This window comes from Actinomadura darangshiensis (assembly GCF_004349235.1).
Taxonomy (GTDB): domain Bacteria; phylum Actinomycetota; class Actinomycetes; order Streptosporangiales; family Streptosporangiaceae; genus Spirillospora; species Spirillospora darangshiensis.
The window spans coordinates 1-54,068 of the sequence record NZ_SMKY01000028.1 but is presented as its reverse complement, the minus strand read 5'-3'; the positions used below and the strand labels follow the sequence as shown (position 1 = coordinate 54,068).

At 71.9% G+C, this 54,068-nt stretch carries 51 protein-coding genes; 20 read left to right on the top strand and 31 right to left on the bottom strand.

The annotated features are described in order from the left end of the window. Positions 1–1,156 (top strand): aldose epimerase family protein (locus E1293_RS09290; protein WP_341770179.1); only part of this gene is annotated, 1,156 nt, incomplete at its 5' end. 6 nt (positions 1,157–1,162) lie between these two features. Here E1293_RS09290 and E1293_RS09285 read toward each other — a convergent pair. Beyond that, a complete protein-coding gene (locus E1293_RS09285) occupies positions 1,163–2,068 on the bottom strand; it encodes a hypothetical protein (protein ID WP_132195917.1) in 906 nt (301 codons plus the stop codon). Then, complete coding sequence (locus E1293_RS09280; protein ID WP_132195915.1) at positions 2,065–2,445, bottom strand: hypothetical protein; 381 nt, start codon at positions 2,443–2,445, stop codon at positions 2,065–2,067. The genes E1293_RS09285 and E1293_RS09280 overlap by 4 nt, the downstream gene beginning before the upstream one ends. A gap of 55 nt (positions 2,446–2,500) precedes the next feature. On the opposite strand from E1293_RS09280, the gene E1293_RS09275 reads away from it, so the two are divergent. Next, positions 2,501–5,563: a CHAT domain-containing protein gene (locus E1293_RS09275; protein ID WP_132195913.1), complete on the top strand. Its 3,063-nt coding sequence runs from the start codon at positions 2,501–2,503 to the stop codon at positions 5,561–5,563. A 21-nt stretch (positions 5,564–5,584) separates the two neighbouring features. On the opposite strand, the gene E1293_RS09270 is transcribed toward E1293_RS09275, so the two are convergent. Next, on the bottom strand, positions 5,585–6,403 hold the full coding sequence (locus E1293_RS09270; RefSeq protein WP_132195911.1) for a hypothetical protein: 819 nt from the start codon (positions 6,401–6,403) through the stop codon (positions 5,585–5,587). A 108-nt stretch (positions 6,404–6,511) separates the two neighbouring features. Here E1293_RS09270 and E1293_RS09265 point away from each other — a divergent pair, with 108 nt between their 5' ends. Beyond that, positions 6,512–7,351, top strand: a complete 840-nt coding sequence (locus E1293_RS09265; RefSeq protein WP_132195909.1) for a hypothetical protein — start codon at positions 6,512–6,514, stop codon at positions 7,349–7,351. A 233-nt stretch (positions 7,352–7,584) separates the two neighbouring features. On the opposite strand, the gene E1293_RS09260 is transcribed toward E1293_RS09265, so the two are convergent. Further along, on the bottom strand, positions 7,585–8,058 hold the full coding sequence (locus E1293_RS09260; protein WP_132195907.1) for a hypothetical protein: 474 nt from the start codon (positions 8,056–8,058) through the stop codon (positions 7,585–7,587). A gap of 543 nt (positions 8,059–8,601) precedes the next feature. Between E1293_RS09260 and E1293_RS09250 the strand changes: the two genes are divergently transcribed. Further along, positions 8,602–9,027 (top strand): hypothetical protein, encoded by a 426-nt coding sequence (locus tag E1293_RS09250; protein ID WP_132195905.1) that lies wholly within the window; start codon positions 8,602–8,604, stop codon positions 9,025–9,027. A 93-nt stretch (positions 9,028–9,120) separates the two neighbouring features. Beyond that, positions 9,121–9,612 carry a DinB family protein gene (locus E1293_RS09245; protein ID WP_132195903.1) on the top strand — a complete coding sequence of 164 codons (492 nt, stop codon included), beginning with the start codon at positions 9,121–9,123 and terminating at the stop codon, positions 9,610–9,612. Between the two features lie 17 nt (positions 9,613–9,629). Here the strand turns inward: E1293_RS09245 and E1293_RS09240 are convergent, their stop codons facing one another. Both E1293_RS09240 and E1293_RS09235 read right to left on the bottom strand, forming a co-directional pair. Beyond that, entirely contained in the window at positions 9,630–10,787 is a 1,158-nt protein-coding gene (locus tag E1293_RS09240) for a HEAT repeat domain-containing protein (protein WP_132195901.1), read from the bottom strand. A 76-nt stretch (positions 10,788–10,863) separates the two neighbouring features. Beyond that, the gene (locus E1293_RS09235; RefSeq protein ID WP_243716119.1) at positions 10,864–14,103 is read right to left on the bottom strand and encodes an ATP-binding protein; all 3,240 of its coding nucleotides are present in this window, start codon (positions 14,101–14,103) and stop codon (positions 10,864–10,866) included. A gap of 95 nt (positions 14,104–14,198) precedes the next feature. On the opposite strand from E1293_RS09235, the gene E1293_RS09230 reads away from it, so the two are divergent. Then, a complete protein-coding gene (locus E1293_RS09230; RefSeq protein WP_132195899.1) occupies positions 14,199–14,636 on the top strand; it encodes a DUF4267 domain-containing protein in 438 nt (145 codons plus the stop codon). An 81-nt stretch (positions 14,637–14,717) separates the two neighbouring features. Next, positions 14,718–16,037 carry an FAD-binding oxidoreductase gene (locus tag E1293_RS09225; RefSeq protein WP_132195897.1) on the top strand — a complete coding sequence of 440 codons (1,320 nt, stop codon included), beginning with the start codon at positions 14,718–14,720 and terminating at the stop codon, positions 16,035–16,037. Here E1293_RS09225 and E1293_RS09220 read toward each other — a convergent pair. Further along, on the bottom strand, positions 16,021–16,818 hold the full coding sequence (locus E1293_RS09220; RefSeq protein WP_243716118.1) for an SAM-dependent methyltransferase: 798 nt from the start codon (positions 16,816–16,818) through the stop codon (positions 16,021–16,023). The genes E1293_RS09225 and E1293_RS09220 overlap by 17 nt on opposite strands. A 156-nt stretch (positions 16,819–16,974) precedes the next feature. Further along, on the bottom strand, positions 16,975–17,595 hold the full coding sequence (locus E1293_RS09215) for a TetR/AcrR family transcriptional regulator (RefSeq protein WP_243716117.1): 621 nt from the start codon (positions 17,593–17,595) through the stop codon (positions 16,975–16,977). 49 nt (positions 17,596–17,644) lie between these two features. On the opposite strand from E1293_RS09215, the gene E1293_RS09210 reads away from it, so the two are divergent. Next, complete coding sequence (locus E1293_RS09210; RefSeq protein ID WP_132195893.1) at positions 17,645–18,595, top strand: NADP-dependent oxidoreductase; 951 nt, start codon at positions 17,645–17,647, stop codon at positions 18,593–18,595. 13 nt (positions 18,596–18,608) lie between these two features. Here the strand turns inward: E1293_RS09210 and E1293_RS09205 are convergent, their stop codons facing one another. The 4 genes from E1293_RS09205 to E1293_RS09190 form a co-directional block, all read right to left on the bottom strand. Beyond that, entirely contained in the window at positions 18,609–20,126 is a 1,518-nt protein-coding gene (locus E1293_RS09205; protein WP_132195891.1) for a class I adenylate-forming enzyme family protein, read from the bottom strand. 49 nt (positions 20,127–20,175) lie between these two features. Then, entirely contained in the window at positions 20,176–20,979 is an 804-nt protein-coding gene (locus E1293_RS09200) for an SAM-dependent methyltransferase (RefSeq protein WP_243716116.1), read from the bottom strand. 156 nt (positions 20,980–21,135) lie between these two features. After that, positions 21,136–22,206: a phosphotransferase gene (locus E1293_RS09195; RefSeq protein WP_132195889.1), complete on the bottom strand. Its 1,071-nt coding sequence runs from the start codon at positions 22,204–22,206 to the stop codon at positions 21,136–21,138. Then, positions 22,203–23,285, bottom strand: a complete 1,083-nt coding sequence (locus E1293_RS09190; RefSeq protein WP_132195887.1) for a TIGR03857 family LLM class F420-dependent oxidoreductase — start codon at positions 23,283–23,285, stop codon at positions 22,203–22,205. The genes E1293_RS09195 and E1293_RS09190 overlap by 4 nt, the downstream gene beginning before the upstream one ends. A gap of 168 nt (positions 23,286–23,453) precedes the next feature. On the opposite strand from E1293_RS09190, the gene E1293_RS09185 reads away from it, so the two are divergent. Then, the gene (locus tag E1293_RS09185; RefSeq protein WP_132195885.1) at positions 23,454–23,885 is read left to right on the top strand and encodes an SPW repeat protein; all 432 of its coding nucleotides are present in this window, start codon (positions 23,454–23,456) and stop codon (positions 23,883–23,885) included. 53 nt (positions 23,886–23,938) lie between these two features. Here the strand turns inward: E1293_RS09185 and E1293_RS50145 are convergent, their stop codons facing one another. Continuing rightward, a complete protein-coding gene (locus E1293_RS50145; RefSeq protein WP_279473048.1) occupies positions 23,939–24,070 on the bottom strand; it encodes a hypothetical protein in 132 nt (43 codons plus the stop codon). A 26-nt stretch (positions 24,071–24,096) separates the two neighbouring features. Next, positions 24,097–24,945, bottom strand: coding sequence for an EamA family transporter (locus tag E1293_RS09175; protein ID WP_132195883.1), 849 nt, complete (start codon positions 24,943–24,945; stop codon positions 24,097–24,099). 73 nt (positions 24,946–25,018) lie between these two features. On the opposite strand from E1293_RS09175, the gene E1293_RS09170 reads away from it, so the two are divergent. Continuing rightward, complete coding sequence (locus E1293_RS09170) at positions 25,019–25,918, top strand: LysR family transcriptional regulator (protein ID WP_132195881.1); 900 nt, start codon at positions 25,019–25,021, stop codon at positions 25,916–25,918. On the opposite strand, the gene E1293_RS09165 is transcribed toward E1293_RS09170, so the two are convergent. Continuing rightward, complete coding sequence (locus tag E1293_RS09165; protein ID WP_132195879.1) at positions 25,919–29,455, bottom strand: alpha-N-acetylglucosaminidase TIM-barrel domain-containing protein; 3,537 nt, start codon at positions 29,453–29,455, stop codon at positions 25,919–25,921. Between the two features lie 112 nt (positions 29,456–29,567). On the opposite strand from E1293_RS09165, the gene E1293_RS09160 reads away from it, so the two are divergent. Then, positions 29,568–30,740: an ROK family transcriptional regulator gene (locus E1293_RS09160; protein WP_132195877.1), complete on the top strand. Its 1,173-nt coding sequence runs from the start codon at positions 29,568–29,570 to the stop codon at positions 30,738–30,740. Between the two features lie 24 nt (positions 30,741–30,764). On the opposite strand, the gene E1293_RS47335 is transcribed toward E1293_RS09160, so the two are convergent. The 3 genes from E1293_RS47335 to E1293_RS09150 all read right to left on the bottom strand — a co-directional run bounded on the left by E1293_RS47335 (position 30,765) and on the right by E1293_RS09150 (position 32,996). Continuing rightward, on the bottom strand, positions 30,765–30,908 hold the full coding sequence (locus E1293_RS47335; protein WP_165978148.1) for an MFS transporter small subunit: 144 nt from the start codon (positions 30,906–30,908) through the stop codon (positions 30,765–30,767). A 32-nt stretch (positions 30,909–30,940) separates the two neighbouring features. Continuing rightward, positions 30,941–32,320, bottom strand: coding sequence for an OFA family MFS transporter (locus E1293_RS09155; protein WP_243716115.1), 1,380 nt, complete (start codon positions 32,318–32,320; stop codon positions 30,941–30,943). Positions 32,321–32,537: 217 nt separating this feature from the next. Then, positions 32,538–32,996, bottom strand: a complete 459-nt coding sequence (locus E1293_RS09150; RefSeq protein WP_132195873.1) for a MarR family winged helix-turn-helix transcriptional regulator — start codon at positions 32,994–32,996, stop codon at positions 32,538–32,540. A gap of 158 nt (positions 32,997–33,154) precedes the next feature. On the opposite strand from E1293_RS09150, the gene E1293_RS09145 reads away from it, so the two are divergent. The 4 genes from E1293_RS09145 to E1293_RS09130 all read left to right on the top strand — a co-directional run bounded on the left by E1293_RS09145 (position 33,155) and on the right by E1293_RS09130 (position 35,733). After that, positions 33,155–34,216, top strand: a complete 1,062-nt coding sequence (locus E1293_RS09145) for an LLM class flavin-dependent oxidoreductase (RefSeq protein WP_132195871.1) — start codon at positions 33,155–33,157, stop codon at positions 34,214–34,216. Then, on the top strand, positions 34,213–34,821 hold the full coding sequence (locus E1293_RS09140) for an NAD(P)H-dependent oxidoreductase (protein WP_132195869.1): 609 nt from the start codon (positions 34,213–34,215) through the stop codon (positions 34,819–34,821). The genes E1293_RS09145 and E1293_RS09140 overlap by 4 nt, the downstream gene beginning before the upstream one ends. A 61-nt stretch (positions 34,822–34,882) precedes the next feature. After that, complete coding sequence (locus E1293_RS09135; RefSeq protein WP_132195867.1) at positions 34,883–35,239, top strand: hypothetical protein; 357 nt, start codon at positions 34,883–34,885, stop codon at positions 35,237–35,239. Next, positions 35,236–35,733 (top strand): MerR family transcriptional regulator, encoded by a 498-nt coding sequence (locus tag E1293_RS09130; protein WP_207938752.1) that lies wholly within the window; start codon positions 35,236–35,238, stop codon positions 35,731–35,733. The genes E1293_RS09135 and E1293_RS09130 overlap by 4 nt, the downstream gene beginning before the upstream one ends. Here E1293_RS09130 and E1293_RS09125 read toward each other — a convergent pair. Then, on the bottom strand, positions 35,717–36,106 hold the full coding sequence (locus E1293_RS09125; protein ID WP_243716114.1) for a glyoxalase superfamily protein: 390 nt from the start codon (positions 36,104–36,106) through the stop codon (positions 35,717–35,719). The genes E1293_RS09130 and E1293_RS09125 overlap by 17 nt on opposite strands. Before the next feature lie 87 nt (positions 36,107–36,193). Between E1293_RS09125 and E1293_RS09120 the strand changes: the two genes are divergently transcribed. Then, positions 36,194–36,673 (top strand): MarR family winged helix-turn-helix transcriptional regulator, encoded by a 480-nt coding sequence (locus E1293_RS09120; RefSeq protein WP_165978149.1) that lies wholly within the window; start codon positions 36,194–36,196, stop codon positions 36,671–36,673. Between the two features lie 323 nt (positions 36,674–36,996). On the opposite strand, the gene E1293_RS09115 is transcribed toward E1293_RS09120, so the two are convergent. Continuing rightward, on the bottom strand, positions 36,997–37,878 hold the full coding sequence (locus tag E1293_RS09115) for a LysR substrate-binding domain-containing protein (protein ID WP_132195863.1): 882 nt from the start codon (positions 37,876–37,878) through the stop codon (positions 36,997–36,999). A 72-nt stretch (positions 37,879–37,950) separates the two neighbouring features. Between E1293_RS09115 and E1293_RS09110 the strand changes: the two genes are divergently transcribed. The 3 genes from E1293_RS09110 to E1293_RS09100 are packed head-to-tail and all read left to right on the top strand — an operon-like array spanning position 37,951 to position 40,489. Further along, complete coding sequence (locus tag E1293_RS09110) at positions 37,951–39,132, top strand: thiolase family protein (protein WP_132195861.1); 1,182 nt, start codon at positions 37,951–37,953, stop codon at positions 39,130–39,132. Beyond that, positions 39,129–39,824 carry a 3-oxoacid CoA-transferase subunit A gene (locus E1293_RS09105; protein ID WP_132195859.1) on the top strand — a complete coding sequence of 232 codons (696 nt, stop codon included), beginning with the start codon at positions 39,129–39,131 and terminating at the stop codon, positions 39,822–39,824. The genes E1293_RS09110 and E1293_RS09105 overlap by 4 nt, the downstream gene beginning before the upstream one ends. Positions 39,825–39,826: 2 nt before the next feature. Next, a complete protein-coding gene (locus E1293_RS09100; protein ID WP_132195857.1) occupies positions 39,827–40,489 on the top strand; it encodes a 3-oxoacid CoA-transferase subunit B in 663 nt (220 codons plus the stop codon). Between the two features lie 46 nt (positions 40,490–40,535). Here E1293_RS09100 and E1293_RS09095 read toward each other — a convergent pair whose 3' ends face one another. Further along, on the bottom strand, positions 40,536–41,165 hold the full coding sequence (locus E1293_RS09095; protein WP_132195855.1) for a maleylpyruvate isomerase family mycothiol-dependent enzyme: 630 nt from the start codon (positions 41,163–41,165) through the stop codon (positions 40,536–40,538). Between the two features lie 353 nt (positions 41,166–41,518). Between E1293_RS09095 and E1293_RS09090 the strand changes: the two genes are divergently transcribed. Next, positions 41,519–42,313 carry an SDR family oxidoreductase gene (locus E1293_RS09090; RefSeq protein ID WP_132195853.1) on the top strand — a complete coding sequence of 265 codons (795 nt, stop codon included), beginning with the start codon at positions 41,519–41,521 and terminating at the stop codon, positions 42,311–42,313. Here E1293_RS09090 and E1293_RS09085 read toward each other — a convergent pair. The 10 genes from E1293_RS09085 to E1293_RS09035 form a co-directional block, all read right to left on the bottom strand. After that, positions 42,282–43,193 carry a LysR family transcriptional regulator gene (locus tag E1293_RS09085; protein WP_132195851.1) on the bottom strand — a complete coding sequence of 304 codons (912 nt, stop codon included), beginning with the start codon at positions 43,191–43,193 and terminating at the stop codon, positions 42,282–42,284. The two genes, E1293_RS09090 and E1293_RS09085, sit on opposite strands and share 32 nt — an antisense overlap. A gap of 407 nt (positions 43,194–43,600) precedes the next feature. After that, a complete protein-coding gene (locus tag E1293_RS09075; protein WP_132195849.1) occupies positions 43,601–44,455 on the bottom strand; it encodes an aldehyde dehydrogenase family protein in 855 nt (284 codons plus the stop codon). Continuing rightward, the gene (locus tag E1293_RS09070) at positions 44,448–45,881 is read right to left on the bottom strand and encodes an aldehyde dehydrogenase family protein (protein WP_132195847.1); all 1,434 of its coding nucleotides are present in this window, start codon (positions 45,879–45,881) and stop codon (positions 44,448–44,450) included. The genes E1293_RS09075 and E1293_RS09070 overlap by 8 nt, the downstream gene beginning before the upstream one ends. A gap of 6 nt (positions 45,882–45,887) precedes the next feature. Further along, positions 45,888–46,829 carry a deoxyribose-phosphate aldolase gene (gene deoC / locus E1293_RS09065; protein WP_132195845.1) on the bottom strand — a complete coding sequence of 314 codons (942 nt, stop codon included), beginning with the start codon at positions 46,827–46,829 and terminating at the stop codon, positions 45,888–45,890. After that, positions 46,822–47,820 (bottom strand): ABC transporter permease, encoded by a 999-nt coding sequence (locus tag E1293_RS09060; RefSeq protein WP_132195843.1) that lies wholly within the window; start codon positions 47,818–47,820, stop codon positions 46,822–46,824. The genes deoC and E1293_RS09060 overlap by 8 nt, the downstream gene beginning before the upstream one ends. Beyond that, positions 47,817–49,298, bottom strand: coding sequence for a sugar ABC transporter ATP-binding protein (locus tag E1293_RS09055; protein WP_132195841.1), 1,482 nt, complete (start codon positions 49,296–49,298; stop codon positions 47,817–47,819). The genes E1293_RS09060 and E1293_RS09055 overlap by 4 nt, the downstream gene beginning before the upstream one ends. After that, on the bottom strand, positions 49,295–50,254 hold the full coding sequence (locus E1293_RS09050; RefSeq protein WP_132195839.1) for a sugar-binding transcriptional regulator: 960 nt from the start codon (positions 50,252–50,254) through the stop codon (positions 49,295–49,297). The genes E1293_RS09055 and E1293_RS09050 overlap by 4 nt, the downstream gene beginning before the upstream one ends. After that, positions 50,251–51,792 carry an FGGY-family carbohydrate kinase gene (locus tag E1293_RS09045; RefSeq protein WP_132195837.1) on the bottom strand — a complete coding sequence of 514 codons (1,542 nt, stop codon included), beginning with the start codon at positions 51,790–51,792 and terminating at the stop codon, positions 50,251–50,253. Before E1293_RS09045 ends, E1293_RS09050 begins: the two co-directional genes overlap by 4 nt. Continuing rightward, a complete protein-coding gene (locus tag E1293_RS09040; RefSeq protein ID WP_207938746.1) occupies positions 51,789–52,835 on the bottom strand; it encodes a galactitol-1-phosphate 5-dehydrogenase in 1,047 nt (348 codons plus the stop codon). The genes E1293_RS09045 and E1293_RS09040 overlap by 4 nt, the downstream gene beginning before the upstream one ends. A gap of 20 nt (positions 52,836–52,855) precedes the next feature. After that, complete coding sequence (locus E1293_RS09035; RefSeq protein WP_132195835.1) at positions 52,856–53,836, bottom strand: substrate-binding domain-containing protein; 981 nt, start codon at positions 53,834–53,836, stop codon at positions 52,856–52,858. Between the last annotated feature and the right edge of the window lie 232 nt (positions 53,837–54,068).

Genomic DNA, 54,068 nt, shown 5'->3' with positions numbered 1-54,068 from the left:
CGTCCCACCCCTGACCGTCCCGCTGGCCGCCGCCGCCCTGCTCGCGGGCAGCCTGCTCGGCGTCCCGGCATCCGCCTCGGCGTCCGGGCCCACCATCGCCAAGGAGGCGTTCGGCGCACTGCCGGACGGCACCAAGATCGAGCGGTACACGCTCGGCAGCGGGCACGGGATGAAGGCCCGTATCCTCACCTACGGCGGCACCGTCCAGTCCCTCGACGTGCCCGACCGCCGCGGCCGGTCCGGCAACATCGCCCTCGGGTTCGGCACGCTGGACGGCTACCTCAGCGACGCCTTCACCACCGAGAACCCCTACTTCGGGGCGCTGATCGGACGGTACGGGAACCGGATCGGCGGCGCGCGGTTCGCCCTGGACGGCAAGACCTACAAGCTGCCCGCGAACGACGGCGACAACAGCCTGCACGGCGGCGCCAAGGGATTCGACAAGCGCGTCTGGAAAGCGCATCCGGTCAAGGACAAGGACGGCGTGTCGTTGAGTCTGACGTATGTCAGCCCGGACGGCGAGGAGGGCTACCCCGGCACCCTTCGCACCACCGTCACCTACACCGTGACGCGCGGGAACGACCTACGGATCCGATACCAGGCCACAACCGACAAGCCGACCGTCGTCAACCTGACCAACCACACCTACTTCAACCTGGCCGGTGAGGGGTCGGGCGACACGTACGACCACAAGATCCAGATCAACGCGTCCCGCTACACGCCCGTCGACTCAACGCTCATTCCGACCGGCGAGCTGGCCTCGGTGCACGGCACCCCGCTGGACTTCACCCGCCCGCACACCATCGGCGAGCGCATCCGCGACGGCCACCAGCAGATGGTGTACGGGCGCGGCTACGACCACAACTTCGTGCTCGACGGGACGGGCATGAAGCTCGCCGCCCGTGTCACCGCGCCGGCCACCGGGCGGGTGATGGAGGTGCGCACCGACCAGCCCGGCCTCCAGTTCTACTCCGGCAACTTCCTCACCGGCCGCCTGGTCGGCACCGGCGGGACGATGTACCGGCAGGGCGACGGGTTCTGCCTGGAGACCCAGCACTTCCCCGACTCCCCGAACAAACCGCAATTCCCCAGCACCACGCTTCGCCCCGGCCAGACCTACGACTCCACCAGCGTCTACTCCTTCTCCACCTCATGACCGCGCTTACGCGATGGGCGGGTCTTTTCGCAGGCGCGCGCTGATCTCGTCGCCGAGGGCGGTGGTGAGGGGGCCGGACGCGGGGCTGCCGAGCTGTTCGGCGAGCCGGGGGCCGTAGAGGTCGGCGGCGGTCTCGACCAGCTCGCACAGTGCGGCGGTGGCCATGCGCGCCCGGGCCACTGCCGTGCCGAGAAGCGTCACGCCGATCGGGAACGCGGGCCACCACAGCACGGCCAGCGCGCCGTACAGCAGGGCCCACCCGGTCAGGGTCGCGGCGGAGGTGCAGGCCAGCTGTGCTGTCGTGATGTCGGTGCGCAGCTGTTCCGGCAGGACGGTCCAGAGCCTCGGCCAGACGATGGTCAGGTCGAGGCCGTAGGCGCGCCGCACCCGGATGAAGGCGGCGCGCCAGCGGTCGCCGATCCAGGTGGGGCGTCCGGGGGTCTCCAGGGCGATGGCATCGCGGCGGGCCAGCGCGTCGGCGATCTCGGGGCCGGCCGCCACCTCCTCGGCGGAGCCCGCCGCCTGGACGGCCTCGGCGACCAGCGCGTCGACCCGGCCGGCGGCTCTGTGCCACCGCCGCCGGCGCCGCGCCACCGCCCAGCGGGCGGGTGGGCGCCTGCCGCGCGCCATCCAGGCCCTCCGGACGATCCAGCCGACCCCGGACGCCGCGAGCCCGGCCGCCGCACTCCCGAGAAGCGCCGCGGCGAGGACCGCCACGACCAGGCCGGTGCTGTGCGCATCCTTGGCCCACTCGGTCACCCGGTCGCCGGCGACCCGGGGCCGGAGCGCATCGCGGTGGCCGAGGCGCACGGCCACCCACGCCGTCGCCACCCACAGGGCCCCGGGCAGCACGAGCACGGCCAGCCACCGCTCGGCGGCCTTCTTGCCCAGGGCTTCCAGGAACCCGGTCACTCGCTGACGACCTTCACCGGGGCCAGCGGATCGGAGGTCAGCGCGCAGCCGGGCGTCCCGTCGCCACCGCCGGACCCGACCCGGCCGCACGGGTGCGGATGAGGGCAGCGCCATCCGCGGACGGCGCGGACCCCGGCCGTCCCGCCGGGCAGCGGCTCGTACCGCCGGGTTCCGGTGGTGAGGCCGTCCAGCCCGGCAGCGGCGGCGGCGCCGTCCACGGCGTCCAGCAGCGGGACGAGCACGTCGGCCGCCGCACCCGAGCGCACGGCCTCCACGAGTTCGTCCCACCGGTCGGCGGGCAGTTCATCGAGCGCTTCCAGCAGGTCGGGGTCGTGGTCGAGGTGCTCGCACAGGGCGGCGACCCGGTCAGCCGACACGAAACCTCCTCGATCTGAAAGCAAGAGCAGAGTACGGCAAGCGACAATGGCCTGCGTGTCGGATTCCGATGAGCGTCTCGAGATCAGAATCGGCTGTACGTCCGGTGTTCTGTGGGTGCCGATCCTCAGCGCGCTGGTCACCGTTCTCCTCGGCGGGCCGTGGTGGGCGCCGCTGAGCTGCCTTGCCGTCCTGGTCATGGGCTATGCCTGGGCCATTCTCGTGACCGGCGTGCTCGTCTACTTCACTTGGGGCACGTCGTGGGTGGCGGTCCCATTGGTGTTCCTCGCTGGGAGCACGCTTCAGCGAATCTGGTATCAGCCCTGGAGGGTCCGGCAGCGCGGTATGCGATGGTTCGCCGCCTACTTGCGGACGAACAGGCGAGCGCACCTTCGCCGGGCCGTCAAGGCGCTCCGGCGAGCCCTCGCCTCGGCGTCACCGCAGGACCCGAACCGCGCCATGTTCGCGGGCAACTACGCTTCCGCGCTGGTCGCCCTGCATGGGCGCGAGGACATGCCCCAGGTCCTGGACCAGGCCGAACGCCTGTGCCGGCAGGCTCTGGCCGCCCTCCCCGCCGGCCACCCGCACCGGGTCACATGCCTGAGCAGCCTCAGCGGCGTGCTCCAGGCGCGGTATGCGCGAGACAACGACCGCACGCTGCTCGAGGAGATCGTCCACGTCAGCCGTGAGGCTGTCGCCGCGCCGCACGACGACGACGAAGCCCCGGCGGTGCTGTCCAACCTCGGCGGCGCGCTGCTGCTGCTGTACGAGCGGACGGCGTCCGCGGAGACGCTGCAGGAAGGTCTGCGGGTCTCTCGCGAAGCACTGGCCGCCGCTCAGCCCGGCTCCCCGTACACGTATGGCTTGCGCGGCAACCTCAATTCCGCCCTGCTGGTCGCCTATTCCGTCGATATGGAGCTGGCAGCGTTGGAAGAGGCCGTCCAGTTGGGCCGCCAGGTGGTCGCCGCCACCCCGCCCGGTTCCTTAATGGCCGACTCGTTCCCGGCGAATCTCGCGAACACGCTCGTCGTGCTGTTCGAAAGGACAAGGCGCACCGAATTGCTCGACGAGGCCGTAGAACTGGCGCACGACGCTCTCGCCGAGTGTCCGCCCGACCACCCGGAGCGGGACGCCTTCTTCAGCACGCTCGGCCGTGTGCTGCTGATGGCGGCCGAGTTCGGGGACCGGCCGGACCTCGCCGACGAGGCGGTGGCGGCACTTCGCGAGGCCGCCACGATCATTCCCGCACGCCACGTGAAACGGGCAGACCGCCTGGACGACCTGTGCGCCGCCCTGACGACATCGTTCACCGTGCACAGAAGACCCGATGACGTGACCGAAGCGGTGAGGGCGGGGCGTGAGTCCCTCTCGGTCGCACCGCACGACGATCCGGGGCGCGGGCTGAGGCTGGCCCGCCTTGGACGGGCGTTGGAGGCCAGGTACGACCACAACGGCGATCCCGCCGACCTGGCCGAGTCCTGCCGTACCTTGGCCACGGCGGCCGAGACCACGTCCGCACCGGTGACCGTCAGGGTCGAGGCCGCGCGGAGGGCCGCGGAAGTGCACATACGCGCGCAGGACCACCGCGCCGCGCTGGCAATGGCAGAGCTGGCCGTGGAGCAGATCCCTCGGGTCGCACCGCGCAGGCTCGGGTTCGACGACCGCGTGCAGTCCGCCACCGGTATGACCGGCTTGGCGGCGACGGCGGCGGAGGCGGCGATCGGGGCCGGCGAGCCCGGCAGGGCCGTGGAACTGCTGGAGCAGGCGAGGGGCGTCGTCCTGAACGGGATGTTCGACCTGCGCGGAGACCTCACCGAGCTCCGATCCCGCGACCCGGGCCTGGCCGGAGAGCTGGACGACCTGGTGCGAGCGATCGAACGCGCGGACGAGACGCCCCTGCCCGCCGACCGGAGCCGCGAAGCGCTGAGCGAGCTGCGCACCCGGTTGAACCGGCAGTGGGACGAGCTGCTGGCACGCATCCGGGCACACGACGGCCTAGGGGACTTCCTGCTCCCACCGCCGGTCGGACGGCTCCGCGAGCAGGCGACGGAGGGGCCGATCGCCTGCGTCACCACCCACCGCACACACGGCAGCGCCCTGATCGTCACCGACGACCCGACCTCGCCGGTCATCGTGGTGGACCTACCGCAGCTCACCCGGGAAGCGGTCGACGAACGAGTCGCGGCACTCCAGCACGCTCATCGGGTCGCGACGGAGCCGGGCGCGGCCACCCGGCGCCGGCAGGCTCAGCAGGACGTGCTGCGCATCCTCGAATGGCTGTGGGACGCCGCCGCGGCACCGGTCCTCACGGCCCTGGACATCACCGGCCTCCCGGCGGACGGTCAGTGGCCGAGGATCTGGTGGTGCCCGGTCGGTCCGTGCGTGTTCCTGCCCCTGCACGCCGCGGGCCGCCATGCGGATGGCGGGCACGACACCGTAATCGATCGGGTGATCTCGTCCTACACGACCACGATCCGCGCGCTCGCCCACGCCCGCCGGTCGCGGCCGGGCCCGCGCCGGAGGCCGTCAGCGCTGGTCGTGTCCGTCCCGGACGCCCCCGGCGCCGCACGCCTGCCAGGCGCCACCGCCGAGGCCGAGCTCCTCGGCCGCCTGCCGCTCGCGCCGAAGATCCTGCACTCACCCGGCCGCACCGCCGTCACCGATGCCCTGCCCCACCACGAGATCGCGCACTTCGCCTGCCACGGCGTCGCCGACACTCATGTACCGACCGACAGCCGCCTGCTGCTGAAAGATCACCTCGACCAGCCGCTGACGGTCAGCGCCATCGGCCGCCTGCGCCTCGACCGCGGGGAACTGGCCTACCTGTCCGCGTGCAGCACGACCGACACCAGCGAGCGCCATGCCGACGAGGCCGTGCACGTGACGGCCGCCTTCCAGCTCGTCGGATACCGCAGCGTCGTCGGCACCCTGTGGCCGGTCAACGACCGCGCGGCCGCGACCATCGCCGAGAACTTCTACACGAACCTCACCCGTGCAGGCTCAACGGTCCCGGACCCGACCGCCGGCGCACCGGCCCTGCACCACGCCGTCCACGCCCACCGCGCCCGCTACCCTGGCCTTCCCACCCAGTGGGCCTCCTACATCCACCACGGCCCCTAACTGCACCGGGAGCGCATGCCTTCAAGCGCCGGTTGCGGGATTGTGCGGGTCGACGTGCTTGGGGCGGTTCTCGAAGATCTTCACGATCACCCACCGCCGGTTCCGCCGCCCGGCCTGGTGACCGGGATAGACACGCACGTCGTAGTCGTCTGTTCCGTACGCGTCGTCGGCCGTGAACGCGGCGATCAGGCCGAGGTCGTAGCCGTCCCCCTTGAACTTCCGCTCGTTGAGGCCGTGGATGTGCGGGGCGTCCTCGAACACGTCGGGCATCACGTTCCCGCATAGTTCGGTGAGGAAGTCGGCGGCCGGGGGCCGCTTCCCCTCCACCAGGACGATCACGTCCACCAGCCGCTTGTTCAGGCGCGGGGTCTGGTTGGTCTCCCGGCCGTTCGGCGGAGGTGCCGCGTCCAGGAGAGCGCCGCACCGCTCGCAGTCACCGGCAAGGCCGGACTCCCCGATCGGCAGATGCCTCCGGCAGAGGGTGAGGTCGCAGGACGGGCACCGGGCACCGAGCGGATTGGTGATCGTGGCGCCGGCGTAGTCCTCCAGCATGTGGTGGGCGCTCACCCAAGACACCTCGCACCCTGGTGCGTCGCATGAGCAGAAGACCGGGTCGAGACGGCTGTCGAACAGATGCTGCGGTTCCAGCGCTTCGCCGGGGGCCGCGTCCGTCGTACGCCGCGAACCGAGCCGGACCACGCTACTGGCCAACTTGAGAGTCTCGGGCTGATCGGGATAGACGTCGAGGATCACCAGCAGCTTGCCCAGCGCCGACCTGTACCTGCTCGCCTGCGCCAGTGCCTGCGCCTCGTCAAGCAGCTCCTGCGTCCACCTCGTCACAAGCCCACCCACCGGTCCAGCCTCGACGCCACTCGCATTCCAGTTCGACGTAGATCATAAGGCGACCCCGTGGAACACGACAGGCGGCGGCGAGATGCGTAGCCTGAGATGATGGAGTTTCCCCCTTTCGGTGTGCTTCTGGAGCGGCTGCTCGGCCATCGACAGGTAGATGTCGATTCGCTGTCGCAGGCTGCTGGGGTCTCCGACACTGAACTGCGAAATGTCGTCGACGGCCTCCGGCCCGGCTCTGAGTTACTCAGGGCGCTGGCTCCGGCATTGGACCTGCATACGGCGGACCTGTTCGCGATGGCCGGTCAGAAGGTGCCGGACGACTTGGCCCCCCTGGACGCGTCCGCCAGGCGGTATATCAGCCGCTTGGTGGACTATGCGTTATGCCTTCCGGCGAACCAGCGATCCGAGTTGCGCCGACTGGTGCGAGAACTACCGCAGGAGCGGCGACGGCAACCGTACGTGCCACGGAAATGGTTCGACCCAAGTGAGGTGGGATTCTGTGCCCTGATCGCGAACATGCTGTACGCGAACCGGAATCTGGACATAGGCGATGCGGCTAGGGCTCTTGCGGGGTGCTCCAACGGCCGCATGTACGTGTCCGCGAGCACAGTCGTGATGATCGGAGGGGGCAAGGTCGAACTGACCCCGGGCAGGCTGGCCGATCTGTCCACCCTGATCGACGTCTCCGCCGGTGATCTCGCCGCGATCTACGACATCCCATTGCCGGACGGGTCGCCCCCCGATGACCCTGCGGCCGCAGACGCGGCGGCCCTGATCTGGGACGTCCGACGCCTGTCCGCCGAGCAGTTGTGGCGGGTCTGCGTCCGGGCCGAGGAACTGCGTTACGCCCTGCCCGACGACGCCATCGACCGGAAGTTCTACGGGTCAGGAGCTTTCCGGATCTCCCGCCACCCACCGAAAATCCCGGATTCATGATGTGAAGAGCAGGTCCGACAGTGGGGCGGTCAGAACTCCTGCGTGGACAGGACGCCCGCGAGCGGCTCGGGAATGGAAAGATCCGCACCGAGGACGACCGAGGCGCTGTGCGTGTAGTGGGCCCGCGGTCACGTCCGGTGCCCTTGCGGCACCGCGAGCGCCCCGGGGTACTGCGATGCCGTCGGGTACGTACTCCCCTTCCGGGCCGGTGGGTGAACCGGGACCGGCCCGGGTCAGTCAAGGACGAAGAGTGTGAACTTCGCGCCCCACAGGTCCTCGTCCAAGCTCAGGCCGGTGTTCTCCTGCAGGTGGTCCATCGCCACGGACTCGCCATCGTGATCTTCGTCGGGCAGCATCTCGCCGCCCCGCATCTCCGTCATCAACTGACCGCCGCGGTAGTGCAGTGCGATCGGCTGATCTGCGATCCGCACCAGGTGCAGGTCGGTCGACGCCGAGGCCGCCGCCAAGTAGTCGTGATTCCCGGACAGCCTGCAGGCAACGTCAATCACGATGACCCAGTCGCCGACCTTTGCAACGCACAGGTCGCCGTATCGTCTCCCAGAAGTCGCATCCTCGAAACCCATCGTGGTGCCCGCCGGGCCGAAGACGTCGGGCACCGCATCGATCAGGTCGGCCGTTCGGACGGCAGCCACCTCTATGTTCCACGCCATCGCCGGAGTGTAGGTCTCGAACGAGACCTTGATCAAACCCCGTCGGTCTCGGCGCGACGAGTGGCGACGGCGGTCCAGCCAGACCGTGACAGTGGCAGGCGTCATTCCGTATCGCACGCCGGGAGCGCGCCGGCAGCCGCAGGTCGAGGGCCGCCACGCCTGGCCCACGCAATACTCGCAGCCTGAGGCGCAGACGCGGAGCCGCCCCCGTGCCAAGCCCGACGGGGCCTATGGAGTCGCTGCATGGCACGTGCACGACAAGCTGAAGGCGGCAACGAGGGTCTTGCAGCCTGTGGTATCGGGCAATGGCTGCCCAGTCCCCACCGGCGTAAGGGCAAGATCGGACACGTGATGGGCGTGGTCACCGACCCGGCGTACCGGCGGCGTGGCTAGGCGCTCACTAACGAACTCAGTCGCGCGTCCACGCGCACGACGTCCGAACCCGGTAAGTGGGTGCGCTGGTAAATGAGCGTCCCGCTTTCGTCCATTACGGTCCATCTCGACCGGCTTGCACAGGAAATCGTCCGGGAGGGCTGGAGGGCCGTTCCGCTCTATGACGGGCCGCACCCGCTTCTCCGCGTGTTCGATCCGGACGTTCCGGAGTTCGGGGAGAGCATCACGCTCGCCCCCGGAGCGACGTCCGGTATCTGGTGGTACCGGTCGAGCACGGGCGAGGATCTGGCCCCGCACACCAAGCCGATCCGCGCGGCCGAGCGGATCACCCGGATCCTGATCCCGTACGTGACGGCCGCCCTCGCCGCCCGCACGCGCCTTCGAGAAGCCTCGAAGTCCCCGCGTCCCACTCCCTTGGCCGATCCAGACCCGTCCCACGCGCACACGATCGCTGAGCTGCGCGAGCGCTTCGAAGGCGTCGTCTGCTGGTGGGGCGCCTACACCAAGGAGTGGTGGGCCATCCTCTCCGGCGGAACGCAATGGGAGATCGTCAACGCGCCCGACCCGGACGCCCTCATCCAGCTCATCCTCGAAACGCGCGCCCACCGCTGACCGAAAGCGCTTGGACTTGCCAGAGTGGCAAACTTTCGTGCGGTCCACGGCGGCTCACGTCACCGTGGTCCTCACCGACCGAGCGAGGAGACCATGAGCACGAGAAGGAAACGCGACACCGGGCCGCCGGCGACCGGGCCCGGCGAGAAGGATGTGCTCGCCGGCTTCCTCGACTATCTGCGCACCGCCGTCGCAGCCAAGGCCGAGGGGGTGCCCGAAGCTCGGGCCAAGGCGCCCGGCGTCCCGTCCGGGACGAACCTGCTCGGACTGGTCAAGCACCTCACTTACGTCGAACGGTCCTGGCTGCTCGGTGAGGACGTCACGGACTGGCAAGCCACGTTCGTCCCGTCCGAAGGCGACTCAACGGAATCCATCCTCGCCGCCTACCGGGAGACGAACGCCACAGCCAACAAGGCGATCGCTTCGTGGGACGACCTGACCGAACCGGGTCCCCGTCTGGGCAAGGGCGGCGGCCCGGGGCCGTCCCGACGCTGGACGCTGGTCCATCTGATCGAGGAGACCGCACGCCACGCCGGACACGCGGACATCCTGCGAGAACAACTCGACGGCGCAACCGGCCGCTGAACTCCTTGGAGTCGTATCTAGATCTCGTTATCCGGGTGAAGGAGGGCTGAGAGGCAGAGTCGGCGTAGTTCGATCGCATTGACTCTGATCCCGATCTGCTCCCCATCGTCGATCTCAGACCAATACGCGAAGTTGTCGAGCGTCGCACCGGCGTAGAGGACCCAGCGGGGGACATCGTCGCCCCGTTGGGCAACAAGGACTTCGAGGGCTTCCATAGCCGTCATGGCTTCCCTGTCCCGATAGACGGTGCCGCCCGGAACCACCGTATGGCCATCGTGGATGATCAAGCGGATCAGTGCGGCGGCGTCATCATCGCCTCGGGTCCTGCCGGTGGTACTGCTGCTCGTGTCCGCTTCCACTGTCGCTCTGAGCGCGCCGTCCGGATCCAGCACGTCGTGCAGTGCTGCGACCGCCTCCGCACCGCCCGTTCCCGTGACGCTGTCGAGGTCGAGCGAGGCAAAGGCGGCGCGACGCTCCCTGCTGTCGCCGCGCGCGAGCCCTGCCAGCGCGTTGACCGTGTCCGGCCCACTCATCGCCATCAGTGCCTGAAGCACTGGGGAACTCGCCCTCAGGTAGTTGCGACCTTCGAGTGCGTCGATCAGCACCGTTCTGGCGACCGGGCCGCTGAGACGGCCGAGCGCGGAGGCCGCGGCCTGTCCGTCCCGGAGCAATTCGAGGAGTGCGGCGGCCACATCCGGTTCAGCGACCACCACAAGGGCGCTCAGCAGCGGTTCGCGCAATGCGGGAAAGTCTTCGTCAGCCAGGGCGTCGATCAACGCTTCCCGGACGGCTGGGCCCCCGATCCCTCCCAGTGCGCTTGCGGTGACGGAACTGAACGTCTCACCGACGAATCTGTAGTCGATGGGAAGCAGGGTCTGATCCACGTCGGCGAGCAACGGAATCAGCACCGGCACGGCGGCAGGATCACCGATCTTCCCCAGTATTTCGATGACCTCGGCGCGAGCGACGCCGGTCGAACGACGGAGAACGTTAAGGAAAGGGTCGATCGGCGAGTCATCGGCGATTCTTTGCAGGGCCTTACGGGCCCGACCGTAGACGAGAATGTCGCGGTGTCCCAGCAAAGCCGCCAGGCCGGCCACATCTCTTTTACCCTCAAGCCTGTCCACTTTCCGCTCAAGCCTGGCGGCCTTGCGATCCCGGGCGCCGTAGAACATGTGCCCACTATGACGGTTGCGGAGGCGTGGGGACGCTCCTGTTGATGAAATCTAGCGACGGCGTCGCGGGCAGAGGCTAGGTGGTCGTTCGCGACCGGGCCTCGGCGGCCCAGTGGGGGGCGTTCCATCGGTCGGCGATGACGGCGGCTTGGGTGAAGTGGGCGGCGGCCTCGCGGTCGCGGCCGAGGAGGACGGCCAGGTCGCCGAGGGTGTGGGCGACCGGGCGCAGCGCCAGTGCCAGGCTCGTGGCGCCCGCCGGGGGGCCGTCGCGGTGCGGGAGCAGTGTCGCGTAGATCTCTTCGGCGGCGTCGCGGTCGTCCAGAGCGACGATGGCCATCGCGCGCAATGTCGTGAGGAAGGTGAAGAAGAAGTCGGGGCGGATCGGGCCGGTCGACGCGCGGACCTCGCGGGCTTCGGTGTCCAGGCCGTTGGCGTGCAGGGCGAGTGCGAGCAGGTCGGTGGTCATGGGGCCGAGCGCGGCGTGGAGGGTGCGCACATCGTCCAGGTGCGCTCCGAGCGTGCCGTCGTTCAGCCAGATCGTGGCCAGGGCGAGTTGGAAAAAGCCTGCGGCGTGCACCGATCCGATGCGGCGCATGCCCTCGTCGGCCTTGGTGTAGAGGAGTTCGGCGTCGGCGGACCGGCCTTCGATGAGCGCCAGGGCCGCCAGCGTGATCTCGGTGACGGCGATCGCCTCGGGCATTCGGTAGGTGCGTGCGAGTTCCAGGGCCTCGTTGGTCACCTGGCGCATGGTCACCGGGTCGTTGGCGGCGGCGGCGACCGTGGCATGGTTGAGCAGCCCGGTGACGCGGTAGACCGGCAGGTCGTGGTCGGTGCCGATCTTCACGAGCTCCCGGCAGAGCTCCGCGTCGCCGTGGACTTCGGCCAGGATCTCCAGTGCCGCCGCCCGCAGGAGGGGTCCGGTGGCGAGGTCGAGCGCCTCCTGCGCGGCCTCGATGACGGTCGGGTCGTCCTCGCCGACCAGTTCGTTGGCGTACGCCGTCAGGAGCCGGGACCGCACCGAAGGGGTCAGTTCGCGCTTCAGCAGGCGGCTCAGGCGGTCGACGACGGGCCGGTCCACCGTGCCGTACGTACGGGCCTGCCAGGCGGTCGGCTCAGTCCAGGCGGCGAATGCGGCGATCATCAGGTCGTCGCGGCCCAGCGACTCCGCGTACTCCACGGCTTCACGGCGTGTCTCGCGGGCCGCTCCGACGGCTCCCGCCCGGATCTGCGCGCGCAGCAGCCTGCCGAGCAGGTCGACGCGCTCGTCCGGTCCGGTCGAGTTGGTGACGGCGTCGGTGAGGAGGTCGGCCGCCACGTCGTGGGCGTAGCGGGCCTCGGCGAGCTCGGCGGCCTGGACGCAGTAGCCGACGGCCTTCGGTGAGCCGGCGCGCGCGTAGTGGTGGGCCAGCGCGGCGATGTCGCCGGTGCCTTCGAGAGCGGCGGCGATCCGGGCGTGCATCCGGGTGGCGCGCAACCTGCTGACGTCGGCGACGAGGGTGTCCCTGACGAGGGCGTGGACGAAGCGGATGTGGCCTGCGCCGGGCTCGTCGAGGAGCCCGGCGATGACGCCCGCGTCCAGCGCGTCCAGCACGCCGTCCTCATCGGTGTCGGCCGCCTTGACCAGGACGTCCACCGGGCTTTCCCGGCCGGCGACCGCGGCGAGCCGGAGAATGGACACGCCTCCCTCGGGCAGGCGCGCGAGCCGGCGGCGCAGGACGTCCCGTACGCCTTCGGGGACCTCGGATAGGGCGACCAGTGCGCCTTCGCCGTTCAGCAGCCGGGCGCTTTCGCGCACGTAGAACGGGTTGCCGCCGGTGCGCTCGGCGATCCCGGCGATCGTCTCCTCGTCGGCCACGCATTCGGTCCGGACGAGCTCCGCGACGGCCTCGCCGTTCAGCCCCGGCAGCGCCAGCCGGAGGGGCGCGGCGCGCGCGAGGGAGGCCAGCGTTTCGGTGAGGTGCCCGCTCTCGTCCGCGCGGTACGCGGCGACGACCAGGATCGGGGCCCGCGTGCCGAGGCCGCCGCCGAGCAGCTCCAGCGTGGCGGCGTCCGCCCAGTGCAGGTCGTCCAGCACGACGGCGACCGGACGTTCCGCGGCGACCGCCGCGAGCCATTTCCACACGGCTTGGCGCAGGCGGAACCGTCCAGCGGTGGCGTCGGCGTTCACCGGCTCGGTGTCGGTGAGCAGCGGCGCGAGGTCGTCCGCGAACCCGCCTGGGAGCGTGGTCGCGGCGACGGCTCTCAGCGCCTCGGTCCAGGCCCACGCGGGCGGCGCGCTGTCGACGTCGGGGCAGTGGCCGGCGGCGACCAGCCATCCGTCACGTTCGAGCCGCCTGCCCAGATGCTCCAGGAGCGTCGACTTGCCGAGCCCGGCCTCGCCGGTGACGAGGGCGATGCGGGTTCCGTCGGCGGCGGCCTCGGCGGCCGCCGCGACCAGGGCGGACAGCTGTGCCTCGCGTCCGACGAACGGCGCCTCGATGATCGGAGTCGGCCGCGGCAGCGGTGCGGCCGGCGGTGGCACGGTCTCGCGCATGACGTCCGTGCGCCGGGTGAGGATCGCCTCCTCCAACGCCGTCAGGTCCGGGCCGGGATCGAGCCCGAGTTCCTCGGCGAGGATGCCGCGGGCGCGGCGGAGCGTCGCCAGCGCGTCGGCTTGGCGGCCGCTGCTCCACAGTGCCAGGGCGTGCAGCCGCCAGCCTTCCTCGCGGAGCGGCTCGTCGCGGGTGAGCCGCTCGGCCTCGGGAACCACCGCGGCGGGGTCGCCGACCCGCAGACCCGCCGCGACGCGCAGTTCGGTGGCGACCAGGCGCAGCTCGTTCAGCCGGGCCGTCTCGGCGGCGGCCCACGGCTCGTCGGCGACCTCGGCGAACGCCGGTCCCTGCCACAGCCCCAGCGCCTCGGCGAGCCGCGCCTGGGCGGCGCGCGGGTCGGTGTCCGTACGGGCCTGGTCGAGCAGGTCCTCGAACCGCCACGCGTCCACCGCCTCCGGCGGCAGCCGCAGCGCGTAGCCGGGCGACGCGCTCACCAGCAGCCGGGCCGGCGTGCGCGGCGGGCGCGCGGGCTCCAGCAGCCGGCGCAGGTTGGACACGTAGGCCTGCAAGGACATCAGCGCCCGCGCGGGCGGCTCCCCGCGCCACAGATCCTCGATCATCCGGTCGACCGGCACGACCTGCCCACGCGCCGCCACCAGCAACGCCAGCACGCTCCGCTGCCGCGGCCCGCCGAGGGGAACGGCCTCGCCGTTCACCTCGGTCGCGAACGAGCCCAGCACCCGGATGAAGACCATGATCCGCACATCGTACGTGGCCTGTTCCAAGTCGGCTCCAAGTCCCCTCCAAACCCCCGGGAGCAGCCTGAACACATCGCAGCCGACCAATAGCGGTCCCCGCTCGCGTCATAAGGAGAAGAACCGTGTCGCTGAAGAACGTCAACACCGTCCTGGCCGCCGCCGTCGTCCTGTTCAGCCTCTACCTGGGGTTGTCCTTCGTCCTGACCCCCGAGACGTCCGCCCCGGGCTTCGGCCTGCCGGACTGGCCCTCTGGCGACGGCGGCGGCTTCCTCATCGTGAAGGGCTGCCGTGAAATCGCGATGGGCCTGGCCATGGGCATTCTGCTCCTGACGGGTCACCGCCGCGCCCTGGGCTTGGTTCTGCTGATGGTGGCCATTGCCCCGCTCGGCGACATGACCACCGTCCTGGCCCACCACGGTTCCATGGCCACCGCGTTCGGGATCCACGGCCTGACCTCGGCGCTGATCGCGGCCACCGGTCTGCTGATCCTCCGCGAGACCGGCAAGGTCCGCAAAACCCAGGAGGCCGCCGCCCCGGCGCCCGTCGCACAGCCCGCCTGACGTCTGCGCCCCCCGAAGGGGCCGAACCGCGCAAGCACGGCATCGCTTCGCAATTTCCGAGAACTCGAAAAGGAGACGACAATGACGATCAACGATCTGCGCGGAGTCCTCAAAGGGCGCGTGCTCCTGGCAGATGACGACGGCTTCGAACAGGCGGCCGGCGCGTGGAATCTGACCGTCAGGCAGCCGGTGGCGGCCGTGGCGGAGGCCGCGGACGCCGATGACGTGGCGGCGCTCGTGCGTTACGCGCGGCGGGCGGGTCTGACGGTGACCGCGCAGCCGAGCGGGCATGGCGCCTCGGGTGATGTGGAGGGCCTGATCCTGCTGCGCACCGGCCTGCTGAACGAGGTGGAGGTACGCGCGGAGGAGCGCGTGGCCCGCGTGGGTGCGGGCGTGAAGTGGGGGCGGTTGCTGGCGGCGGCCGGACCGCTGGGTCTGACCGGCCTGTCCGGCAGCGCGCCGGGGGTCAGCGTGACCGGCTACACCCTGGGCGGTGGGGTCGGCTGGTTCAGCCGCAAGTACGGCTTCGCCTCCGACAGCGTGCGGGCCATCGACATCGTGGACGCCGATGGCGAGCCGCGCCGGGTGACCGCCGAGTCCGATCCCGAGCTGTTCTGGGCGCTGCGCGGCGGTGGCGGGGACTTTGCGGTGGTGACCGCCCTCGAACTCGAGCTGTATCCCGCGCCGGTCCTCTACGGCGGGCGTGTGATCTGGCCGGAGCACCGGACGAGCGAGGTGTACGACGCGTTCCTGGAGCTCACCGCCGAGGCGCCGCGTGAACTCAGTGTCTGGATCAACCGGTTCCAGCCACCCGGCGCGCCCCCGATGGTGACACTGGATCTGGCCTACCTGGGTGAGGCGGCTCAGGGGGAGGCCCTGCTGGCGCGCATCGACAAGATCGGGGACCCCATCTCCGACAGCCGCGGCGTCGTCCCGGTCGCCGACCTGGGTGACATCACCGCCGAGCCAACCGATCCGGTCCCGTCCATCGCTCGCGCGGAGCTGCTCACCGGCCTGGACGCGGACGCGGTGGAGCTCCTGCTGGCCAAGCCGGTCGAACCGCTCATCAACGTGCAGATCCGGCACCTGGGCGGGGCGCTCGCCGAGCCGGGCGGCGGGGCCGGTGCGAGCGGCACGGTGGCCGAGCCGTACCTGCTCAGCCTGCTGGGTCTCGGCCTGCCGCACACGGCCGATGCGACGCGCGCCAAGCAGGCCGACGTCGTGGCCGACCTGGCGGCCTACATCAGCGGCCGCAAGCCGTACACCGTGCTGTCCCCCGGTGAAACAGCGGCGAAGTCCTTCTCCGGCAGCGCGCTCGCGCGGCTGCGGGAGATCAAGCGGGCCCGCGACCCGCACAACGTGTTCCGCGCGAACTACCCGGTGCTCAGCGGGCGGGTTTGACGGCCACACCGCCGAAGGCGCCGGCTTGGGCGGGGGTCAGGGCGGCGTCCTTGGGGTCGCCGTCCTGGCGCCATTCGGTCACCGGGGCGACGCCCGGGTCGACCAGGTCCCAGCCGGTGAAGAACTCTTCGATCCGGTCGCGGGAGCGGACGGTCAGGTTCACGCCGGAGGCGGTGTAGCTGCTCACCACGGCGCGGGACTGGTCCGGGTCGGAGACCAGGTCGGCGGTGGCCTGCGAGAAGATCATCACGCTGCCGGGCGGCAGGGGCGCCTTGTAGCGCTCCAGGAGATCTCCCGGCCCGTCGGCGTCCGGGACGAAGTGCAGCAGCGCCACGGTGAGCAGGGCGACCGGTTGCGTGAAGTCGAGGAGTTCGGCCGTTTCGGGCGCGGAGAGGATCTTCTCGTGGTCGCGGAAATCGGCGTCCAGGTAGGCGGTGCGGCCCTCCGCGGTGCCGGCGAGCAGAGCGCGCGCGTGCGTCAGGACGATCGGGTCGTTGTCGACGTAGACGACGCGCGAGTCGGGGGCCACCGCTTGGGCGACCTCATGAGTGTTGTCGGCGGCCGGGATTCCCGTGCCGATGTCCAGGTACTGGCGTATGCCCAGGCCGGCGGCGAACCGTACTGCGCGTCCCAGGAAACGGCGGTTGGCCTGGGCGGCGACGGCGATATCAGGGAAGATTTCCAGCGCCTTGGCGGCCGCATCCCGGTCGGCCGAGAAATTGTCCTTGCCGCCGAGGTAGTAGTCGTACATGCGCGCCGAGTGCGGGACGTCCGTTCGCAAATCCAGGGACGGTGCGTGATCGCCCGGCCACTCCCCCGTTCCGGAATTCGCCACCAGAACCCAGCTCGCTTTCGTGTCATCGAACCCCTGCCGTACCGATCATGTTATCCCGCACCCTGGAGCGCCCTCCTCCTTTTCCGGGGACCCGGCCGAGCCCTATCCGGCGGACAGGGGCAGGCGGACCGCCGGGGGCAGCGGGCTCGGGACGGGGGTCGCGCGGAACGACTGGATCATGAGGGCCGCGAGGCGCCGCGACGCCGCGGCCCGCATCTCGGGCGACTCGGCCCGGATGCCGTCGTTCGCCATCATCGCGAGGGCGATGTCCTCCACCACGATCTCCGGCCGCAGGCCGCCCGCCTCCTTCGCGCGCCGGACGAGTTCCAGCAGCATGCGCAGCGCGCGGTCGCGGTCGGCGGCGAGGTCGGCCGTCTGGGGCAGGTGCTCGATGTAGGCGCGGAACCCCTGGTCGCGCGCGTGCATCTCCAGGAGCTTCTCGATCACCAGGCAGAACCCGCGCCACGGATCGGGCTCCGCCAGCCCCTCCTGGACGACCGCCGAGCAGGTCGCCATCTGCTCGGCGAACGCCTCGGTGAACAGCGCCTCCTTGGACGGGAAGTGCCGGTAGACGGTCGCGACGCCCACCTCCGCGCGCCGGGCGATCTCCCGGATCGGCACGTCCGCGCCGCCGGTGGCGAAGGCCAGGTGGGCGGCCGCGACGATGCGCATGCGGTTGTCGCGGGCGTCCGAACGCAGCTTCGTTCCCACTTGGGCGGTCACCGTTCTCACTTTAGCCAGCCTGAGCAGGCGAGCCTCTAGCGTCCACGGCATGAGAGCTGTTCAGTTCACCGAGTACGGGCCGGCCGGCGTGCTGCACCTGACCGAGATCGAGGCGCCGCACGCCGGGCCGGGAGAGGTCCGCATCGCCGTACGGGCGTCGGGGGTCTCGCCGGGAGAGGTCCGCGTCCGCTCCGGGAGCCTGCGGGACGTGGTGCCCGTCGCCTTCCCGTACCGGACGGGGTTCGACGCCGCGGGCGTGGTCGACGAGGTCGGCGACGGAGTCACTGGCGCCACTGCCGGCGACGAGGTGTTCGGCATGACCGCCTCGACCAGGCGCGGCGCGAACGCCGACTACGCCGTGCTGACCGCCTGGGCGCCCAAACCGGCCGCGTGGAGCTGGGCGGAGGCCGGTGGCGCGGCGGGCGCCGTCGAGACGTCCACCCGGGTACTCGACCTGCTGAAGGTCGGCGCCGGGAACACCGTGCTGGTGCAGGGCGCGGCCGGCGGCGTGGGGACGACCGCGGTCCAGATGGCGGCTGCGCGCGGCGCGACCGTCATCGGGACGGCCAGTGAACACAACCACGACTTCCTGCGGTCCCTCGGCGCGGAGCCGACGACGTACGGGACGGGGCTGCCCGGACGGGTCCGCGCGCTGGCGCCGGCCGGGGTGGACGCGGTGTTCGACTGCGCCGAAGGGGCACTGCCGGACCTGATCGCCATCGCCGGGGACCCGGCGCGCGTGGTGACGATCGCCGACTTCAGCGCTGCGTCCCACGGCGTCCACATGTCGCACGGGGCGCCCGCCGACGAGACGGGCGCGGCGGTCGGGGCCGCGGCCGACCCGCTCGCGGTCCACGGCCTCGGCATCGCGGTCGAGCTCGCCGGGCAGGGCAGGCTGCGGATGCCGGTCGCGGCGGCGTTCACGCTCGGCGAGGCCGCGGCGGCGCACGGGCTGAGCGAGACCCGCCACGCCCGCGGAAAGATCGTCCTGCTGAACTGACCGGGCCCGGCCGTCAGGAGTCGCGTTCCTTCAGAAGGGCTTTGTGGATCTTGCCGACGGGGGTCAGCGGGACGTCCGGGGTGATGACGAACTCGCGCGGGACCTTGTAGTCGGCCAAGCGGTCGCGGCAGTAGGCGGTCAGTTCCTCCGGGGTGGGCGGTTCGGTGTCCTGGCGCGGGACGATGTAGAAGCGGCCCACCTCGCCGAGCACACGGTCGGGGACGCCGATCCCGGCGGCCATCGCCACCTTCGGATGCGCGGTCAGGACGTTCTCGATCTCCACCGGGTAGACGTTGAATCCGCCCTGGATGTACATCTCCTTCTTGCGGCCGCGCAGGACGAGATGGCCGTCCGGTTCCATGGCGACCATGTCGCCGGTGGCGAGCCAGCCGCCGGGGAGAAAGACCTCGGCGGTCTCGTCCGGCATATCCCAGTAACCGGCGGTGACGCAGGCGCCGCGAATCTGGAGTTCGCCGCCTTCTCCGGAGGGAAGGGCATCGCCTTCCTGGTCGACGACCCGGGCCTCGAAATCGCCGATGATGGCGCCGAGGGTGCGGGAGACCGTTTCCGGGTCGTCGTCCACCGGGGACAGTACGCAGGCGCCCGACGATTCCGAAAGGCCGTAGAGGCCGTAAAGCGGCGCGCCGGGAAAGGCGCGGCGAACGGCGTCGGCCAGGGCCGGTTCCACGTTGGAGCCGCCCGCGATGCAGAGCCGGACGGACGAGACGTCGTGGTCGGCGAGATCCGGGCGGCCGAGCATCAGCACGTACATCGTCGGGACCGCGCCGAGGTACGTCACCCGGTGGCGCTCGATGGCGCGCAGTGCGGCTTCCGGGGAGAACGCGGGGAGCAGCGCGACGGAGCCGCCGCTGACCAGGGACGCCATGACGGTGCAGGTGATGCCGCCGACATGGTTGAGCGGAAGGTGGCCCAGCTGGACGTCGCCTTCGGACATCGCGAAGTGGTCGGCCTGCGCGTAAGCCGAGGCGAGGATGCTGCCGTGCGTGATGACCGCGCCCTTGGGGCGTCCCGTCGTCCCGGACGTGTAGAGGATCATGAGCGGGTCGGACGACGACACCGCGCCGCGAGCCGCCGCCAAAGCCACCGCGTCGGGCAGGTCGGCGGTCAGCTCGTCGAAGCCCGCGCCGAACGGCACGGCGGGGATCCCGAAGGACTCGTAGAACGCGGCGAAGTCGAAGTCGGGAACGGCGCCCAGGCTGATGACCATGCGGGCGCCGCTCTGCCCGAGCATGTGCGACAGTTCCCGCTCCCGGTAGCGGACGTTCAGCGGGACGGCGACAGCACCGATCCGGGCCGCTCCGAAGAACGCCGCCAGCCATTGCGGGGTGTTGAGTCCGAGAAGCCCGATCCGGTCTCCGCGGGTGATGCCGCGCGCCAGCAGGCCCCCGGCGACCCGGTCGGTCAGTTCGTCGAACTCGGCGTAGGTGACGGTGCCTTCGCCGTCGTACAAGAACGCCTTGCCCCGGCCCGCCGCGTGCTCAAGTGCCACTCCGACCGTCTCTGCCCGCATGTCGCCCTCTCTCGTCCAGTCGGCTGGTCATGGGAGCGGGGTGCACACCTTAGAGTTTGCGGCCGACACCGGCGTAGAACCAGATCGGCAGTGCCTCCTCCATGCTGACCGGACGTTCCGGACGCCACAGCGGCGCCCAGACCAGGCCGGGGTCGAGCAGCGTGAAGTCGCCGAACAGGCCCGTCACCTGGTCGCGGTCGCGTGCGGTGCCGGGCGCGTTCGTCTTCTTGTAGACCTCCACGACCTTGGCGACGATGTCGGGGACGCCGTCGGCGGAGGCGTGGGTGATCGCCATGTGGCTGCCCGGGACGAGCGCGTCGCGCAGCTCGGCCATGATGCCGGGCGGGTCGTCCTCGTCCGGGATGAAGTGCAGGGTCGCGATCGTCATCAGCGCCACCGGCTTGGTGAAGTCCAGCAGCTGCGTGATCTCGGGGTGCTCCAGGATCTCGCGGGGGCGGCGGATGTCGGCCTGGACCATCCGGGTGCCGGGCGAGTCGGCGAGGATCGCGCGGCCGTGCGCGACGACCTGGCCGTCGTAGTCGACGTAGGCGACGCGGGCGCCGGGGTTCACCGACTGGGCGATCTGGTGGACGTTCTGCTGGGTCGGCAGCCCGGTGCCGATGTCGAGGAACTGCTCGACGCCCTGCTCGGCCATGTACCGGACGGCGCGGCCCATGAACGCCCGGTTCTCCTTGATCAGGGTGATCAGGGTGGGGTCCGCCGCCTTCGCCTCCTCGGCGCGGGCGCGGTCGGCCTCGTAGTGGTCCTTGCCGCCCAGGTAGTAGTCGTACATCCGGGCAATGTTCGGCACCCTCGGGTCGAATCCGCCCGGCCCGGGCCGCTCGTCCGCCACCGTGTCTCCTCACCGGCCGCCACATTGATCACTTATCCGCCACCCTACGGTGCCCGATCCGCCTCTCGGACCGCTCCATCCGGACTACCGATCACGATTCGGTCCCGCGTCCCGTAATGCCCCGGGCAACGCACGAAGCACGCACGAGGCATCGCGCTAAGCGAGGACGTCAAGGTCCCGGATCGCCGTGCACGCACGGGATGCCATCGCCAGGAACATGGCGTCGCCGCGCTCGCTCGGGGCGCCGTAGGCGCACCCCAGGACCGTGATGAGCGGACCCTGCAGCAGAGCGAAGCGGTAGTCGTCCCAGCACAGCTCAAGGGGGTAGTCACCGACCCCTTCGGCGACGAGCGCCTCGTGGTAGGCGCCGACCAGGCTCCGCTCTCCGGCGCGGCGGTCCGCGACGGGCAGGCTGGTGGCGAGGAAGTAGGACAGGTCGCGCGCGGGCAGCCCGACGCTGAGCGTCTGCCAGTCGACGGCGGTCGCGCCGCCGGTGGTCGAGTCGCCGGTGGTCGAGTCGCCGGTGGTCGAGCCGCCGGTGCCGTCCGGCCGGAAGAGCAGGTTGTCGAGGCGGTAGTCGCCGTGCACGAGGCCGAAGCGCCCCGCACGGTCCAGCAGCCAGTCGCCGATGCCGTCGGCGGTGCGGCGCAGGGTGTGCTGGTCCGCCGTGCTGAGCCGGCCGGAGAAGCGGCCGATGAACGTCTCGACCGCGGGACCGTAGACCTCCTGGAGACCGGACGCGTCGGCGGCCGTGTTGTGGTGCAGCCCGTCGATGTACAGGAGGGCCGGATCGCACCAGCGCGGGCCGTGCAGGCCGGCGAGCCCGAGCACGCACTCGCGGGCCTGCGCGTACGTGCATCCGGCGAGCTGGTCGCCTTGGACCGCCGGGTGCAGGTCCTCCAGGAGGAGCACGAACGCGGAGGCGTCGGCGTCGATCGCGGCGTGGTGGCATCGCGGCGTGGGGATGGTGACGGTCCCGGCGATCTCGCGGTAGAAGAGGACCTCGGTGCGGTAGACGCCGCCGAGCAGGGGGCGGGCGGCCGGATCGGCCGCGGGCAGCTTGGCCACCAGCCGGGCGGGGACGCCGCTGCCGGTCAGGGTCAGCCGGTAGCACGACCCGATCTGCCCGGTGCCGATGGGCCGCACGTCGACGGCGTCGACCCGCCCGGAGAGGGCGTCGCCGAGCCAGGACGGGGTCAGCTCGTCCCGCTCGGAGATGATCTTCATCGGGCGGGCCGGCCCGGGTTGGCCGGGAGGCCGTCGAAGCCCGCCGGGCGGACGCTTCGGTAGGCGTCGAGAACCGGGCCGAGCTCCCCAGGCGTCGCACCGTGGAGGATGACGCTGTCGGCACCGGCGTCGAACTGGTCGAGGACGCGGGCCGCGCACTGCTCCGGCGGCCCCGTCGCGGACGCCGCGAGCCACTCGTCCGGGATGAGCCCGGCGACATGGCGCAGCTCGCCGGTCGTGCCGATCGCGTCGAACGCGCCCGGGTAGCCGGTGACGAGGTCGTCGGCCCGGAAGCGGGCCAGCACCGCCGGGTCCCAGCCGTTGACGCCCACCAGCAGGTCGCCGTACCCCTGCAGGTAGGTGGCGAGGCGGCCGACCAGCTTGCGCAGGCGCAGCTCCTCGTCCAGATGGTCGCCGACCGTGGCGAGCACCGACCAGACGCGGACGGACGCGGGGTCGCGGCCCGCCTCGGCCGCCCCGCGCCGGACCGCGGCGACGGCCTTCGCGAGGGTCTCGTCGGTGTAGAAAGTGTGCAGGACGACGCCGTCGGCGACCCGTCCGGCGAACTCCAGCGTCCGCTCCCCCATCGCGGTCAGGATGACGGGGACGTCCTCGTCGAACTCGGGGTCCTGGCGGAGGTAGGGGAAGGTCCCGGCGGGCCCGGAATGCCCCGCGACCGCTTCGCCGTGCCAGAGGCGGCGCAGGATGCCGATGACGTCCTCCATCTGCGCGGTGGTGACCCGCGGCAGCCCCATGACGTCGAAGAGGGCGTCGAAGCCGCGCCCCAGGCCGAGCGCGAACCGCCCTCCGGTCATCCGGTGCATGGTCGTCGCGAAGGTGGCGGTCAGCAGCGGATGGCGGGTGTTGTGGTTGGTGGCGGCGGTCGCGATGCCGATCCGCTCGCTCACCGCCGCGGCGGCCCCCGAGAGCGCGGCCGCCTCCTTGGTCGCGAAGCGCTCGGACAGGAAGACCGACCCGAGGCCGAGCCGCTCCCCCTCGGCGACCTCGGCGAGCAGGTCCCGGGGGCTGCCCGAGTGCCCGGCGAGCCCGTAGAAGCCCAGTTCGGGGAGTTCGGTCATGGGCCGTCCCTCTCTGGCGCCCGCGCGGCCGTCACGACGTGGACTCTATTCTGGACAGCTGTCCAGATCAAGGGTGAAAAATCTCGCGCCGGGGCGTCAGGCGGCCGCCACCGGGGTAAAATATATCGTAAGGCGATATAAATTCGGCCGAGAGGAAGGAGCGGACCCATGACCACTCATCCCGCGGGAAGCATCGAGCAGCATCCCGACATCATCGAGATGCGCGCCCGGTACGAGGCGGCGGCCGAGACGCCGGTGGCGCAGGGCGTGCACGGTCTCATCGCCCTCACCGGCCTCTACCTGGCGGCGTCCCCCTGGATCGTCGGATTCGGCGGGCTCACCAACCTCACGATCAACAACCTGATCGCGGGGGTGGCGCTCACCCTGCTGGCCGCCGGCTTCGCCTCCGCCTACGGCCGCACCCACTCGATGACGTGGGTGGCCGCGGTCATCGGCGTCTGGACGATCATCGCCCCCTGGGTGGTGGCCGGCGACATGTCCACGACGTCCACCATCTGGAGCAACGTCGTGACCGGAGCCGTCGCGGTCGTCCTCGGGGCGGCCGCGATGGGCGTGGCGATGATGCGCACGTCCGCGTAGGCGGCGCATCCGATCGGGTCCGGGCCGGCGACCGCCGCCGGCCCGGACCCGTTTCACGCGCCGCCGTCTCCGGCCACGCCGTCGTAGACGAGCACGGCCGCCGGGCGCGGTGCGGACGTCCACCACGCGCCGCACCCCGGCGTCGCGGAGCAGCCGGGCCGGTTCCCCGCGCCCGGCGGTGCCATGTCCGAAGGTCAGCAGCGGTTCCACGTCATGGATGCTTCCCCCGGCCGGGCGCCGCAGACACCGCCGCGCCGGCCGACGCCGCCGACACGCAGGCCACGGCGAGCCAGCCCGGCCATCCCAGGTGCTCGTCCAGCAGGACGAGGCCGGCGAGCGCGCCCGCGGCCGGCTCCAGGCTGACCATCACGGCGACCACCTGGGCGGGGAGCCGGCGCAGCGCCGCCATGTCCAGCGACCACGGCACGACCGCGGACAGCAGCGCGAGGCCCAGCCCCGCCCACAGCACGCCCGGCCGCAGCAGCGCCCCGCCCGTGAGCGGCGCGAGCGGCAGGACGAGGAGCGCCGCGAAGGCCACGGCCCAGGCGAGCGTGTCCGGCTCCCCCGCGCGCTTGTTCAGGACGAGGTAGGCGGCCATGCACGCGCCGGAGGCCAGCGCGAACGCGACGCCGGCGGCCGGGAGCGAGGAGCCGGACGGCCCGTAGAGCAGGACCACGCCGGTCGCCGCCAGCCCGGCCCAAAGCAGGTCGGCCGCCCTCCGCGCCTTCACCAGCGCGAGCGTCAGCGGGCCGAGGAACTGCAGCATCGAGGCGACCCCGACCGGCAGCCGCTCCATCGCCGGATAGATCAGGTGCATCCCGGCCATCGCGGTGCCCAGGGCGGCGATCAGGCCGAGCGACTCCCGCCGCGGCGGGGCCGGACGGCGGACGAGCAGCAGCACGAGCGCCGCGAACGTCAGCCGGAGCGTGACCACGCCCGCGGTCCCCACCAGCCCGAACATCGCCTTGCCGGCCGCCTGCCCGGCCTGGATCGAGACCACGCTGCCGAGTATCAGCAGCGGCGCGGGCACGCGCCGTCCGGCCTTCGTTTCGGTCACCATGCGGCCAGTCTGTGAGCCGGTGACCATTCGGGTCCATCGAAAGATTCCGCACATCATCGTGTTGAATAGCCACATGATCGACCATCGCCTGCAGACGCTGCGGGTGCTGCGCGAGCGCGGCACCGTGACCGCGACCGCCGAGGCGCTGCACCTGACGCCGTCGACGGTGTCGCAGCAGCTCCGCCAGCTCGCCCGCGACCTCGGCGTCGAACTGCTGGAGGCGCAGGGGCGGCGGGTGCGGCTCACCGCCGCCGCGCACACGGTGCTGCGGCACGCCGACGTCCTGTCCGCCCAGTGGGAGCGGGCCCGCGCCGACCTCGCCGGGCACCGCGCCGGGACGTCCGGCCGGCTGCGGTTCTGCGCCGTCTCCAGCGCCCTGGCCGCGCTCGTGGCGCCGGCCGCCGCCCGGCTCCGCGAACGGCACCCGGGGCTCGCCGTCCACATGAGCGAGAAGGAGAGCGAGGACGCCGCCCACCTGCTCCTCGCCCGGCACTGCGACATCGCCGTGGTCATCCCCAGCGAGCAGACCCCCGCCCCGGGCGACGCCCGGTTCGCGCAGTCGCCGGTGCTCGACGAGCCGCAGGACCTGCTCGTCCCGGCCGGGCATCCGCTCGCCGGGCACGCGGTGGCCCGGCTCGCCGACGCGGCCGCCCAGCCCTGGATCGGCTCACCCGGCCGCCCCGACCAGCACCAGCTCATGCTGGCCGCGTGCGCCGCCGCCGGTTACACGCCCCGCATCGCCCACGAGGCCAATGAGTGGTTCGCCGTCTCGGCGCTCGTCGCCCGCGGATTCGGGGTCGGCCTGGTGCCCCGGCTGGCCCCGCTGCCGCCCGGCGACGACGTCGTCCGCGTCCCGCTGCACGGCGAGGCGGTGCCGTCCCGGCGCATCGTCGCGATCGTCCGCCGGGGCAGCGAGGAGCAGCCGCCGATCGCCCGCGGCCTGGAGGCCCTCCGCGAGGCGGCCGCCCGGTGACTAGGCATTCTCCGGCGTGCCGTAGACGCTCACCTCCGTGAGGTGGAAGGTGAGGTTCGCGGTATTGCCGGAGCCGACCACCCGGACATAGCGGGCCTTGGCCTCGGTGTTCACCGTGTCGCCCGCGTCGGCGGCCGGACGGGGGCCGTTGCGTCCGCCGATGGTGAACCAGTGGGTGCCGTCGAGGCTGCCCTCCAGCCGGTAGGTGTAGTACCGGGTGCCGTCGACGTAGTTGCGGACGTTCACGCGCGACACGTCGTCGACGGCGCCGAGGTCGACCCGCCACCAGTTCTCGCCGTAGGTCATCTGCCCGCCCCAGTAGGGCGAGTTGGCGCGGCTGCCGTCGTTGGCGGCCTCCGGCGGCCGGCCGGGCTCGGAGGAGAACGCCGTCACCGGCTTGCGCAGGCTCTGCAGCGTGTCGTCCGACCCGTCGCGGGACGTGGCGGGCGACGCGGCGATGCCGCCACCGAAGCGGGCGATCGCCTCGGTCGAGGTATGGCTGTTGATCGCGCTGGTGAACATGCCGACGTCCTGCGCGCCGGACGAGCCGGGAACCGCGCCCGATCCGACCACCGCCCAGTTCTTGTTGTCGGAGCTGCACGAGCCGGTCATCCGGTCGCCGTCCCTGAGCAGCCGGACGTAGACGTCGCCCGCCGCGAACCCGCCGACCTCCGTGTAATGGTCGAGCCGGCCGTCTCCGTCACCGTCGTAAGAGAAGACGCAGCCGTGCTCGGGCGTGACGGCGATGTTGGCGTACCCCGCGGAACCGGTCTTGGCCAGGTCGTCGCTCGCGACCAGGCCGGCGCGAGTCCAGGGGGACGAGCCGTCCAGCTCGGTCACCTTCGTGGACACCGCCTGCCCCGGAGCCAGCCCACCGTCCTTGTAGACGGTCGCGAACTCGTTGGTGCCGCCCCACATGTCCTTGCCGCCGGCGGCGATGCCGACCGTGTCACCGGACTGCGCGAACTCGGCTTCGGTGGACGCCGCGGTCTTGTAGGGCTGTCCGACGGTGCTGCCGCCGACCATGAGGAGCGCGTGCGCGCTCGCCTGCTCGGAGTCGCCCTCCGCGGTACGCCACGAGACCGTGGCGTCCAGGCTCGGCAGGGTGCCAGCCTCGGCGCCGGACGGGGCGGTCACCGTCCAGGTCGCGGTCTTGGTCTTCCCGGGGTCGACATCGCCGTCCGAGCCGGTGGACGTCGGTTCGACCTTGTAGCCGCTCGGCGCGGTCAGCTGGAACCGCACATTGCGGGCCGCACTCAGCGACGACTCGTTGGTGAACGTCGCGGTGACGCGAACGCTGCCGCCCGGCTTGACGCCCTTGCGGTCGGACGCGACGGCCAGCGCGCCGGCCGGCTCCCCGGCCACCCGCTCGGCCAGCCGGTGGGCGTCGCCGTGCGGCTCGGCGGCGTAGCGGGTGCCCGCGTGCGCCCACTTCTCGGCGACCGCGCGCCAGTCGATCTTCCGCGGCTCGGCGCCCGTCCTCATCGCGTCCGCCAGCTCGCCGAAGAACATGGTCCAGCGCTTGGCGTAGTAGCCGCCGACCAGGCCGTTGAACTCGCGGCGCGCGTAGTCCTGGAGCCCGGGGCTGTCGCTCTCCCACAGCGTGACCAGCGACTTCAGGTTGTAGTCGAGCGTCGCGGCCTCCTTGCGGCCGGACGCCTGCCGGGCCGCCTCCCGCTGCCAGGTGCCGAGGAGGAAGTGGGGGTCGGTGCCGAGCACCTCGTCCATCAGGCGCATCTCGGTCTTCCAGCGGTCGGTGAGCGCGCCGAAGGCGGTGCGGTCGCCGGCCCGGTAGGCGTCGCGGATCTTCGGCAGCAGCAGGCGGCTGCGGTTGGCCAGCACCTGCCGGGCGACGTCGACGAGGTCGTAGCGGTACGCGCCGGAGCGCCGCAGCCGCCGGTCGACCTGGAGCAGCTCGCGCAGCGCCTTCTCGAACTCGGCGGGGTCGTACTGCAGCGGCGTCCCGGTGGCGGCGAGGTTCGGCTGGTCGTCGAACAGGCCGGTCACGTGCCGGGTGTCCTTGCCCGCCGGCCAGTCGTAGACCGTCCTGCCGATGATCCGCCAGGCCGCGAGGGCGTGCGGGTCAGCGGCGCCGTAGCGGGCGGTCGCGTACCGGTCGAACCAGGCGTCCATGTCGGCGGGGCCGTCCCGCCACGGCATGCCGGCGAAGAACGCCACCGCGGCCGGGTTGTTGTCGATGGCCTCGGGCATCAGCGCGATGCCGTTCATCGTGCTGCCCGGCTTGGCGAGCATCGCGTGGAACTTCTCGTTCCACACGGTCAGGCCGGCGCCGAAGTTCTGGTGGCCGCCGAAGTTCCAGATCGTGCCGAAGGCGTACTGCGTGCCGAGGAAGTCCTTCTCGCGGTCGGTGATGTCGGGCTGCTCGGTGATGCCGTCCACGATGAACATCCGGGACCGGTCGACCGCCTGGAGGGTCTCCTTGCGCGGATTGTTCTGCCAGCCGAGGATCGCCCAGATCGCGCCCGGGTGGGCCGCTTCGAGCGCGTCCTGCACGGCCTTGGACGCCTCGGGCACCGGCACGTCCCCGGCACGTCCGCCCTCGTGCAGCAGGTCCATCTTGTACATCGTGCTGTCGCCGTACAGCCTGCTCTGCGCCTTGTAGAACGCCGCCGCGACCTTGCCGAACTCGGGCCCGGTCGGGTCGAGCCAGTCGGGGCGCTCCAGGCCGTTCCAGGTGCCCTGCGGGACGGTCTTCGCCCCCGGGTTGCGGGTCTCGAAGTCGGTCGGGACGGTGCCGTAGTAGCCGGGCAGCACCGGCGTCATGCCCAGCTCGCGCAGCCGGTCGACCATCCGCCGGGCGAGCGCCGCGCGCCGGTCGACCAGCTGCTGGGAGATCGGCGAGTCGGTGCAGCACATGTTCTGCAGCAGCCACCACGACTGGTGGCCCGGCTGCGGGATCCACCCGCGCATGTCCGCGGCGCTGTACCCGAACTTCTGGAAGGTGCGCTGGTAGACCGCGTCCTGGCCCTCGTAGACCAGCACCTCGTTGATGCCGAGCAGCGCGAGCGCGTCGATGCGGCGCTGCCACTCGTCCCAGCTGAGGTAGGCGCCGGCGTATCCCTCGTTGGTGTCGTTGAGCGCGAACCGGTGGGCGACGGACGCGTCCGCCTCGATGGGCTCGGCCGGCAGCGGCAGCCTCCGGGGCAGGTCGAGCTGCGTCCCGCCGATCGCGACGTCGGCGTGCGCGACGTCCCGCAGGTAGCGGCCGAACCCGGTGAGCTGGACGGCCGGCGTGGTGCCCGCGATGACGAGGTGCCCGTGCTCGGCGGAGACCCGGTAGCGGTCGGCGCCGGTGCCCTTGCCGATCGTCCGGAGCGTGACCTGGGCGGCCTTGTGCTCGCCGAGGATCCGCCGCAGCGCCTCGGCCGCGGGTCCGGTGCCGTGCCGGGCGGCCGCCGGCCCGCGGTCCGCCGCGGCCGGTGCGACCGCGGCCAGCGGGACGGCCAGCAGCGCGGCCATCGCGATGATGACCGCCCGGGAGCGGCCACCGATTCCCCGTCGTCGGCCCAACGCCATGCCGGACACCTCCACCGAGGGTTTGTTAAGCTCGTTTATAAACTAGGTCGGGCTTCATCATGAACGCACCGGGCCCCTCGGTCAAGGGTTGTCCGCGATCTTCTGGAGGGGCATGGGCGAGGAGCGCGCGGTCGGCACCCCGGTGCTGCGCCGCCTCAACACCGCCGCCGTCCTGCGCGCGGTCCGCGAGCGCGCGCCGGGCCCCGTCCGGCTCGCCGAGCTGGTCGAGGTGACCGGCCTCACCCGTCCCACCGTCGGGCAGGCCGTGGACGACCTGGTCGAAGCCGGCTGGCTGCAGCAGCACGACCCGGCCACCACACCCCGGCGCGGCGGCCGGCCGGCCCTCCGCGTCTCCCTGCGGGGCCGCGCCGCGCCCGTACTCGGCCTCGACGTCGGACCGCACACGGTCAGCGCCGGGATCGACGACCTGGCCGCCCGCAGGCTCGCCGCCGTGCGCCGCTCGGCCGAGGCCGGCCCCGCCGCGGCAGGCCGCCTCCTCGCCGCCGTGGACGAGGTGATCGAGCGCGCTCTCCAGGAGGCCGGCCTCGGCGCCGACGAGATCGCCGGGCTGGCCGTCGGCACGCCCGGCATCGTCGACGCCGGATCCGGCCGGATCCTGCTGGCGCCGAGCGTGCCGGGCTGGACGTCGGTCGACCTCTCCGACCATCTCCGCGGCCGCTTCCACTGCCCGGTCCAGGTCGAGAACGACGCCAACCTCGCCGCGCTGGCCGTCGCCGGGGAGCGCCCCGGGCACGGCACGCTGCTGGCCGTCCAGTGGGGCGAGCGCCTGGGCGCGGGCGTGGTCATCGACGGCCGCCTGCACCGGGGGTCCGGGGCGGCGGGCGAGATCGGCTTCATCCGCCCGCCCGGTCACGTCCCGGAGACCGGCGACGGCCGGGGCCCCCTCGAACGCACCATCGGCGCCGAGGCCATCGCCGGGAAGGCGCGCCGGGCCGGCCTGCCCGGCGGCGCCCCCGACGCCGCCGCCGTCTTCGCCGCCGCCTCCGCCGGAGACAGCACCGCCCAGCGGGTCGTCGACGACGTGGCCGCGACGTTCGCGCAGGCCGTGGCCCCCGCCGTCCTGGTCCTCGACCCCGACGCCATCGTGATCGGCGGCGGGGTCGCGCGCGCCGGATCCGTCCTCCTCGCGGCCGTCAACCGGCACCTGGCCGACCTCACGCTCAACCCGCCCGCCGTGGAGCTCTCCGGTCTCGCCGAGGACACCGTCCTCACCGGCGCCCTGCGGCTGGCCCTGGACGAGTTCTGGCGCCGCCTCTCCGTCTGAGCCCCGTGCCAGTGGCCGAAGAGGTCAGTGGCCGAAGAGCGGCAGGATCGCCCTGATCGTCTCGATCACGCCGTAGAGGAGTGGGATGCCGACGATGGACCAGGAGATGACGAGCCGGGGCATGTCCCGGGTGGCGGCCGCCTGGCCTTCGCCCTCGGTTGACGCCATGGTGCACTCTTCCTTCGCTGTGGGGGCCGGTGTCAGGCGGGGCTGGGGCCCGCGACCGCGGATCCGGTCTCGGCCACATGGTGCTGTTCCGAGACCGGGCGGATGAACAGGTTGGCGGCGAAGCCGACGGCCAGGACGCCCACCATGGTGAACAGGGCCGGGCGGTAGTCGGCGGCCACCAGGGCGCCCGGCTCCCCGCGGGCGTCCAGGAACCGGTTCACGATGAGCGGCCCGGCGATGCCCGCCGCCGACCAGGCGGTCAGCAGCCGCCCGTGGATGGCGCCGACCTGGTAGGTGCCGAACAGGTCGCGCAGATAGGCCGGGACGGTCGAGAACCCGCCGCCGTAGAAGGAGATGATCAGCGCGGCGAGCACGATGAAGAACGCCGTAGTGGAGTCGCCGAACAGCGCCAGCAGGATGTAGGCGACCATCCCCACGCCGAGGTAGCCCACATACGTGGGTTTGCGGCCGATGTAGTCCGAGGTCGTGGACCAGGCGAACCGGCCGGCCATGTTGAACATCGAGAGCAGCCCGACGAAGCCGGCCGCCTCGGTCGCCGACACCGACGTCGAGCCGCCGGACCGGAAGAAGTCGCTGATCATGGGCCCGGCCTGTTCGAGGATCCCGATGCCGGCGGTGACGTTGCAGAACAGCACCGTCCAGAGCAGCCAGAACTGCGGCGTCCTGATCGCCGACGCCGCCGAGACGCTGCGCGCGGTGACCATCGTCCTGGAGCTCTCCGCCGCGGGGTCGTACCCCGCCGGGCGCCACCCCGGCGCGGGGACCCGGACGTTGAACACCCCGAGCATCATCACCAGGAAGTAGACGACGCCCAGCGTGACGAAGAGCAGGGCGACGGCCGACCCGGACGCGGGGTCGCCGTCCGGGTCGTAGAGGTCGAGCAGCTGCCGCGACAGCGGCGAGGCGACCAGCGCGCCGCCGCCGAACCCCATGATGGCCATGCCGGTCGCGAGGCCCGGCCGGTCCGGGAACCACTTGATCAGCGTCGACACCGGCGAGATGTACCCGATGCCCAGGCCGATCCCGCCGATGAACCCGTAGCCGAGGTACACCAGCCAGAGCTGCCCGGCGGCGATGCCCAGCGCGCCGACGAGGAAGCCCGACGCCCAGAAGCAGGCCGCGGTGAACATCGCGCGCCGCGGCCCGACCCGGTCCACCCAGGTGCCCATGACCGCCGCGGAGGCGCCCAGCATGACGATCGCGATGGAGAAGATGACGCCGACCGCGGTGAGGCTGACGTCGAAGTGCTTGACGAGGGAGGTCTTGTACACGCTGGTGGCGTAGGCCTGCCCGATGCAGAGATGGACGGCCAGTGCGGCCGGCGGGATCAGCCAGCGGTTGTAACCGGGTTTCGCGACGGTGTGCCGCTGGTCGAGAAAGGAGAGCGCCACGGCGGGCCTCCAGGTATCGGTGACAGGTCGTGCGCCCCCGATACCGATGAACACTAACCACGAACGTGCTACATGAACACCCCTAGCCGCCACCGACATGTTGACTGTGCATCCGGCCCTGCCGCGTCCGATGGCGCCGGGGACCGCTTCCACCCCTGCGGCGAACCGCGACGTCAAATGCCGACGGGCGGCGCGCACATCATGGACCGGCTGAACTCTACGGACGGCTGACACCGTCCTCGGGGGCGAGGCGGTTCCAGATATCGGCGAGGCGGCGGAGGTCGTCGTCGCCGAGCCGGTCGAAGAACAGTTCGCGAAGGTCGCGGTGATGGCGGCGCCATGCCTTCCGCAGGAGCGCCCGCCCGTCCTTCGTCAGAATCGCGTCGAGACTGCGGCCGTCGGCGTCCGACCGCCGCCGCTCGATGAGACCTCGGCGTTCCAGCCGGTCGGCGAGGCGGGTGAACCCGCCCGTGGACATCAGGCGGCGTTCGGCGAGGTCGGACATCCGCATGCCCTTCGGTCCGGCGTCACCGAGGAGAGCCAGCACGCTGTACTCGGCCATGCTCACGTTCAGCGCGGCGAGCCCCTCCTCCATCGAGCGCCAGAGCCTGTCGTGAGTGAGCAGGAAGCCCCTCCACGCCTCGTCCTCAAGGTCGCGCAGACGATCGGTCGCCATGGCTGCACCGTATCCGGATCAGGCCTGCCGAAGCCACTTCCCCGATTGCCTGCACAGACAACCAGTGGCTCCCGCCACTTCGGGAATATCTGCCTGCGCAGACAACTTGAAGGGCGGTGTAGATGCTCGTTCGGCCCCGACGACAGAGGAGTACGGAGATGGCATTCGAGATAGGGATCATGACGTTCGGCGAGGTGACGGAAGACCCCGTCACCGGGCGGCTCCCGTCACCGCGGCAGCGCGTGCGCGAGACGATCGAGCAGGCGCGGGTCGCCGACGAGGCGGGCCTCGACGTCTTCGGCGTCGGCGAGCACCACCGCTCCGACTTCGTCGGATCGGCCCCCGCGATCCTGCTGGCGGCCGCCGCCGAGGCGACCGGGCACATCCGCCTGACGAGCTCGGTCACCGTCCTCGGCTCGGAGGACCCGGTACGGGTCTGGGAGCAGTTCGCGACGATCGACCTGCTCTCGCAGGGCCGGGCGGAGATCATCGCGGGCCGCGGCTCCTACACCGAGTCCTTCCCGCTGTTCGGCTACGACCTGAAGGACTACGCGGACCTCTTCCGCGAGAAGCTCGACCTGCTGCTCAAGATCCGTGAACGGAACCCGCTCAGCTGGCAGGGACGCCTCCGCGCTCCGCTGGCCGGCGCCGACATCGCACCCCGCGCCGACGGCGGCACCCTCCCGATCTGGGTGGGGGTAGGCGGTTCGGCGGCGTCCGCGATCAGCACCGGCCGGCTCGGGCTGCCGATGGCGCTGGCCCTCCTGCTGGGGCCGGTGACCTACCACGAGCGGACCGTCCAGCTCTACCGCGCGGCCGCGGAGCAGGCGGGACACGATGCCGGCGCGCTTCCGGTCAGCATCAACACGCACGGATACGTGGGACGCACGAGCCGGCAGGCGAGGGACGTGATGTACCCCTACTTCGCGAAGGGGATGAAGGAGAACAACCACCAGCGGGGTCAGGGGATGCTGCTCCCACGAGCCGCGTTCGACGCGCAGGCGTCCCCGGGGTCCGGTCTGCTGGTCGGCAGCCCCCAAGAGGTCATCGACAAGCTGCTCACCTACCACGAGCTGTACGGCGTGAACCGGGCCATCATCCAGATGGGCTTCGGCGGGATGCCGCAGAAGGAGCACCTCGACGCGATCGAGCGACTCGGAACCGAGGTCGCGCCGGTCGTCCGCCGCGAGGTCGCCGCGCGCGAGAGGAACGCGGCATGAGCGCCCTGTCCATCGCCGATGCGCGGCCAGACGCGCAGACGGGCGGGGCGGTGCTGCGAGTCGTCGTCGTCAACGGCAGCCCGAGCCTGCGGTCGAAGACCATGGGCCTCGTCGATGCCATCCTCGACACGTTGAAAGGGATGCTCCCCATCGAGGCGTCCCAGGTCGATGTGTACCGCTTGGGCGCAGGTTTCACCGAGGCCCTCGAACGCGACGACGTCCCGCCCGAAGTCGAAGCCGCGCTCCGGCTCGCTGAGGAGGCCGACCTCCTGATCGCCGCGGCACCGGTGTACCGCGGCTCCTACCCAGGCATGTTCAAGCACTTCTTCGATCTCGTCGACCAGTACGCGCTCGCAAACAAGCTCGTCCTGCTGGCTGCGACCGGTGGAGGCGACCACCATGCGCTCGTCCTGGAGCATGCCCTGCGGCCGCTCTTCGCCTTCTTCCAGGCGCTGACCGTGCCGGTCGCGATCTTCGCGTCCGCCGGCGATTTCGACGGCGTCACCCTGCTCGACCCCCGCGTCTACGGGCGCATCGAGACCGCCCTCACCGACGTGGCGGACCTCCTCGAAGCCCGCGTTCGGCGCCGTGCAGCAGAGCAGTGAACCACGAAACCGGGCAGTGCGGGTTGCATCCAGTACCGGGGTACAGGTTTACCGTCGGATCATGGGACTCGAACAGGCAGGTGCAGGGCAAGACTGGGTGCCTACGGCGTGCACCCTGCCGACGGTTGAACAACCGCTGCGCATGGCGGCATTCGACACGTTCTTCGCCGAGGCCGTCACCGAAGTCCGACGGGCAGGTCCCGAGCGGGTACAGATGGTGTTGCGCGCCGATCCGGAGATCGCGGGCCGAGCGGCCGAACTGGCCGCTCACGAGACCGGATGCTGCTCGTTCTTCACCTTCACGCTCACCGCCACCGCCGGTGCGCTGTCGCTGGAGGCCGGCGTCGACGACCGGCACACGGCGGTACTGGACGCACTGGCCGCCCGAGCGGCCGAGGCGATGGGAGCCGATTCGTGACCGGCCGAGCGGCCACCACCGGGTTGCGCAGCGGACAGGTCGCGGCGGCGGCCGGCGTCAACCAGCAGACCCTGCGGTACTACGAGCGGCGCGGACTGCTGGCCGAACCCCGGCGCACGCCCGGCGGGCACCGGCTGTATCCCGCGGACGCGATCACGAGGCTGCGTGTGATCAAGGCGGCACAGCGGCTCGGGTTCACGTTGCAGGAGGTGGCCGAGCTGCTGGAGGCCGGCACCCACCGCCATCAGCCTCCCGATGCCGGGCTGAGGGCGCGAGTACGGACGAAACTGACCGAGGTCGAAGCCAGGATCGCCGATCTGACCGTCATCGCCGGCACCTTGCGGCAAGCACTGACCGCGGGCTGCGCGGACCTGATCGAGTGTTCGCACCAACCGGCCTGCCCGTTGCCGTTCACCGAACTGGCCGTCCCCGCGACCGACGATGCCCCCGCTCGGCCGCCCCCCGAACCGGTCGGTGTCATTCGCCGGGCCTGATGGGCTGCTGCACCGCCCAGCCGTTCCCGTCCGGGTCCTGGAGGAAGACGAACCGACCCCAGGGGAACTCCTGGACCTCGCCCACCTCGACCCCGCGCTTGAGGAGTTCCGCTCGGGCCGCGTCCGCGTCGGTGACCACCACTTGCAGGCCGTCGAGCGAGCCGGGCTCCATCTGGTGGGCACCGGTGGTGAGCGCGATTGAGCAAGCGGAGCCGGGCGGCGTGAGCTGGACGAAGCGGAGCTCCTCGCTCACCTGATGGTCATGGTCGGCGTTGAATCCGAGCTTGTCGACGTAGAAGGCCTTGGCCCGGTCGACGTCGGAGACCGGCACCTGGACCAGCTCCAGCCGCCAGTCCAGTCTCGCGTTCGCCATCTCGATCTCCCCCTCGGCAGGACTACCATCTCTTGTTGGGCAAGCTACTTAGTAGCAAAGTATCTTAGCATGTGAAGGATATCGTGCGTGGCGAAGACACCCCGTAGGACGAAGAGCGAACTGGTCGACGACCTGGTCGGCGAGTTCCGGGTGAGCGGCAACCAGGACAGCGCCTTCGACGGCCTGGCCGCCGGGCACCTCGGCGTGAACCGCACCGACCTGCACTGCCTGAACATCATTGAGAACAGCGGAGGACTGACCGCCGGCGAACTGGCGGCCGAGGCCGGGCTGTCCACGGGGGCGGTGACCGGCGTGATCGATCGGCTCGAAGAGGCCGGCTACGCGCGCCGCGTTCCCGACCCCGCCGACCGGCGCCGGATCAAGGTGGAGGTGACCCGACGCTTCTACGTCAGCGCCGGGCGCATCTGGGGCCCGATGAAGGCCGACTGGGAGTCCACCCTTGCCGAACGCTTCACGGCCGAAGAGCTTGAACGGGCCATCGACTTCCTACGGACCGCGAACGAGATCGGCCGCCGAAACCTGAAACGCCTGCGAGAGATGCGCTGAACGCCGCACGGTCTCCGGCCACCGGGCCGTCCGCGCTCGGGTGACACTTCGAGGTGCGGTGGCGCTGCACACGTGTCGGCGGTTCACGCATCACCGCCGGTAGGCGCCGCCGCGCGGAACAGCAACCCTCGGCGGCGTCAGGGCTCCCCACCCCCGACCCCGCCGGTCACCGGGGTGGGGAGCCGCCCCATCGCGCCGGCACGCCGCTTCGGCGAGGCCCTTCTGACCGCACTCCATGTCCATCTGTCCGAATACAACCGGCATCTGCGGCCCCGGCCCTGTTCGCCGCGTCGATGTGGCTGGTACGGGCCGTCCGGGGCGGCTCAGACGATCCGGCGGACGAGCGAGACGGCTCGGGCCAGGTGCGGTTCCGTGCGGTCGGTCCGGTGGGCGACCGCCAGGTCGACGTGCGCGGCGGGCTGCGCCAACGGCAGGTAGGCGACGCCTTCGAGGGCCAGGGCCGTCACCGGCTCCGGGACGACCGCGACGCCGAGACCGCCCGCGACGAGGGTGATCAGAGTGGACGTCTCGCCGACCTCGTGCCGGATCCGGGGCTCGATCCCGGCGTCGTGGAAGAGCCCGAGCACGACGTCGTACATCACCGAGCGGCGGTCCGCGGAATGCACGATGAGGGCGGCGTCCGCCAGGTCGGTGATCTCCACCTGCCGTAGGGCGGCCAGCGGGTGGTCGGCGGGAACGGCGACGATGAGCCAGTCCCGGCGCAGCGGCAGGACGGTGAGCGAGAGGTCGGCGATCGGGGGGCGCAGCAGCGCCAGGTCGATCTCGCCGGTCCGCAGCGCCTCGGCCTGGTCGGGCACCAGCATCTCGCCGCGGAAGGAGAAGTCGACGCCGGGCAGTTCCAGGGAGAGACCGCGGGAGAGTGCGGGCAGCAGGCTGTAGGTCGCCGAGCCCACGCAGCCGACCGCGAGGTGGCCGACCGCGCCGGCCGCGACCCGGCGGGCCTCGTGCGCGGCCTCGTCCACCTCGCCGAGAATCCTCCGGGCCCGTGCCAAATAGCTGCGGCCGGCGTCGGTGAGGCCGACCCTGCGCGTGCTCCGGTGGAGAAGCTCCACGCCCAGTTCGTGCTCTAGCCGGCGGATCGCCTGCGACAGCGGCGGCTGGGCCATCGAGAGCCGCTCGGCGGCGCGTCCGAAATGGAGTTCCTCGGCGACGGCGACGAAGTACCGCAGGTGGCGCAGATCCATATCGTGAACGTCTCAATGAGGACGGATATTGATACTTCACTGTATCAAGGGAGGCCATCTAGCCTCGACGGCATGAGCTCCTACCTGTACTCCGCCGTCCGGACACCGTTCGGGCGGTTCAACGGCGCCTTGTCGGGCGTCCGGCCGGACGATCTCGCGGCGGGCGTGATCACCGCGCTGCTGGAGCGGGCGCCGCGGCTGGACCCGGCCGGGATCGGCGAGGTCGTCTGGGGCAACGCGAACGGTGCGGGCGAGGAGAACCGCAACGTCGGCCGGATGGCCGCGCTGCTCGCCGGGCTGCCGACCGGCGTGCCCGGCTCGACCGTCAACCGGCTGTGCGGCTCCAGCCTGGACGCGGCGATGATCGGCTCGCGGACGATCGAGTCCGGGGACGCCGACGTCGTCCTGGCCGGCGGGGTGGAATCGATGACCCGGGCGCCGTGGGTGCTGCCGAAGCCGGCCAAGGGCTTCCCGGCCGGCGACCTCGCCGCGGTCTCGACCACGCTCGGCTGGCGGCTGGTGAACCCGCGCATGCCGAAGGAGTGGACCGTCTCGCTCGGGGAGGCCAACGAGCAGCTCCAGCGGAAGTACGGCGTCGGACGGGAGCGCCAGGACGCGTTCGCCCTGCGGTCCCACCGGCTGGCGGCGGCCGCGTGGGACGAGGGCTTCTACGACGGCCTCGTCGTCCCCGCCGATGGGCTGAAGCGGGACGAGGGCATCCGCGCCGACACCTCGCTGGAGAAGCTGTCCGGGCTCAAGCCGAGCTTCCGCCCGGACGGCACCATCACCGCGGGCAACGCCTCGCCGCTGAGCGACGGCGCGTCCGCCCTGCTGCTCGGCTCGTCCGCCGCCGCCGAGCGGATCGGCCTCGACCCCCTCGCGCGCATCGCCGGACGGGGCGCGTTCGCCCTCGACCCGCAGGAGTTCGGCTACGCCCCCGTCGAGGCGGCGAACCGCGCCCTCGCGCGAGCCGGGATCGGCTGGGACCAGGTCGGCGCAGTCGAGCTCAACGAGGCCTTCGCCGTCCAGTCGCTGGTCTGCGTCGACGCCTGGGGCGTCGACCCGGAGATCGTCAACACCAGGGGCGGCGCGATAGCGATCGGCCACCCGCTGGGGGCCAGCGGCGCCCGCGTCCTCGGCACGCTCGCGAAGGTGCTCCGCGAGCGCGGCGAGCGCTGGGGCGTCGCCGCCATCTGCATCGGCGTCGGGCAGGGCCTGGCCGTCGTCCTGGACAGCACGGAGGCGGGAGCATGAGCCGAGCTGAGATCTTTGACAGCGTCGACGAGGCCGTGAGCGGGATCGAGGACGGCAGCACCGTCCTGGTCGGCGGCTTCGGCTTCGCGGGCATGCCGTTCGACCTCATCGACGGGCTGATCCGGCAGGGCGCGAAGGACCTCACCATCGTGTCCAACAACGCCGGCAACGGCGACGTGGGGCTGGCCGCGCTGCTCAAGGCCGGGCAGGTGCGGAGGGTGCTCTGCTCCTTCCCCCGGCAGAGCGACTCCTACGTCTTCGACGAGCTCTACCGGGCCGGGAAGATCGAGCTGGAGGTCGTGCCGCAGGGCAACCTCGCCGAGCGGATGCGCGCGGCCGGTGCGGGCATCGGCGCCTTCTACTGCCCGACCGCCGTGGGCACTCCCCTGGCCGAGGGCAAGGAGACCCGGACCATCGACGGGCGCGTCCACCTCCTGGAGTTCCCCATCAAGGGCGACGTCGCGCTGATCGCGGCCCATCGCGCCGACCGGATGGGCAACCTCGTCTACCGCAAGACCGCCCGCAACTTCGCTCCGGTCATGGCCACGGCCGCGGCCACCACGATCGTGCAGGTGGCCGAGGTCGTCGCCACCGGCGACCTCGACCCGGAGGCGGTCGTCACACCCGGTATCCACGTCGACCGCGTGGTACGGGTCGATGAGCGGCAGTACACCGTCCAAGGAGCGCGCTGACCATGTCCGTCACCACAGGGCCCCTCACGCCGGACGAGCTCGCCGCGGTCGTCGCCCGCGACATCCCGGCCGGCTCCTACGTCAACCTCGGCATCGGCCGGCCCACCCGGGTCGCCGACCATCTCCCGGACGGGTCCGGCGTCGTCCTGCACACCGAGAACGGCATGCTCAACATGGGGCCCGCCGCGACCGGTGACGACGTGGACCCCGACCTCACCAACGCCGGCAAGGTCCCGGTGACCGAGCTGCCCGGCGCGTCGTACTTCCACCACGCGGACTCCTTCGCCATGATGCGCGGCGGCCATCTCGACGTGTGCGTGCTGGGCGCGTTCCAGGTCTCGGCGACCGGGGACCTCGCCAACTGGAGCACCGGCGCCCCGGGTGCCATCCCGGCCGTCGGCGGCGCGATGGACCTGGCCATCGGCGCCAAGCAGGTCTTCGTGATGATGACGCTCTTCGACAAGGAGGGCGCGTCCAAGCTGGTGCCCGCCTGCACCTACCCGCTGACCGGCGTCGGCTGCGTCAGCCGGGTCTACACCGACATCGCCGTCATCGACGTGGGCCCGGACGGCGCGTCGGTCCGCGAGACCTTCGGCGTCACGGTCGACGAGCTCCGCGACCGGCTGCCCGTCCCGCTCCAGGACGCCTCCACACCGGGCGGCTGACCGTCAGCCGCCGGTTCCCCGGCTCAGTTGGCCCGTAGAACCGGCGTCAGAGCCAGGAGCCGATCGGCGGGGCGCCGGCGAGGCTGTGCGGGCGTCCTGCCAGCCAGGCGGCCACGTCGGGCAGCGGCCCGTCCGGCAGTGTCCCGGGGTCCAGTTGCCGCTCGGCGGCGATGTCGGTGACGAGGGCTTGCAGGAAGTCGCCCGGTAGATCGGCGAAGGAGACTCCGCGGTCGAGGTCGACGGCGTGGATGAACACCTCGCGCGACCGCATCCAGGGCACGTTGGTGGCGGGCACGGCGCGGCCCTGCGCCGTGGCCACCTCGGCCTGCCACTGAGGCTCGGTCAGGCCGTCCATCGCCGTCCGCAGCGCGTTGCTGGACCGGGCCAGCCAGCCGGTCAGCTCGGCGCCGTCCATGCGGGCGCCACTCTCGATCCCGGCCGACCGTTCTTCGGGCGAGGCGTACATGGGGGTCGCCTCGCCGGTGGCCGCCCAGTGCACCAGGTTGCCGAGCGCTTCGGCGTTCGCCGCGACGTGGGCGACCAAATGCCTCCGGGTCCAGCCGGGCAGCAGGCTGGGGGCGTCGAACTCCGGCTCGGCCAGGTCTCCGGCCGCTCCGAGGAACAGCTTGGTGCCCTCTTCCGTCCAGCGGACGGCGTCGGCGAACGAGCGGACCATCGGGCCTCCTTGACGATGCGGTCGGTGCAGGCGCCCAGGCCGGGACGCAGCCGGACGATCAGGGAAACGTACTCGACCGGGAAGGAAGAGCGGCGGACGATGCCGGGAACTCCCGTCCCATCTCCTTGATGTGGCCAGAGTAGTTGTGGCCGACGACGTCCACACCCCGGAACCCTCGACCAGCGCCGCGGCCAGGGGACTTAGGAATTTCCTATGGCGTCCGCTGACATTTCGTCTTTGCTTCTCGTTCTTTTTCGGACGTAGCGTGAAACAACTCGACGAGGTGATCATCGCGATTCGCACATGTCACACCTTTTCGTCGAGCGAATGAACACACTACCGAAAGGGCCGACATGACCACGATCGAAAGCGGGTCGCAAATGCGGGAACTCAAGGGAAAGCGGGCCCTGGTCACGGGTGGTTCTCGCGGTATCGGAGCGGCCGTCGTGCGCCAGTTCCTGGACGCGGGCGCCGAGGTGCTCGCGACCGCCAGGTCGGCGGCGGGCACGGTGCCGGAAGGGGCCGCCTTCGTGGCGGCCGACGTCCGGACGCGGGCCGGAGCGGAGGCGCTCGCCGCTGCCGCGCAGGAAACGTTCGGAGGGGTGGACATCCTCGTCCACAACGCAGGCGGGGCGCGGCCAGGCGGCGGCAGTTCGGCCATCCCCGACGAGGAGTGGCAGGACGCGCTGAACCTGAACCTCCTGGCCTCAGTGCGGCTGAATTCACTGTTGACGCCGGGGATGCGCGAGCGGCGTTCAGGGATGATCGTGCATGTCTCCTCGGCCGCCGTCCCCACGCCGGTAGCGCCGTTCTTGCACTACACGGCGGCTAAGGCCGCGCTGGAGAACTACAGCCGGGGACTGGCCTTGGAGCTGGCCCCGTTCGGTATCCGGGTCAACACCGTGTCCCCTGGCAGGACCGCCACCCCCGGCGGCGAAGCGACGCGGGAGCAGTGGGCACGCCTGGACGGCGCGCCGGACCAGGGCGACGCCGCGGCGCCGAGCGAGACCGGAAGCGTCGTGCCGCTGGGGCGCGACGGCCGACCCGACGACATCGCCAACGCGGTGCTGTTCCTTGTGTCCGGCCGAGCGAGCTGGCTGACCGGGAGCAGTCTCGCTATCGACGGCGGCGAATTCCACCGAGGCTGAGTTCAGCGGAGTCGTGCCAGGTCTCCTGGCGCAGGAGGTCGAGCAGGGCCGTCTCCGCCGGCCCCGCGTCGTGCCGGAGCACGGCGATGACGGGCTGGGAAACGGCCGGGGACACCGGGCGCGCGAGGTGCTCGTGATCGTGGGGCACCGCGGAGGCGGGGACGAGCGTTGCCCCCAGTCCGTGGGCGGCCCAGCGCACGGCCGTCGCCGCCTGGGACACGCGGGCGGCGGTGGCCGGGGGCCGCTCGTTGCCCCGCAGCACGTCCAGCAGCACGCCGTCGAGTGCGCTGTCGCGGTCGAACCTCACCCACGGCTCCCCCTCCAGTTCGCGCAGCTCGACCCGGTCCGCGGCGAGTTGCCGGTGCCCGGCGCCCAGCACCACGACGAACTCCTCGTCGCCGAGGTGGTGGGCGTCGTCGGGTGTCTGATCGCATGCCGCCATCAGGGCGAGGTCCAGGACGCCCCGGCGTCCCAGCCGCTCCAGTTCGGCGGAGCTCGGCTCCTCGAAGACGGTGACCTCCAGCCGCGGGAAGCGGCGGCGCAGCGCGCCCAGCGCGCCCGGCAACTGCCGCGCGCCGAAGCCCATCTGCACCGCGACCACCAGTTCGCCCACCAGCTCGTCGGCACCGGCCCGCGCCGTCGCCTTCGCCCGCCGCGCCGCGTTGACCGCGACCTCCGCCTCCCGCAGGAACGCGCGGCCGGCCGCGGTCGGCACCAGTCCGGTCGGCGTGCGGGCGAACAGTTTCACGCCGAGTTCCCGTTCCAGGCCCCGGATCTGCTGCGACATGGACGGTTGAGCGACGTGCAGCAGTTCCGCCGCGGCCGTCACCGACCCCTCCTCGGCAACGGCCAGGGCGTACTCGAACTGACGAAGGCTCATCGGCTCCCGTCCCCTCCCCGCGGCGGGCCATGGCCCGTTGTAATCACTGCAACAGTGTAAGTGGGCGCTCCCGCCGCTTGCGATCGAGCGGCCCGGTATGTGTGCGATGCGGGCTTCGTCCGCCGCAGGGCGGATTACCGGATCGCGTAGTCGAGGACGCGGGGGCCCAGGAGGCTCTCGATCACGTCCAGGCGGTCGGCGAGGCGCAGGCCGCCGGATGCGACCTGCATCGGGCTGGCTGGACGGCGCGTCGCGCGTGGTCCCGTTCCGGTACACCGCCGACGCCGTCCGGCAGGCGTTCCTCGGCCACTACACCAGCGGGCCCCTCCTGGCGGGCGCCGCGGTCACGCACCCACCGGGGACGGTGAGTTCGGTGCGTGCGGGGAGGGCACCGGGTGGCGGCGGGTTCAGACGCCTACGGGGTGCCAGACGGTCTTGGTCTCCAGGAAGGCGGTCATGCGGTCGATGCCGGGGGTGGCCGTCCAGTCCGTACCGGACGGCCGCAGGACGCGTTTGAGGTTGCCGGCGGCGGCCCCTTCGAGTTCGGGGGCCTGGTCGGGGGCGGCGCCGGTGAGGTCGATGGCGTTCACGTCCATGTGGGAGGCCAGCCAGGGGGCCAGTTCGGCGCGGTCGCCGGTGAGGATGTTGACCACCCCGCCGGGCAGGTCGCTGGTGGCCAGGACCTCGGCGAGGACGACCGCCGGCAGCGGGGAGAGCTCGGACGCCAGAACGACGGCGGTGCTGCCGGCGACGATCGCCGGGGCGAGCACCGAGACCAGGCCGAGGAGGGGGTCGTCGGGGGCGACGACGGCGACCACCCCGGTCGGCTCGGGGGTGGAGAAGTTGAAGAACGGGCCGGAGACGGGGTTGGCGGCACCGGTGACCGCGGCGAGTTTGTCGGCCCACCCGGCGTACCAGACCCACCGGTCGACGGCGGCGTCCACATGGGCGGCGGCGTCGGCCTTGGACAGTCCGGTCCGGCGGAGTTCGGCGGTGAACTCGTCGTGGCGGCCTTCCAGCATCTCGGCGATGCGGTAGAGGATCTGGCCGCGGTTGTAGGCGGTGCGGTCCGCCCAGCCGGGCTGGGCCTTGCGGGCCGCCGCGACCGCGTCGCGGACGTCCTTGCGGGACGCCTTCGCGGCATTGGCCGCGAAACCGCCCTTGGCGTCGTTCACCACGTAGGTCCTGCCGGATTCGGACCGGGGGAACGCCCCGGCGATGTACAGCTTGTAGGTCTTGCGGACGGTGAGACGGTCAGACATCGAGGTAGGCCTCCAGTCCGTGGCGTCCGCCTTCGCGGCCGTATCCGGATTCCTTGTAGCCGCCGAACGGCGAGGCGGGGTCGAACTTGTTGAAGGTGTTGGCCCACACGATTCCGGCCCGCAGGCGCTGGGCCGTCCACAGGATCCGCGAGCCCTTGTCGGTCCAGATCCCGGCGGAGAGCCCGTAGGGGGTGTTGTTGGCCTTGGTGACGGCCTCGTCGGGGGTGCGGAAGGTCAGCACCGACAGGACGGGCCCGAAGATCTCCTCCTGGGCGATCCGGTGCGAGGCCGCCACCTGGGTGAACACCGTGGGCGGGAACCAGTACCCCTGCGCCGGAAGGTCGCAGGCCGGCGCCCAGCGCTCGGCCCCCTCCGCCTCGCCCGCCGCGACGAGGTCCTGGATGCGCGCGAGCTGGGCGGCGGAGTTGATCGCACCGATGTCGGTGTTCTTGTCGAGGGGGTCGCCGACGCGCAGCGTCGCCATCCGCGTCCGGAGCCGCTCCAGGAGTTCGGCGGCGACCGACTCCTGGACGAGGAGGCGGGAGCCGGCGCAGCACACGTGGCCCTGGTTGAAGAAGATCCCGTTGACGATGCCCTCGACGGCCTGGTCGATCGGGGCGTCGTCGAAGACGATGTTGGCGGCCTTGCCGCCCAGTTCCAGGGTGAGCCGCTTGCGCGTGCCGGCCACCTGGCGGGCGATCTGCCGGCCCACGCCGGTGGAGCCGGTGAAGGCGACCTTGTCGATCCCGGGGTGCCCCGTCAGGAGGCGTCCGGTCTCGCCGGCGCCGGTGACGATGTTGACGACACCGGGCGGCAGGCCGGCCTGGCGGCAGATGCCGGCGAACAGCAGCGCGGTCAGCGGCGTGGTCTCGGCCGGTTTGAGGACGACGGTGTTGCCGCAGGCGAGGGCGGGGGCGATCTTCCAGGCCAGCATCAGCAGCGGGAAGTTCCAGGGGATGACCTGCCCCGCGACGCCGAGCGGGCGCGGGTCCGGCCCGAACCCGGCGTGGCCGAGCTTGTCGGCCCAGCCCGCGTAGTAGAAGAAGTGGGCGGCGACCAGCGGCAGGTCGACGTCGCGGGACTCGCGGATCGGCTTGCCGTTGTCGATCGACTCCAGCACGGCCAGTTCGCGGGAGCGCTCCTGGAGCAGCCGCGCGATGCGGAACAGGTACTTGGCCCGCTCCGTCCCGGGCATCGGCCCCCATACCGTCTCGAAGGCCCGCCGTGCGGCCGCGACCGCGCGGTCCACGTCCGCCTGGTCGGCGGTGGCGACCTCGGCCAGGGCCTCCTCGGTGGCGGGGTTCACCGTTTTGAACGGTTCCCCGCCGCCGTCGGTGAACTCGCCGTCGATGAAGAGCCCGTACGAGGCGCGGACGTCGGCGATCGCCGCCGATTCCGGCGCCGGCGCGTACTCGAAAACCGTCATGATCCCTCAGTCCAGGGTGAAGTAGTCGGGACCGGAGTACACCCCGGTGGACAGCTTGCGGCGCTGCATCAGCAGGTCGTTCAGCACCGACGAGGCGCCCAGGCGGAACCAGTCCGGCGACAGCCAGTCCGCGCCGGCGGTCTCGTTCACCAGCACCAGGTACTTGATCGCGTCCTTGGTGGTGCGGATGCCGCCGGCGGGTTTGACGCCGACCTGGCGGCCCGTGGCCGCGCGGTAGTCGCGGACGGCCTCCAGCATCACCAGCGTCACCGGGAGCGTCGCGGCCGGGGAGATCTTCCCGGTGGAGGTCTTGATGAAGTCGGCGCCCGCCCGCATCGCCAGCCAGGACGCCCGCCGCACGTTGTCCAGGGTCGCCAGCTCGCCCGTCTCCAGGATCACCTTCAGGTGCGCGGGCCCGCAGGCCCGCTTCACCGCGGCGATCTCGTCGGAGACCTTCGCGTAGTCGCCGGACAGGAAGGCGCCGCGGTCGATCACCATGTCGATCTCGGCCGCCCCCGCCGCGACCGCCGCGCGGGTGTCGGCGAGCTTGGCCTCCAGCGGCGCGCGCCCGGACGGGAACGCGGTCGCCACCGACGCGACCCCGACCCCGGTGCCGCGCAGGGCGTCCACCGCCACGTCCACCATGTCCGGATACACGCACACGGCGGCGACCGCCGGGACGGACGGGACGGCCGGATCGGGGCGGACGGCCTTGGCGCACATCGCCCGGACCTTCCCCGGCGTGTCCGCGCCCTCCAGCGTGGTCAGGTCCACCATCGAGATCGCCAGATCGATCGCGGCGGCCTTCGCCGAGGTCTTGATCGACCGCGACGCCAGCCGCGCGGCGCGCTCCTGCGCCCCGGTCTGGTCGACGGCGGGCAGGCCGTGCAGGAACGCGCGCAGCCCCTGCTGGTCCGTCTTCTTCGGAAGGGTCGTCGGGTCAGCCACGGTTCCCCCTGTTCTCCAGGATCCGGTTGAGGATGAGCGCCGCCACCACGATGAGGCCGGTCACCACCATCTGGAAGAACGAGCTCAGCCCGACGAGGTTGAACAGGTTCTTCACGACCGACAGCAGCAGGACCGCCACGAACGTGCCGAAGACGTTGCCGCGCCCGCCGAACAGGTTCGTCCCCCCGAGGACGACGGCGGCGATCGCGTCCAGTTCCAGGCCGTTGAAGGCGGTCGGCTGGCCGATCGTCAGCCGCGAGGTGAGCAGGACGCCCGCGAACGCGGCGAGCAGCCCGGAGATGGCGAAGACCGAGACGGTCACGGCGCGCACGGGCAGGCCGGACAGGCGGGCGGCCTCCCGGTTGCTGCCGACCGCGTAGACGTACTCGCCGAACGTCGTCCCCCGCAGGACCAGCGCGGCGAGCACCGTGACGGCGATGAAGATCAGCCCGACGATCGGGACGTTCCCGATGAACCCGCCGCCGAGGAGCTGGAAGCCGTCGGGCGCGTCGCCGCCGGCCGGGGTGCCGCCGGTCAGCAGGTAGGTGAGCCCCCGGATGCTGGTGAGCCCGGCGAGCGTGGTCATGAAGCTGGGCAGCGACAGGTACGCCGACAGCCCGCCCATGACGGCGCCGGCGGCGGCTCCGGCCGCGAGCGACACCAGGACGGCGATCGCGGGCGGCCAGCCGTCCGACATCAGGACGGCCACCGTCATCCCGGCGAACGCGGCGGTGCTGCCCACCGACAGGTCGATGCCGGCGGTGAGGATGACCATCGTCATGCCGATCGCGACGATGCCGGTGAGGCTCGACTGCTGCAGCAGGTTGGCGATGTTGCGGGTGGTCAGGAACTCCGGTGCCAGGATCGACGCGATGACGCACAGCACCAGGAAGACGACGAGCAGGTTCCCGTTGCGCAGCAGGGCGAGGCCGTGGCGGCGGGGCACGATACCGGCCAAGGCCGGCTTGGCCTTCGAGGCGGTTTGGGTCATGGTGTTGCTCCCGTGATGACGGTGTGGGCGATGTCGGCCTCCGGAGCGGTGCGGGGGTCGAACCGCGCGATGTTGCGGCCCTCGTGCAGCACCCAGACCGTGTCGGCGTGGGCGGTCAGCTCGGCGAGCTCGCTGCTGGCGAGCAGGACGGCGACGCCGTCGTCGGCGAGCCGCCGGACCTGCTGGTAGAGGTCGGCCTTGGCGCCGATGTCGAGGCCGCGGGTGGGCTCGTCCAGCAGCAGCACCCGCATGCCCCGGACGATCCACTTGGCGAGCACGACCTTCTGCTGGTTGCCGCCGGAGAGCTCGCCGACGGGCTGGTCCGCGGAGGTGTGCTTGACGCCGAGGCCGGCGAGGACCGGTTCGGTCATCCGGCGGCCCCGCGAGCGCGGCGCCAGCGGGCCCAGCGCGCTGACGGCGGCGTTGCGGGAGACGCCGAGCCCGAGGAAGAGGCCCTGCTCCTTACGGCTTTCGGGGACCAGCGCGAGACCGTTCCGGACGGCGGTGCGCGGCCCGGCCACCGGCAGCCGGTCGCCGTCCAGGCGGGCGCGGACGTCCGCGCGGACGACGCCGAACAGCGCGTTGAGCAGCGTGGTGCGCCCGGCGCCGCCGAGGCCGGCCAGGCCGACGATCTCGCCGGGCCGGACGTCGATCCCGGAGACGTCGAGGATGTCGCCGACCCGTGCCCGCTCGATGACCAGCCGCGGCTCGCCGGACGGCACGGCCCGGTCCTCGCGGCGGACGAGGTCGCGGGACTCGCCGATCATCGCCGCGACGAGCTCGTCGTGGCCGGTGTCGGCGACCTCGAACACGCCGGCGTCGCGGCCGTCGCGCATGACGGTGGCGCGGTCGCCGATCCGCGACACCTCGTCGAGCCGGTGCGAGATGTAGATGATCGCGCGGCCTTCGGCGGCGAGGCCGCGGATGACCTCGAACACCGCCTCCAGGTCGCGTTCGCCGAGCGTCGCGGACGGCTCGTCCATGACGATGACCTTGGCGTCCATCGTCAGCGCCCGGGCGATGGCGGTGAGCTGCTGCGCCGCGATCGGCAGGTCGCCCACCCGGTCGGCGGGCGAGAACGTCCCGCCGACGCGCTCGATGACGTCGGCCGCCGCCTCGGCGCGGGCGCGCCGCCGGACGAACGGGCCGCGCGCGGGCGCGCGCCCGAGGAACAGGTTCTGCGCGACGGTCAGGTCCGGCGCGAGGTCGAGTTCCTGGTAGATGACGCTGATCCCGGCGGCGATGCCGTCCTGCGGGCTCGTGGCGTGCAGCGGCCTCCCGGCGAGCCGGATCTCGCCGCCGTCGGGCCGGTAGGAGCCGGCGAGGATCTTCATCAGCGTGCTCTTGCCGGCGCCGTTCTCGCCGAGCAGGCAGTGGACCTCGCCCGCGCGGACCGACAGGTTCGCGCCGTCGCAGGCGAGCGTGCCGGGGAACCGCTTGACGATCCCCGTCATCTCCAGGAGAGGCGAGTCGCTCATGCGGCGTCCGCCAGCAGGTGGGCGGCGGTGGTGTCGTCGGTCACCAGGACGTTGCAGATCCCGCCGGCGACGACGGCCCGGCACACCCGGTGCTTGCGCTCGCCCGCCACCACGGCGATCGACCAGGCCCCCGCGCGCAGGTCGTCGAGCGTGATGCCGAGCGTCCGGCGGTCCAGGTCGTCCCAGACGATCCGGCCCGCGCCGTCGACGAACCGGCCGACGACGTCGCCGACGCCGCCCGACGCGGCGAGCGCGTCGACGTCGGCGGAGCTCAGGTAGCCCGACTCGACGAGGACGGAGTCGTAGGACAGCGCACCGGGGCTGAACAGGAACGCGCCGCACTGCCTGGCCAGGTCCAGGACGCCCGCCACCGACCGGTCGCTCTCCAGCGCGGCGCGCGTCGAGTCCTGCTCCACGATCGCCGGCGCCGACAGCAGCGTGACGGTGCCGCCGCCGTGGTGCGCGAGCCGGCTGGCCATGTCGGACGCGGAGGTGGGGCGGCGGGAGCGGCTCAGCCCGCCGTTCACCTGGACGATCTGGACGCCGCGCGCCCAGCCGGGGGCGATGTGCGCGGCGACCGCGTCCAGCGTGCGGCCCCACGACACGCCGAGGCTGCGCGGCGCCGGGGACAGGTCGGCGAGGTAGCGGGCGGCGGCGCCCGCGACCAGGTCGCGCGCCTCGACCTCGCCCGCCGCGCCGTCGACGGGCACCACGACCGCGTCCCGCAGCCCGTAGCGCTCCTTCAGCTCGCGCTCGCGCGCGTGCAGCCGGTGCCGGGGGTGGACGATCTCGATCCGGACGATCCCGGCGGTGCGGGCCTCGGCGAGGAGCCGCCCGACCTTCCAGCGGGTGAGGTGCAGCTTGCGGCCGATCTGCTCCTGCGTCTGGTCGCCCTCGTAGTACATCTCGGCGACGCGCAGCAGCAGCGTCTCGTAGTCGGCGTCCTCGGCGTTCATCGGGACTCCTCGCTGGGGCGGCTGAGCAGGTGCGACACGTCGCGGGTGGCGGCGGTCGCCTGCCGGTACAGCTCGTAGCCGGTGTCGTAGGCGCCGCCGAGGGCGTCCCGCCCCTCCGGCTCGACGAGGGTGGTGACCGGCCTGAACGCCTCGGCCGCCTCGGCCAGGCCGCGGTACGCGCCGATGGCGGTGGCCGCGAGGACCGCGCAGGCGCGCAGCGTGAGGTTGTCGCCGGCGTCGGCCGCCCCGCCGGGGCGGCCGGCGAGCAGCAGCGGGCGGTCCAGCACGTCCGCCATGGTCTTCAGCCAGAGCGGGTTGTGCCGGACGCCGCCGGAGACGTAGATGTCCCTCACCGGGACCCCGGCGGTGAGGAACGACTCCAGCACCTGCCGCGTCCCGTACGCGACGCCCTCCACGGCGGCCCGGTAGAGCTGCGCGGGGGTGGTGCCGAGCGTCAGGCCGAGCACCGCGCCGCGCAGCCCCGGGTCGCGGAGCGGCGTGCGGTTGCCCATGAAGTGGTCCAGGACGATCAGGCCGTGGTCGCCGGGCCGCACCTGCTCCGCCTCCGCCCACAGCCGGGGCAGGTCGGCGCGGTCCACGCCGAGGAGGTCCTCGCTCGTCCAGCGCAGCACCGAACCCGCCGACACCTGGCCGCCCTCCACCAGCCAGTGGCCGGGGCGCAGCGCGTCCGGGTACGGGCCCCAGATCGCCGGGGTGAACACGGGGTCGTCGATCTCGGCGACGAACGCGTTGGACGTCCCGCACACGATCGACAGCCGGCCCGGCTCCAGCCCGCCGAGGGCCAGCAGCGACAGGTGCGCGTCGATGCCGCCGACCGCGACGGCCGGCCGGCCGCGGATCCCCAGCTCGGCGCATGCCCGCGCGGTGACCTCGCCCGCCGCCGCACCCACCGGGAGCACCTCGGCCGGGAGCTTGGCGGCCAGGTCCGAGACGCCGAGCAGCGCGTACAGGTCGTCCGGGTGCCCGCCACCGCGCGGATCGTGGTTGTACTTGCAGCAGGCGTTCAGCTGCGACGCCGTCCACCTGCCGGTGAGCCGCCAGGTGAGGTAGTCGACGGCCTCGACGACGCGGGCGGCCCGCCGGTAGACCTCCGGTTCGTGGCGGGCCAGCCACATCGCCTTCGGCACCAGCCACTCGACGGCGTCGGAGCCGCCCGCGTACTTCAGCACGTCATGGCCGGTCTCCGCGGTCGCCGCGGACTCGTCGGCGGCACGGGCGTCCATCCACAGGATCGCCGGGCGGAGCGGGCGGCCCGCCTCGTCCAGGACGACGACGGTCGACGCGGTGGTGGCGACGGCGACGCCCGCGATCTCCGGCTCCCCCGCCTCCGCGAGCGCGGCCCCGGTCGCGGCCGTGACGGCGCGCCACCAGTCGTCCGGGTCCTGCTCGGCCCGGCCGGGCCGCGGATACCGCGTGGTGTAGCCGTCGCGACCCGTGCCGAGGACGGCGCCGTCGCCGGCGAACACCGCGACGCGCGCGCCCTCGGTGCCGAGGTCGATGGACAGCAGTGCGGTCATGCCCGCTCCCCGGGCCGGAACAGCACCTTCGAGCTGAAGATGGAACGTTCCCCGAGCTGCCTCATCGTCTCCGGCAGCGCGTCCAGCCCCAGCTCATGGGTGATCATGAACTTCCAGCGCAGGGCGCCGGAGGCGAACGCGTCCGCCGCCGCCCGCCACTCGTCGCCGGGGAACGGGGCCGAGAACGAGTTCCAGGCGCCGTGCAGGCTGATCTCCCGGCGCAGGAAGTCGTTGAAGGTGCCCTTCGCGAACTCCACCGGCGCGTGCGGGATGCCGATGAACACGGCCTCGCCGTGCCGGGCGCACAGCGCCGCCGCCATGTCCGCGGTCACCGGGTTGCCGGCCGACTCGATCACCACGTCGTACCCGCCCGCCGCCAGGTCGCGGGCCTCCTCCGCGCTGGTGGTGACGTGCGTGGCGCCCGCCTCCGACGCCTGCGCGAGCTTGCGCTCGTTCAGGTCGACGGCCAGCACGTCCGACGCGCCCGCCAGCCGCGCCCACTGGACGGCGAACAGGCCGATCGGCCCCGCGCCGAGCACCGCGACCCGGTGCCCGACGCCCAGCCGCGTCCGCCAGATCGCGTGCAGCGCGATCGACGCCGGGTCCAGCATCGCCGCGGCCTCGGCGGGCACCTGCTCCGGCACCGCGAACAGGTTCCGGTCCGGGACCGTGACGTACTCGGCGTAGGCGCCGTCGCGGCGGCTGCCGAAGTAGTCGTAGTCGAGGCAGAGGCTGAACCTGCCGCGCTGGCACTCGGTGCAGGCGAAGCAGGGGATCAGCGGCGGCACCGCGACCAGGTCGCCCTCGCTCGCCCCGCGCACGCCGGCCCCCGCTCCGGCGACCCGGCCGGCGAACTCGTGCCCGCAGATGATCGGCATCCGGTGCGCGCCCGCTTTGAGCATGCGGGCGATGTCCGAACCGCAGACCCCGCAGGCGTCGACCCGGACGAGGGCCTCGCCCGGACCGGGCTCGGGCTTCGCGACCTCCTCCACCCGGATGTCACCGGGCGAGTGCATGACGGCCGCGAGCATTTTCTCAGGCACAGTTTTCCTTCCGGCTTCTCTCAGGACGCGGGCTGCATCGCGGCGAACACGGTGGAACCGCTGTACTTCGCCGCGTTGGCCGGGTCGACCAGGGCCGTCCCCGCGTCGACGTACGACGGGACCTTCTCGCCGCGGCCGACCTTGACCGCGGTCTGCACCGCCTGCCCGGCCTCGCTGATCGGGTCGTTGAGCGCGGTGGCGACGTACTGGCCCTGCGGGATCAGCTTCACCGCCTCCATGAGCCCGTCCACGCCGGCGACCTTGACGTCCGTCCGGTCGTTCTCCCGCAGCACCTGCAGAGCGCCGAGCGCCATGTCGTCGTTGTGCGCGTAGACGGCCTTGACGTCGGGGTTCGCCTGCAGCAGGTCCTGCATGGCGCTGACCGCCTTGGACCGGATGTAGTCGCTGTACGGACCCTTGACGATCTTGATCTTCGGGTTGCCCTTGACGCCCTGCGCGAACCCGTTCCCGCGGTCCCGGGCGACCGCGCCGCCGGCGTCGCCCTGGATCTCGATGACCTTGCCGCCGGCTGCGCCGAGCGCCTTCGCGAGCCGCTCCCCCACCAGCTTGCCCATCTGGGTGTTGTCGCGTCCGACGTGCGACGCCGCGCCCTCCGGCACCGGCCGGTCCAGGGTGACGACGGGGATCTTCGCGGTCTTGGCCGCCGCCAGCCCCGCCGCGACGCCCTTCGGGTCCACCGGGTTGACCAGGAGGACGTCCACGCCGCGCGTGATCAGGTCCTGGATGTCGTTGTTCTGCTTGGTGACGTCGCCGTTGGCGTCCGCGAAGAGCAGCTTGGCCCCCGCCTTGCCCGCGGCCTGCTGCGCTCCGTCCTTCAGCTGGACGTAGAACGGCGACTGCTGCGTGACCTCGCTGAACCCGATCGTCAGCTGCCCGTCGTCGTTCTTCTTCGAGTCGCCGCTCGGCCCGGTCGACACCGAACAGGCCGACGCCACCGTGACCACCGTGGCGAGGGCCCCCGCCAGGAACCTTCTCCGCATCTTCCCCTCCCGGGTTGTGCTGGGGGTCACACCGTAAGAACCCAGTTCAGCGGGACGCAACATCTGCGTAGCATTCTGCTCATCTGAGCAACACGTGGGAGGCTACCCGATGCTTCCCCACCTGACCTGCGAAGATACGCAACCGCCGCTCGTGCTGGCCGCCCAAGGCGAGTTGAACTCAAGCCCGGTGGTCGGGGGGTTCCGGCTGGACGGTGTCAGGGGCGGGTGGCCG

What these genes read in the sequence shown, in the direction of transcription:
- E1293_RS09110 (WP_132195861.1), top strand. Translation starts at nt 37,951, where the DNA reads ATGAGCTCCTACCTGTACTCCGCCGTCCGGACACCGTTCGGGCGGTTC.
- E1293_RS47335 (WP_165978148.1), bottom strand. Translation starts at nt 30,908, where the DNA reads ATGGCGTCAACCGAGGGCGAAGGCCAGGCGGCCGCCACCCGGGACATG.
- E1293_RS09135 (WP_132195867.1), top strand. Translation starts at nt 34,883, where the DNA reads ATGGGACTCGAACAGGCAGGTGCAGGGCAAGACTGGGTGCCTACGGCG.
- E1293_RS09055 (WP_132195841.1), bottom strand. Translation starts at nt 49,298, where the DNA reads ATGAGCGACTCGCCTCTCCTGGAGATGACGGGGATCGTCAAGCGGTTC.
- E1293_RS09205 (WP_132195891.1), bottom strand. Translation starts at nt 20,126, where the DNA reads ATGCGGGCAGAGACGGTCGGAGTGGCACTTGAGCACGCGGCGGGCCGG.
- E1293_RS09210 (WP_132195893.1), top strand. Translation starts at nt 17,645, where the DNA reads ATGAGAGCTGTTCAGTTCACCGAGTACGGGCCGGCCGGCGTGCTGCAC.
- E1293_RS09145 (WP_132195871.1), top strand. Translation starts at nt 33,155, where the DNA reads ATGGCATTCGAGATAGGGATCATGACGTTCGGCGAGGTGACGGAAGAC.
- E1293_RS09095 (WP_132195855.1), bottom strand. Translation starts at nt 41,165, where the DNA reads ATGGTCCGCTCGTTCGCCGACGCCGTCCGCTGGACGGAAGAGGGCACC.
- E1293_RS09160 (WP_132195877.1), top strand. Translation starts at nt 29,568, where the DNA reads ATGGGCGAGGAGCGCGCGGTCGGCACCCCGGTGCTGCGCCGCCTCAAC.
- E1293_RS50145 (WP_279473048.1), bottom strand. Translation starts at nt 24,070, where the DNA reads ATGGCACCGCCGGGCGCGGGGAACCGGCCCGGCTGCTCCGCGACGCCG.
- E1293_RS09240 (WP_132195901.1), bottom strand. Translation starts at nt 10,787, where the DNA reads ATGTTCTACGGCGCCCGGGATCGCAAGGCCGCCAGGCTTGAGCGGAAA.
- E1293_RS09045 (WP_132195837.1), bottom strand. Translation starts at nt 51,792, where the DNA reads ATGACCGCACTGCTGTCCATCGACCTCGGCACCGAGGGCGCGCGCGTC.
- E1293_RS09075 (WP_132195849.1), bottom strand. Translation starts at nt 44,455, where the DNA reads ATGTCTGACCGTCTCACCGTCCGCAAGACCTACAAGCTGTACATCGCC.
- E1293_RS09170 (WP_132195881.1), top strand. Translation starts at nt 25,019, where the DNA reads ATGATCGACCATCGCCTGCAGACGCTGCGGGTGCTGCGCGAGCGCGGC.
- E1293_RS09105 (WP_132195859.1), top strand. Translation starts at nt 39,129, where the DNA reads ATGAGCCGAGCTGAGATCTTTGACAGCGTCGACGAGGCCGTGAGCGGG.
- E1293_RS09185 (WP_132195885.1), top strand. Translation starts at nt 23,454, where the DNA reads ATGACCACTCATCCCGCGGGAAGCATCGAGCAGCATCCCGACATCATC.
- E1293_RS09195 (WP_132195889.1), bottom strand. Translation starts at nt 22,206, where the DNA reads ATGAAGATCATCTCCGAGCGGGACGAGCTGACCCCGTCCTGGCTCGGC.
- E1293_RS09115 (WP_132195863.1), bottom strand. Translation starts at nt 37,878, where the DNA reads ATGGATCTGCGCCACCTGCGGTACTTCGTCGCCGTCGCCGAGGAACTC.
- E1293_RS09245 (WP_132195903.1), top strand. Translation starts at nt 9,121, where the DNA reads ATGAGCACGAGAAGGAAACGCGACACCGGGCCGCCGGCGACCGGGCCC.
- E1293_RS09140 (WP_132195869.1), top strand. Translation starts at nt 34,213, where the DNA reads ATGAGCGCCCTGTCCATCGCCGATGCGCGGCCAGACGCGCAGACGGGC.
- E1293_RS09225 (WP_132195897.1), top strand. Translation starts at nt 14,718, where the DNA reads ATGACGATCAACGATCTGCGCGGAGTCCTCAAAGGGCGCGTGCTCCTG.
- E1293_RS09035 (WP_132195835.1), bottom strand. Translation starts at nt 53,836, where the DNA reads ATGCGGAGAAGGTTCCTGGCGGGGGCCCTCGCCACGGTGGTCACGGTG.
- E1293_RS09190 (WP_132195887.1), bottom strand. Translation starts at nt 23,285, where the DNA reads ATGACCGAACTCCCCGAACTGGGCTTCTACGGGCTCGCCGGGCACTCG.
- E1293_RS09100 (WP_132195857.1), top strand. Translation starts at nt 39,827, where the DNA reads ATGTCCGTCACCACAGGGCCCCTCACGCCGGACGAGCTCGCCGCGGTC.
- E1293_RS09265 (WP_132195909.1), top strand. Translation starts at nt 6,512, where the DNA reads ATGATGGAGTTTCCCCCTTTCGGTGTGCTTCTGGAGCGGCTGCTCGGC.
- E1293_RS09085 (WP_132195851.1), bottom strand. Translation starts at nt 43,193, where the DNA reads ATGAGCCTTCGTCAGTTCGAGTACGCCCTGGCCGTTGCCGAGGAGGGG.
- E1293_RS09090 (WP_132195853.1), top strand. Translation starts at nt 41,519, where the DNA reads ATGACCACGATCGAAAGCGGGTCGCAAATGCGGGAACTCAAGGGAAAG.
- E1293_RS09060 (WP_132195843.1), bottom strand. Translation starts at nt 47,820, where the DNA reads ATGACCCAAACCGCCTCGAAGGCCAAGCCGGCCTTGGCCGGTATCGTG.
- E1293_RS09070 (WP_132195847.1), bottom strand. Translation starts at nt 45,881, where the DNA reads ATGACGGTTTTCGAGTACGCGCCGGCGCCGGAATCGGCGGCGATCGCC.
- E1293_RS09125 (WP_243716114.1), bottom strand. Translation starts at nt 36,106, where the DNA reads ATGGCGAACGCGAGACTGGACTGGCGGCTGGAGCTGGTCCAGGTGCCG.
- E1293_RS09165 (WP_132195879.1), bottom strand. Translation starts at nt 29,455, where the DNA reads ATGGCGTTGGGCCGACGACGGGGAATCGGTGGCCGCTCCCGGGCGGTC.
- E1293_RS09050 (WP_132195839.1), bottom strand. Translation starts at nt 50,254, where the DNA reads ATGAACGCCGAGGACGCCGACTACGAGACGCTGCTGCTGCGCGTCGCC.
- E1293_RS09175 (WP_132195883.1), bottom strand. Translation starts at nt 24,945, where the DNA reads ATGGTGACCGAAACGAAGGCCGGACGGCGCGTGCCCGCGCCGCTGCTG.
- E1293_RS09150 (WP_132195873.1), bottom strand. Translation starts at nt 32,996, where the DNA reads ATGGCGACCGATCGTCTGCGCGACCTTGAGGACGAGGCGTGGAGGGGC.